The 57,671-nt window shown below is 42.8% G+C and carries 57 protein-coding genes (2 of these 57 cut by a window edge); 31 read left to right on the top strand and 26 right to left on the bottom strand.

Annotation, left to right across the window (positions count from 1 at the left end):
* Positions 1-1,026 carry the 3' portion of an HmuY family protein gene (locus PBT90_RS00545; protein WP_270131056.1) on the top strand. Its footprint begins 36 nt before the window's first position, so only the last 1,026 of its 1,062 coding nucleotides appear in the window; its start codon lies off the left edge, out of view; it ends in the stop codon at positions 1,024-1,026.
* A gap of 212 nt (positions 1,027-1,238) precedes the next feature.
* Here PBT90_RS00545 and atpG read toward each other — a convergent pair whose 3' ends face one another.
* The 8 genes from atpG to PBT90_RS00505 all read right to left on the bottom strand — a co-directional run bounded on the left by atpG (position 1,239) and on the right by PBT90_RS00505 (position 6,933).
* Positions 1,239-2,114: an ATP synthase F1 subunit gamma gene (gene atpG, locus PBT90_RS00540; protein WP_270131055.1), complete on the bottom strand. Its 876-nt coding sequence runs from the start codon at positions 2,112-2,114 to the stop codon at positions 1,239-1,241.
* A gap of 64 nt (positions 2,115-2,178) precedes the next feature.
* The gene (gene atpA / locus PBT90_RS00535; RefSeq protein ID WP_264808408.1) at positions 2,179-3,756 is read right to left on the bottom strand and encodes a F0F1 ATP synthase subunit alpha; all 1,578 of its coding nucleotides are present in this window, start codon (positions 3,754-3,756) and stop codon (positions 2,179-2,181) included.
* A gap of 25 nt (positions 3,757-3,781) precedes the next feature.
* Positions 3,782-4,339: an ATP synthase F1 subunit delta gene (atpH, locus tag PBT90_RS00530; protein WP_264808407.1), complete on the bottom strand. Its 558-nt coding sequence runs from the start codon at positions 4,337-4,339 to the stop codon at positions 3,782-3,784.
* A gap of 9 nt (positions 4,340-4,348) precedes the next feature.
* Entirely contained in the window at positions 4,349-4,843 is a 495-nt protein-coding gene (locus PBT90_RS00525; RefSeq protein ID WP_264808406.1) for a F0F1 ATP synthase subunit B, read from the bottom strand.
* A gap of 72 nt (positions 4,844-4,915) precedes the next feature.
* Entirely contained in the window at positions 4,916-5,176 is a 261-nt protein-coding gene (atpE, locus tag PBT90_RS00520; protein WP_091695803.1) for an ATP synthase F0 subunit C, read from the bottom strand.
* A gap of 37 nt (positions 5,177-5,213) precedes the next feature.
* A complete protein-coding gene (gene atpB, locus PBT90_RS00515) occupies positions 5,214-6,257 on the bottom strand; it encodes a F0F1 ATP synthase subunit A (RefSeq protein WP_264808405.1) in 1,044 nt (347 codons plus the stop codon).
* 18 nt (positions 6,258-6,275) lie between these two features.
* Complete coding sequence (locus PBT90_RS00510) at positions 6,276-6,647, bottom strand: hypothetical protein (RefSeq protein ID WP_264808404.1); 372 nt, start codon at positions 6,645-6,647, stop codon at positions 6,276-6,278.
* 58 nt (positions 6,648-6,705) lie between these two features.
* The gene (locus tag PBT90_RS00505; RefSeq protein WP_264808403.1) at positions 6,706-6,933 is read right to left on the bottom strand and encodes an AtpZ/AtpI family protein; all 228 of its coding nucleotides are present in this window, start codon (positions 6,931-6,933) and stop codon (positions 6,706-6,708) included.
* Positions 6,934-7,077: 144 nt separating this feature from the next.
* Between PBT90_RS00505 and porW the strand changes: the two genes are divergently transcribed.
* The 3 genes from porW (at position 7,078) to uvrC (ending at position 13,882) form a co-directional block, all read left to right on the top strand.
* The gene (porW, locus tag PBT90_RS00500) at positions 7,078-9,702 is read left to right on the top strand and encodes a type IX secretion system periplasmic lipoprotein PorW/SprE (protein WP_264808402.1); all 2,625 of its coding nucleotides are present in this window, start codon (positions 7,078-7,080) and stop codon (positions 9,700-9,702) included.
* 3 nt (positions 9,703-9,705) lie between these two features.
* Positions 9,706-12,012, top strand: a complete 2,307-nt coding sequence (locus PBT90_RS00495; protein ID WP_264808401.1) for a penicillin-binding protein 1A — start codon at positions 9,706-9,708, stop codon at positions 12,010-12,012.
* A gap of 64 nt (positions 12,013-12,076) precedes the next feature.
* A complete protein-coding gene (gene uvrC / locus PBT90_RS00490; RefSeq protein WP_264808400.1) occupies positions 12,077-13,882 on the top strand; it encodes an excinuclease ABC subunit UvrC in 1,806 nt (601 codons plus the stop codon).
* 13 nt (positions 13,883-13,895) lie between these two features.
* Here the strand turns inward: uvrC and porN are convergent, their stop codons facing one another.
* The 8 genes from porN to PBT90_RS00450 all read right to left on the bottom strand — a co-directional run bounded on the left by porN (position 13,896) and on the right by PBT90_RS00450 (position 23,214).
* Positions 13,896-14,714, bottom strand: coding sequence for a type IX secretion system ring subunit PorN/GldN (gene porN / locus PBT90_RS00485; RefSeq protein WP_264808399.1), 819 nt, complete (start codon positions 14,712-14,714; stop codon positions 13,896-13,898).
* A gap of 34 nt (positions 14,715-14,748) precedes the next feature.
* Positions 14,749-16,362 (bottom strand): type IX secretion system motor protein PorM/GldM, encoded by a 1,614-nt coding sequence (porM, locus tag PBT90_RS00480; protein WP_264808398.1) that lies wholly within the window; start codon positions 16,360-16,362, stop codon positions 14,749-14,751.
* A 40-nt stretch (positions 16,363-16,402) separates the two neighbouring features.
* Positions 16,403-17,209: a type IX secretion system motor protein PorL/GldL gene (gene porL, locus PBT90_RS00475; RefSeq protein ID WP_406568152.1), complete on the bottom strand. Its 807-nt coding sequence runs from the start codon at positions 17,207-17,209 to the stop codon at positions 16,403-16,405.
* A 54-nt stretch (positions 17,210-17,263) separates the two neighbouring features.
* On the bottom strand, positions 17,264-18,358 hold the full coding sequence (gene porK / locus PBT90_RS00470) for a T9SS ring complex lipoprotein PorK/GldK (RefSeq protein WP_264808396.1): 1,095 nt from the start codon (positions 18,356-18,358) through the stop codon (positions 17,264-17,266).
* 168 nt (positions 18,359-18,526) lie between these two features.
* The gene (locus PBT90_RS00465) at positions 18,527-19,507 is read right to left on the bottom strand and encodes a PorP/SprF family type IX secretion system membrane protein (protein ID WP_270131046.1); all 981 of its coding nucleotides are present in this window, start codon (positions 19,505-19,507) and stop codon (positions 18,527-18,529) included.
* A 76-nt stretch (positions 19,508-19,583) separates the two neighbouring features.
* Complete coding sequence (locus PBT90_RS00460) at positions 19,584-20,357, bottom strand: uroporphyrinogen-III synthase (protein WP_264808394.1); 774 nt, start codon at positions 20,355-20,357, stop codon at positions 19,584-19,586.
* Between the two features lie 38 nt (positions 20,358-20,395).
* Positions 20,396-21,514: a DUF4271 domain-containing protein gene (locus PBT90_RS00455; RefSeq protein ID WP_264808393.1), complete on the bottom strand. Its 1,119-nt coding sequence runs from the start codon at positions 21,512-21,514 to the stop codon at positions 20,396-20,398.
* Positions 21,515-21,516: 2 nt separating this feature from the next.
* Complete coding sequence (locus PBT90_RS00450; protein ID WP_264808392.1) at positions 21,517-23,214, bottom strand: BamA/TamA family outer membrane protein; 1,698 nt, start codon at positions 23,212-23,214, stop codon at positions 21,517-21,519.
* 46 nt (positions 23,215-23,260) lie between these two features.
* Here PBT90_RS00450 and hemW point away from each other — a divergent pair, with 46 nt between their 5' ends.
* The 7 genes from hemW to PBT90_RS00415 all read left to right on the top strand — a co-directional run bounded on the left by hemW (position 23,261) and on the right by PBT90_RS00415 (position 31,163).
* Positions 23,261-24,382: a radical SAM family heme chaperone HemW gene (gene hemW, locus PBT90_RS00445; protein ID WP_264808391.1), complete on the top strand. Its 1,122-nt coding sequence runs from the start codon at positions 23,261-23,263 to the stop codon at positions 24,380-24,382.
* Between the two features lie 12 nt (positions 24,383-24,394).
* The gene (locus PBT90_RS00440) at positions 24,395-24,706 is read left to right on the top strand and encodes a DUF721 domain-containing protein (RefSeq protein WP_264808390.1); all 312 of its coding nucleotides are present in this window, start codon (positions 24,395-24,397) and stop codon (positions 24,704-24,706) included.
* Between the two features lie 115 nt (positions 24,707-24,821).
* On the top strand, positions 24,822-26,912 hold the full coding sequence (locus PBT90_RS00435) for a SpoIIE family protein phosphatase (RefSeq protein ID WP_264808389.1): 2,091 nt from the start codon (positions 24,822-24,824) through the stop codon (positions 26,910-26,912).
* A gap of 3 nt (positions 26,913-26,915) precedes the next feature.
* Positions 26,916-27,248: an STAS domain-containing protein gene (locus PBT90_RS00430; RefSeq protein WP_264808388.1), complete on the top strand. Its 333-nt coding sequence runs from the start codon at positions 26,916-26,918 to the stop codon at positions 27,246-27,248.
* Between the two features lies 1 nt (position 27,249).
* Entirely contained in the window at positions 27,250-27,663 is a 414-nt protein-coding gene (locus PBT90_RS00425) for an ATP-binding protein (RefSeq protein ID WP_264808387.1), read from the top strand.
* Positions 27,664-27,750: 87 nt separating this feature from the next.
* Positions 27,751-29,745, top strand: coding sequence for a peptidylprolyl isomerase (locus tag PBT90_RS00420; protein ID WP_264808386.1), 1,995 nt, complete (start codon positions 27,751-27,753; stop codon positions 29,743-29,745).
* A gap of 53 nt (positions 29,746-29,798) precedes the next feature.
* On the top strand, positions 29,799-31,163 hold the full coding sequence (locus tag PBT90_RS00415; RefSeq protein ID WP_270131039.1) for a peptidylprolyl isomerase: 1,365 nt from the start codon (positions 29,799-29,801) through the stop codon (positions 31,161-31,163).
* A gap of 61 nt (positions 31,164-31,224) precedes the next feature.
* Here PBT90_RS00415 and PBT90_RS00410 read toward each other — a convergent pair whose 3' ends face one another.
* Positions 31,225-31,542, bottom strand: coding sequence for a hypothetical protein (locus PBT90_RS00410; RefSeq protein WP_264808384.1), 318 nt, complete (start codon positions 31,540-31,542; stop codon positions 31,225-31,227).
* 154 nt (positions 31,543-31,696) lie between these two features.
* On the bottom strand, positions 31,697-33,487 hold the full coding sequence (locus PBT90_RS00405) for an ABC transporter ATP-binding protein (protein ID WP_270131037.1): 1,791 nt from the start codon (positions 33,485-33,487) through the stop codon (positions 31,697-31,699).
* A 146-nt stretch (positions 33,488-33,633) separates the two neighbouring features.
* Between PBT90_RS00405 and PBT90_RS00400 the strand changes: the two genes are divergently transcribed.
* From PBT90_RS00400 to PBT90_RS00355, 10 genes are all read left to right on the top strand, one after another.
* A complete protein-coding gene (locus tag PBT90_RS00400; RefSeq protein WP_270131035.1) occupies positions 33,634-34,734 on the top strand; it encodes a Glu/Leu/Phe/Val dehydrogenase dimerization domain-containing protein in 1,101 nt (366 codons plus the stop codon).
* Between the two features lie 116 nt (positions 34,735-34,850).
* Entirely contained in the window at positions 34,851-36,035 is a 1,185-nt protein-coding gene (gene nusB, locus PBT90_RS00395; RefSeq protein WP_270131033.1) for a transcription antitermination factor NusB, read from the top strand.
* A 7-nt stretch (positions 36,036-36,042) separates the two neighbouring features.
* Complete coding sequence (locus PBT90_RS00390; RefSeq protein ID WP_264808381.1) at positions 36,043-36,345, top strand: YtxH domain-containing protein; 303 nt, start codon at positions 36,043-36,045, stop codon at positions 36,343-36,345.
* 112 nt (positions 36,346-36,457) lie between these two features.
* The gene (locus tag PBT90_RS00385; RefSeq protein ID WP_270131031.1) at positions 36,458-37,000 is read left to right on the top strand and encodes a DUF1573 domain-containing protein; all 543 of its coding nucleotides are present in this window, start codon (positions 36,458-36,460) and stop codon (positions 36,998-37,000) included.
* A 2-nt stretch (positions 37,001-37,002) separates the two neighbouring features.
* Complete coding sequence (gene yajC, locus PBT90_RS00380; protein WP_264808379.1) at positions 37,003-37,320, top strand: preprotein translocase subunit YajC; 318 nt, start codon at positions 37,003-37,005, stop codon at positions 37,318-37,320.
* An 8-nt stretch (positions 37,321-37,328) separates the two neighbouring features.
* Positions 37,329-38,294, top strand: coding sequence for a YbbR-like domain-containing protein (locus PBT90_RS00375; protein WP_264808378.1), 966 nt, complete (start codon positions 37,329-37,331; stop codon positions 38,292-38,294).
* Positions 38,287-38,898 carry a dephospho-CoA kinase gene (gene coaE, locus PBT90_RS00370; RefSeq protein ID WP_270131027.1) on the top strand — a complete coding sequence of 204 codons (612 nt, stop codon included), beginning with the start codon at positions 38,287-38,289 and terminating at the stop codon, positions 38,896-38,898. Before PBT90_RS00375 ends, coaE begins: the two co-directional genes overlap by 8 nt.
* A gap of 68 nt (positions 38,899-38,966) precedes the next feature.
* A complete protein-coding gene (locus tag PBT90_RS00365) occupies positions 38,967-39,848 on the top strand; it encodes a bestrophin family protein (protein WP_264808376.1) in 882 nt (293 codons plus the stop codon).
* 43 nt (positions 39,849-39,891) lie between these two features.
* The gene (locus PBT90_RS00360) at positions 39,892-40,686 is read left to right on the top strand and encodes a HipA family kinase (RefSeq protein ID WP_264808375.1); all 795 of its coding nucleotides are present in this window, start codon (positions 39,892-39,894) and stop codon (positions 40,684-40,686) included.
* Positions 40,664-41,047 (top strand): DUF3037 domain-containing protein, encoded by a 384-nt coding sequence (locus tag PBT90_RS00355; RefSeq protein WP_264808374.1) that lies wholly within the window; start codon positions 40,664-40,666, stop codon positions 41,045-41,047. The genes PBT90_RS00360 and PBT90_RS00355 overlap by 23 nt, the downstream gene beginning before the upstream one ends.
* A gap of 57 nt (positions 41,048-41,104) precedes the next feature.
* Here the strand turns inward: PBT90_RS00355 and PBT90_RS00350 are convergent, their stop codons facing one another.
* From PBT90_RS00350 to PBT90_RS00330, 5 genes are all read right to left on the bottom strand, one after another.
* Positions 41,105-41,353 carry a DUF6952 family protein gene (locus PBT90_RS00350; RefSeq protein ID WP_264808373.1) on the bottom strand — a complete coding sequence of 83 codons (249 nt, stop codon included), beginning with the start codon at positions 41,351-41,353 and terminating at the stop codon, positions 41,105-41,107.
* Complete coding sequence (locus PBT90_RS00345; RefSeq protein WP_264808372.1) at positions 41,334-41,645, bottom strand: thioredoxin family protein; 312 nt, start codon at positions 41,643-41,645, stop codon at positions 41,334-41,336. The genes PBT90_RS00350 and PBT90_RS00345 overlap by 20 nt, the downstream gene beginning before the upstream one ends.
* A 2-nt stretch (positions 41,646-41,647) precedes the next feature.
* Positions 41,648-42,280 carry a peroxiredoxin gene (locus PBT90_RS00340; RefSeq protein ID WP_264808371.1) on the bottom strand — a complete coding sequence of 211 codons (633 nt, stop codon included), beginning with the start codon at positions 42,278-42,280 and terminating at the stop codon, positions 41,648-41,650.
* A gap of 298 nt (positions 42,281-42,578) precedes the next feature.
* Positions 42,579-43,850 (bottom strand): serine--tRNA ligase, encoded by a 1,272-nt coding sequence (gene serS / locus PBT90_RS00335; RefSeq protein WP_264808370.1) that lies wholly within the window; start codon positions 43,848-43,850, stop codon positions 42,579-42,581.
* A 39-nt stretch (positions 43,851-43,889) separates the two neighbouring features.
* Complete coding sequence (locus tag PBT90_RS00330) at positions 43,890-44,651, bottom strand: hypothetical protein (RefSeq protein ID WP_264808369.1); 762 nt, start codon at positions 44,649-44,651, stop codon at positions 43,890-43,892.
* A gap of 75 nt (positions 44,652-44,726) precedes the next feature.
* Here PBT90_RS00330 and PBT90_RS00325 point away from each other — a divergent pair, with 75 nt between their 5' ends.
* The 10 genes from PBT90_RS00325 to trxA all read left to right on the top strand — a co-directional run bounded on the left by PBT90_RS00325 (position 44,727) and on the right by trxA (position 54,617).
* On the top strand, positions 44,727-45,704 hold the full coding sequence (locus PBT90_RS00325) for an isopenicillin N synthase family dioxygenase (RefSeq protein ID WP_264808368.1): 978 nt from the start codon (positions 44,727-44,729) through the stop codon (positions 45,702-45,704).
* 3 nt (positions 45,705-45,707) lie between these two features.
* Positions 45,708-46,907 (top strand): chromate efflux transporter, encoded by a 1,200-nt coding sequence (chrA, locus tag PBT90_RS00320; protein WP_264808367.1) that lies wholly within the window; start codon positions 45,708-45,710, stop codon positions 46,905-46,907.
* 93 nt (positions 46,908-47,000) lie between these two features.
* Positions 47,001-47,666, top strand: a complete 666-nt coding sequence (locus PBT90_RS00315) for a CBS domain-containing protein (protein WP_264808366.1) — start codon at positions 47,001-47,003, stop codon at positions 47,664-47,666.
* A gap of 3 nt (positions 47,667-47,669) precedes the next feature.
* Positions 47,670-48,545: an NAD kinase gene (locus PBT90_RS00310; protein WP_264808365.1), complete on the top strand. Its 876-nt coding sequence runs from the start codon at positions 47,670-47,672 to the stop codon at positions 48,543-48,545.
* Between the two features lie 110 nt (positions 48,546-48,655).
* Complete coding sequence (gene porG, locus PBT90_RS00305) at positions 48,656-49,399, top strand: type IX secretion system protein PorG (protein WP_320055339.1); 744 nt, start codon at positions 48,656-48,658, stop codon at positions 49,397-49,399.
* Between the two features lie 35 nt (positions 49,400-49,434).
* Positions 49,435-50,217 (top strand): isoprenyl transferase, encoded by a 783-nt coding sequence (locus tag PBT90_RS00300; protein ID WP_264808363.1) that lies wholly within the window; start codon positions 49,435-49,437, stop codon positions 50,215-50,217.
* 7 nt (positions 50,218-50,224) lie between these two features.
* Positions 50,225-52,921, top strand: coding sequence for a BamA/OMP85 family outer membrane protein (locus PBT90_RS00295; RefSeq protein ID WP_264808362.1), 2,697 nt, complete (start codon positions 50,225-50,227; stop codon positions 52,919-52,921).
* 98 nt (positions 52,922-53,019) lie between these two features.
* Complete coding sequence (locus PBT90_RS00290) at positions 53,020-53,550, top strand: OmpH family outer membrane protein (protein ID WP_264808361.1); 531 nt, start codon at positions 53,020-53,022, stop codon at positions 53,548-53,550.
* 15 nt (positions 53,551-53,565) lie between these two features.
* The gene (locus tag PBT90_RS00285; RefSeq protein WP_264808360.1) at positions 53,566-54,120 is read left to right on the top strand and encodes an OmpH family outer membrane protein; all 555 of its coding nucleotides are present in this window, start codon (positions 53,566-53,568) and stop codon (positions 54,118-54,120) included.
* Positions 54,121-54,275: 155 nt separating this feature from the next.
* Positions 54,276-54,617: a thioredoxin gene (gene trxA, locus PBT90_RS00280; RefSeq protein ID WP_264811495.1), complete on the top strand. Its 342-nt coding sequence runs from the start codon at positions 54,276-54,278 to the stop codon at positions 54,615-54,617.
* 83 nt (positions 54,618-54,700) lie between these two features.
* Here trxA and PBT90_RS00275 read toward each other — a convergent pair whose 3' ends face one another.
* The 3 genes from PBT90_RS00275 to PBT90_RS00265 form a co-directional block, all read right to left on the bottom strand.
* Entirely contained in the window at positions 54,701-56,026 is a 1,326-nt protein-coding gene (locus PBT90_RS00275) for a pseudouridine synthase (protein ID WP_264808359.1), read from the bottom strand.
* Between the two features lie 126 nt (positions 56,027-56,152).
* Entirely contained in the window at positions 56,153-56,965 is an 813-nt protein-coding gene (murQ, locus tag PBT90_RS00270) for an N-acetylmuramic acid 6-phosphate etherase (protein WP_270131012.1), read from the bottom strand.
* Positions 56,966-57,115: 150 nt separating this feature from the next.
* Positions 57,116-57,671, bottom strand: the 3' portion of a protein-coding gene (locus PBT90_RS00265; protein ID WP_264808357.1) for an N-acetylglucosamine kinase. The gene runs 287 nt beyond the window's last position; only the last 556 of its 843 coding nucleotides appear in the window; its start codon lies beyond the right edge, outside the window; it ends in the stop codon at positions 57,116-57,118.

Genomic DNA, 57,671 nt, shown 5'->3' with positions numbered 1-57,671 from the left:
CTTGCAGGTGTAACTCTCCTTTCATCCTGCGGTGAGGATGATCCAGAACCGGTAATTATACCACCAACAGAATCCGGCCTGATCGAAGTAGATGGTGGCGGAGCAGCGTATCCCAATACCGCGTTTATTGACTTGAGTAAAGGGACTCAAACTTCTGTAAGCAGGGACTCATGGGATTTGGCATTTGCCACAGGATCGGAATTCAAAGTTCTGATCAATGGAACTACGGGAGCTATGGCTTCAGCCACAGGTGAGACTGATATCAACGCAGTATCGACTGCAGCTATGAGTGCAGCTGACTCTGCGGCTTTGGTTTTAAGCTTTACAAATCTGGAAGGGATTCTTCATGTGGACGATCCTTCCATGCCGCTTTCTAAGCCTGCAATTGCTGCCGTTAGCGCTACCGAAGCAAGCAATGAAGTTTATTTTCTTTCCAGAGGTGCTAGTGGAGTGGATGCAAAACCTTGGAAAAAAATCAGAATCATCAGAAATGGAGATGGATATACCTTACAGCATGCAGCTGGAGACGCAACTGATTTTACCTCTGTTGACATTGGGAAAGACAGCGATTACAATTTCGTCTATTTCAGTTTTGAAAACGGCGTTGTAGAGGTAGAACCAGCCAAAGACACATGGGATATTTCCTGGACAGCTGGCACTTCTTCTACCCCATTTCCCCAGGCGACCAATGGAACTTTAGCATACTTTTTTCAAGATTTAATCTACCAAAACATCTATGGTGGCAGTGCTGTATCGGAAGTATTGGAAGAAGATATTGCTTATGAGAACTTTAGCGTGCAGGATGCCGAAACCTTACCATTCAATAGCACGGATCGACTTACAATTGGGTCAAACTGGAGAGCCGGTGGAGGACCTAGCAGTTCGCCTGCTGTGAAAGAAGATCGATATTACGTAGTAAAAGATTCGGAAAACAACATTTACAAAGTAAGATTCCTTTCATTGACAAAAGACGGAGAAAGAGGCAAGCCAAGCTTCGAATTTGAGTTGGTGACTGAAGAATTGTAAATATTAGGTTCAATAATTTCGGAAAGACCAGGAGCGGCAAAAGCTGTTCTTGGTTTTTTTTTGAACCGTAGAAGCCCTAGGCCCATCAAGAGAGCAGGTACCCCAATCTGAAAATTGTATGGAAGGATGAAGAAAAGTAAACAATCCTCTACTGGGCACAAAAAAACCACAACCCTTTCGAGCTGTGGTTTTGGAAAGTAGGTCTATCGTTTTTAGCTAGCTTCCAATGCATTGGCACCGGAAACAATTTCTAGAATTTCATTGGTAATGGCAGCCTGACGTGATCTATTGTACATCAATCGAAGCTCTTTAAGCAATTCTCCGGCATTGTCTGTAGCCTTATCCATTGCTGTCATTCTAGCGCCATGCTCAGAGGCATTGCTTTCGAGAACAGCTTTGTAAAATTGGATTTTCAGAGATGTAGGGACCAACTCATCGATGATGTATTTTCTGGATGGCTCTAGGATGTAATCCACTTCAGCGGTGCTTTTTTCTTCAGCAGAGTCTTCTTTTGCCATAGGCAAAAACTGCTCTACCTGGACAAGCTGAGTAGCCACATTTTTGAATTCATTGAACACCAAATAAACTTGGTCATACTCACCAGCTACAAAGGAGTTCATTGCGTATTCTGCTGCATTTCTCACATTGTCAAAAGTAAGATCTGCAAAGACCTGATAATAATCAGGCACTAAATTGAATTCACGCTTTTTGAATGCTTCAAATGACTTTTTACCCAAGGGCAAAATAGTAATATTTTTATCGGCAAAACGCTGTGAAATAGCTGCGTTGACAGCTTTGATGATATTCGTGTTGAAGGCTCCGCAAAGTCCCTTGTCTGAAGTTACTGGAATGATGAGTACATTTTTCACTTCACGCTTTTCAGCAAAAACGATATCGGAAGCTCCTTCAGAAGAAGCGGATACATTGTTCAGGATTTGGGTCAACTTCTGAGAGTAAGGACGCATCTGCACGATTTTGTCCTGTGCTCTTCTAAGCTTAGCGGCGGATACCATTTTCATGGCTTTGGTAATCTGCTGAGTGGAGACTACCGAATTGATCCGTTCCTTTACTTCCTTGAGGTTAGCCATCTTGCTTGCTTTGTGCGGGGTATTAACTACCCGGAAGACCGCAGTCTCCCGGATTGTAATTCAATTATTTTGAAAATTTAGGTGCTAATTCTGCAGCTGCTTTGGAAAGCACCTTACCAGCTCCATCTATATCACCTTTTAGGATCAACTGAAGTGCTTCTGGATAAGATGTATCTAATAGCGTGTAGAACTCCTTCTCAAATGCTCTGGCTTTTTCTACAGGCACTGAGTCCATCAGTCCTCTGGTAGAAGCATAAATGATGGCCACCTGATGCGCTACAGATACTGGAGAGTACTGAGGCTGCTTCAAGATTTCCTGGTTTCTTCTACCTCTCTCGATGGTACGCTTAGTAGTAGCATCTAGATCGGAACCAAACTTGGCAAAAGCTTCCAATTCACGGAACTGAGCCTGATCCAGCTTCAACGTACCCGCTACTTTCTTCATGGACTTAATCTGTGCGTTACCACCTACTCGTGATACGGAGATACCCACGTTGATCGCCGGTCGGATACCGGAGTTGAAAAGGTTTGTTTCCAAGAAGATCTGACCATCTGTAATGGAAATTACGTTAGTCGGAATATAGGCAGAAACGTCACCAGCCTGGGTTTCGATGATAGGAAGAGCGGTCAATGATCCGCCACCTTTCACTAGAGGCTTGATAGATTCTGGAAGATCATTCATTTCCTGAGCAATCTTATCAGATTTGTTGATTTTGGCAGCTCTCTCAAGCAATCTTGAGTGAAGGTAGAACACATCACCCGGATATGCTTCACGTCCCGGAGGTCTTCTCAGTAGTAGAGACACTTCACGGTAAGCTACGGCTTGCTTGGAAAGGTCATCATAAACCACCAAAGCAGGACGTCCAGTATCACGGAAGAATTCACCAATGGCAGCACCAGTAAATGGCGCAAAGAACTGCATTGGAGCTGGATCTGAAGCAGGAGCTGCTACGATCACGGTATAAGGTAGTGCACCGCCTTTTTCCAAGGCAGCTACTACACCTGCCACTGTAGATGCCTTCTGTCCGATGGCAACATAGATACAGAATACAGGCTCACCTTTATCGTAAAATTCTTTTTGGTTCAAAATGGCATCAATTACCACAGCAGTTTTACCTGTCTGACGGTCACCGATCACCAATTCTCTTTGTCCTCTACCGATTGGAATCATGGCATCGATAGATTTGATACCAGTCTGAAGCGGCTCGGTCACTGGCTGACGGTAGATTACACCTGGTGCTTTACGCTCCAGTGGCATTTCATACAGATCACCAGCAATAGGACCCTTACCGTCGATAGGGTTACCCAAGGTATCTACTACACGGCCCAGCATGCCTTCACCTGCTTGGATGGATGCGATTTTCTTGGTTCTTTTTACGGTATCGCCTTCTTTGATATCTTTGGAATCTCCGAAAATTACAGCACCTACATTGTCTTCTTCCAAGTTCAGTACCATTGCTTTCAGACCGTTGTCGAACTCTAGCAATTCACCAGACTGAGCCTTAGAAAGTCCATAGATTCTGGCTACACCATCCCCCACTTGAAGGACTGTACCCACTTCTTCTAGTTCTGCTTCGGTTCTAGCACCAGAAAGTTGCTCTCTTAGGATTGCCGAAACTTCATCAGGTCTTACTTCTGCCATGATATATTAAGATTAATGCTTTTGATTAGATTTTACTTTCGTAATGATTGGTATTAAACTGAGCTTTCAATTGTCTCAATTTGCTACTCAATGACTCATCGATTTGACGGTCATTAACTTTCAATATATAACCTCCGATCAAGTCCGGGTTGATTTTCTCCACCAACTGTACGGATTCCTTACCGGAAATCTCTTTGACTACGGATACAAACTCGCTTTTCAATTGCTCATCTATAGCAAAAGTAGTCGTAAGCTCAGCCACCTGGATAGACTTGTGCAGATTATACTGACTTTCAAATTCTTTGGCTACGTCCAAGAGGATATCTTCTCTGTTCTTTCTTGAGACTATGTCAAAGAAGGACAAAGTCATAGGATCAGCATCTTTGAAAAGTGCTTTTAGAATATTCAACTTCTTTTCAGAACCGATCACTGGGTTTTTTAACACTACAGCAAATTCGGAATTACTGGCAGCCAAGGCTGTCAATCTTTCGAAATCCGAATGCACCTCCTCTAGTCTTTCTTTTTCCAAAGAAAGTTCCATGATTGACTTGGCATAGCGGGATGCTACTCTCTGGTTTGACATGGAGAAGGATTAGTTTAGCTTAAGTTCCTTAATAAATCCATCCACCAAATCCTTCTGGGACTTGTCATCAGATAGATTTGCTCTGAGTAATTTCTCTGTAACCTCCAATGAAAGCGTAGCTACCTGAGTCTTCACATCTGCTAGTGCAGCTTTCTTCTCAGTTTCAATTACCGCTTTTGCATTTTCGATCATTTGCGCTCCGGTCTTCACTGCCTCTTCTTTCGCTTCTTCGATCATTTTCGTAGAAGCATCTTGCGCTTTTTTGAGGATTGTATCTCTTTCCAGTCTAGCTTCAGCCAGAAGTTTTTCATTCTCAGCTTTCAGGTTTGCCATTTCATTTCTGGCCTTTTCAGCAGCCTTCAATGAATTGTCTATACTGGTTTCTCTTTCTTCTATAGCTGCAAGCATTGGCTTCCATGCAAACTTGATCAGGATAAACAAGAGTGCCAAAAAGCCAAACAACTGCCAGAAGATCAGTCCGGAACTAGGTAAAATCAGATCCATTAGATATATATAATTTCGTTATTGTTCAAAAAGAGGGATTGGCCCAAGCGGCCAATCCCGATTCATTTGTTCTTAGAAAGCGATACCGCCTGCATTCAATGCAATAAGTAGACAAACTACTACTGCAAACAGGGAAACCACCTCGATCAACGCTGCAATGATCAACATAGCAGTCTGGATCTTGCCTGCAGCCTCTGGCTGACGAGCAATAGATTCCATAGCCTGACCACCGATTCTACCGATACCAAGGCCTGCGCCAATCGCAACAATACCTGCACCGATACCAGCACCCATAAGTGCCATTCCAGCTGTCAATAAGATTGAAGTTAACATAAGTTTATATTTATAAATTGAACAAAGAAATTCCTAATTAATGTGCTTCATCATGCGCATGCTCAGCGACAGCAGCGCCGATATACATCGCAGTGAAAAGCGTAAATACATAAGCCTGAATAGTCGCCACCAGCAATTCGATCATATTGATGAAAGTCACCATTAGCGTACTCACTACACCTATAGTATAAGATTCAAAGATGAATACCAGCGCGATGAATGCCAAGATCACGATGTGACCCGCTGTGATTGCCACAAAAAGTCGAACCATCAAGGCAAAAGGCTTGGTAAACAACCCGATGATCTCCACCGGCACAATCACTAGCAATAAAGGAACCGGCACACCTGGGGTCATGAAGACGTGCTTCCAGTAATCCTTATTCCCGTTGACATTCACGATAATAAAAGTCAAAACTGCTAAAGTTGCCGTCACTGCAATATTACCGGTCAGGTTAGCCGCACCTGGCAAAAGCCCGATTAAGTTACCCACCCAGATAAAAAAGAATAATGTAAGCAGATATGGAACAAATTTTTTGTACTTGGGACCGATTGCCTTCTCAGCAATCTCATCTCTTACAAAGATTACGATCGGCTCCACTATAGCAGCAGCTCCTTTAGGCGCCACTGCGCCATGCTTCTTATAGTGCCCTGCAGCAGAAAGCGCAAGCCAAAGTACCACAGCAATCACCAAGAACATCATCACCACATTTTTAGTGATAGACAAGTCAGTGAAGCTAGCTCCATCTACCCTGCCCATGTGATCGTGAGAGTCTATGTAATACCCCTCATGCGCATACTCCTTACCGAAAGCATGAGTCTCAGGATTCTGAAAGTCTTTTGAATTAAAAAACTCCAAACCTCTATCTCCAGAATACACAATCACTGGAAGTGATAAGGTCACGTGAGTATGGCCAATATTGAAAAAGTGCCACTCGTGAGAGTCCTTGATGTGGTGCATGATGAAACCTGTCGGATCTTCACCTCCATCTTCAGAATTTGCCCCAGCAGCAAACGACAAACTGGAGAAAGTCAGCAAAAACGCTGACAATAAAACACTTAAGGAAAGAAATTTACGCGTCATCTACTCTTTTTTTGAGGGCTACTTCGAAATCGGGCGCAAGTTAGCCAGAAAGGTGTATATATCAAACACCAGATAGAACAAAAAAACAACGAAGAAATCCGCTACAAACAAAAGAATATTCTCCGTTCCCAAATAAACCATGATTCCAATAAAGGAAAGTGAGGCTATGATTCTCAAAATCATCCCCAACATTTTGATCTGAAGAAGATTTTCTGCGGAACCTTTGAGCAGCCAAATGCTTAATACACCTATCAAATAGCTCGTTACAGCCAGGAAACTCAGAATAGTCCAAATGGCTGGATGAATAGTAGAAGGAAGTATCCACTGAAGCAAAAGAGTGAGCGCACAGATGCCTGCTGTGAGCAGGAGAAATTTCAAATGATAATTCATTTTCAATAGCGGGGTAGTAAGTTATTTGCAAATTTACCCCAAATTTTCTTTTGCGGGATTACTTATCCGAGCGAATTGAAATATAGAGCTGATAAAAAGCAATCCCAATGGAAAGAAAACAAAAAAGCAATAGCCAAACCGGAAATTTCATCGAGCTCTTTTGCTGAATCCACCAGCCTAGCCATGTGCCCGCACCTATCACCCCAAAAAGCTGAAAGGATAAGCCTATATATTTCACATATACTGGGGTACTTCTATTTTTTTTCCTACTGTCCGAACTACTCATGTATTATTCTCAAGGGTCAAAAGTTATTAATTTCATAGGAAAAATAAATCCTCTCCCAACTCCACACAAATAATAGACCAGCGATTTCGTTCACTAAGTAAATCAAAAAACCTATTTTGCTACTTGAATTGGGCAAATCAACTCATGAGAAAATTTTCCGTCTGGGCATTATGTATTTTATTTTTTGGAGCTGCATGTTCATCCGAACGCAACACATTCACCAACAGGACATTCCACAATGTCACTGCACACTACAACGCTTATTACCTGGCCAACCTTAAACTGGAAGAGGTCAAAACCGAGGTCTTCAACAATTACAAGGAAGACTACACCCAAATTCTTCCCGTTTTCATCCCATACGATTCAGCCACTATTCAAGCCAATGCAGAAAAACTACAATCCTCCAGGGAACTAGCCTCTAAAGCCATAGAATGGCACAAAATCAGCAGATGGGTGGATGACAGCTACTACATACTAGGTACATTGGATTACTTACAGTCGCATTTTGACGATGCGCAAAACACATACAAGTACATCAATGTAAACTCCAAAGACGATGACCTTCGCCAGCAGACACTCATCACTTTACTCAAACTATATGTGGATCTAGGTGAGTTCGAAAATGCCAATTTCACCATAGACTACCTCTCTAAGGAATCTGGGATCTCTAACGAAAACCGCTACGAGCTCTATAGAACTCTTGCCTATTACTACGAAAAACGTGGGGACAAAAGTGGAGTGATCGGTGCCTTGGACATGGCTTTGGAAAATGCCCAGAACAACAAAGAAAAGTCCAGGATCAATTTTATTCTGGCACAAAGATACCAGCGCGAGGGATTAGATGCCCTGGCCTATGATTACTACAATAAAGCCCTGGACGGTAACCCTCCGTATGAGCGGAGCTTTTATGCACAGCTTTATGCGCAGCAGGTAGCAGAATTAAACGCTTCCAAGGATCTCAAAAAAGTAAGAAAATACTATGATGACCTCTATGAAGACCCTAAAAATAAAGACCTAAAGGATGTGGTGATATATGAGCGGGCACTTTTTGAAGAAAAACAAGGAGATGTAGATCAAACCTTACAATTGCTCCACCAGGCAGCAAAAGAACCTGGCAGTAACCCAAGAGTAAAAGGCTATATCTATCAAAAGCTTGCTGAAATCAACCTCGCGGAATTTAAAGATTACCGTGCTACAAAATACTACCTGGATTCTGCGTTGACCTTTATCAATGAGCAGGATCCTGTGGCCTTGCAGATCAGCACACAAAAAGAATCCCTAGATCAATTCGTATTCCACTACGAGCGTATTTCTAAAGATGACAGTCTTTTGGCAATGGCTGCGCTAAGTCCCGAAGAGCAGGAGCTGCTAGCCGAGCAGTTCATTAAGTCAGAAGAGGAACGTCTCATTGCCCAAGCAAAAGCCAAAGAAGAACCGAGAAACGCAAGTATTTTCGACAACTTACTGGCTTTTGGTGGAGACAAGGGATCCGGATCATCATTCTACTTTGACAATGGAGTGGCCATGCAGCAGGGAGCCATTGAGTTTCGTAGAACATGGGGCAACAGGCCCCTGCAAGACAACTGGAGAAGAAGTGCTGCCAGCTTCCAAAGCGTCACACCTACTATCCCAGAGCCAGTGAGTGAGGATTCTACCAGCACAGAAGAAAATAACCCCCTGGCGCAACTTCCTACTAAAGAAGCCTTGCTTTCCGAAATTCCGGACAGCCCTGAAAAAATCGAATTGCTGAACAGTGAATTAGAAGAGTCCTATTTTGAACTAGGGAAGCTCCTTTATTTTGACCTGAAGGAAATTGAATTGAGTATAGAAAACCTAGAAACCCTGGTCAGCGCATACCCTGAGTCCAGCCGAAAACCTGAGGCCTATTACTTGCTTTACCTTGCTCAAAAAGACCTGGGTGGCAATTCCCAGCAATATGTTTCTAGACTGAATCGGGAATATCCTGAATCTCAGTACACCTTCTCTGTGAATAATCCAGAAGCTTCCTCTGGAAATTTGGCATATTTGGAATCTTCCAAGCGCTATGAACAAGCCTACAATTATTACTATGAAGGCCAATATCAAGCAGCCAAGGATATCATCAAAACCACCCTGGAAGAATACCCGCTCACACGAAACACCGAGCGCATTCTGCTCCTGGACATCATGCTCACCGGTAAAACGGAAAGTAGGGCTAGATACAGGGAAAGGCTAGAAGCCTACATTGAAAATTCTAAAGATCAAGATTTGGTGGAATTGGCAAGAAATATGCTAAACCCTTTGTTGTCGAGTGAAGAACTTGCCACCCTTCAAGCTGAGGAAAATAATGAAGCGGATTCCACTTTGGTGGAAAACACTGAAAATGAACAAAGTGAAGAAAGCAATGCAGATCCCGACTCTCCATATACGTATAGTGAGGCCGCAACTCATATATTTGTGCTCGCTATGAACCCCAGCCAGGCAGAGGAAGTAAAGAATCTTCTGGGAGATTTAGAAAGCTTTCATGCAAAGAACTTTGCCAAGTCAAGGTTGCGTACCGGAGAAATGAATATGAACAGGGAAAATGCGATTTACATCATCAGCCCGTTCAGCAACGCCGAGAAAGCAAAGGAATATTATCAGGTCTTTGAGAGTGATTTTACCTCTGAAGGATTACCCGAAGAAGTCAAAAAAAATGCATTTGTCATTTCTATTGAAAACTTCCAGGCACTGAACAAAACCAAGAATTTAGAAGAATACAGGACTTTCTTTAGGTCCGCTTATAAATAAACTATGAGTAAAAAAGCAAATACCCAGACCTCAAGCTGGGTCTCCAAAACCATAAAATTCCTCTGGATAGCTTTCATCGCAGGTATTTTCGGATTTATGCTGTTTGTCTGGATGATCAGTATCAATTTTTTGGGGCTTTTCGGTTCATTACCTGATTTCAAGGCTTTAGAAAACCCCGATTCCCAGATTGCTTCCGAGTTGTACTCTTCAGATGGAATGCTCCTCGGCAGATACATGCGCGAAAACAGAAGCCCTGTAACCTATGAGGAACTGGCTCCTAACCTCGTGAATGCTCTGATTGCCACCGAGGACGTTCGTTTTGAAAGTCACTCTGGCATAGATATGAAAGCCATGATGAGGGTATTTGTAAAATCTATTCTCTTAGGACAAAATGCAGGAGGTGGTTCCACACTGAGCCAGCAGACAGCCAAAAACCTCTTTAAAACCAGAACTGAAGAGAGCAGTGGGGTTTTAAGCAATGTACCGGGACTTCGCATGCTTATCATCAAAACCAAAGAATGGATAGTAGCTACCCAGCTGGAAAAAGCATATACCAAAAATGAAATCCTGACCCTTTACTTAAATACTTCGGATTTTGGTTCTAATGCATTCGGGATCAAAACTGCCTCAGAGACTTTTTTTAATAAAAAGCCCTCGGAGCTATTGCCTCAAGAGTCAGCTGTGCTAGTCGGCCTATTCAAAGCACCTACCTACTACAGCCCGGTTTACAATCCGGACAACTCACTTCGGAGAAGAAATACAGTTCTCGCTCAAATGATGCGAAATGACTATATGAGCCGGGAAGAGTTTGATTCGCTTTCTGCACTGCCTATAGAACTGGACTATAATGTAGCCAACCAAAACAAAGGGCTTGCCACCTATTTCAGAGAAATAGTCAAAGCAGACCTATTGAAATGGACCAAGGAAAATCTTAAATCCGATGGTTCTTCCTATGATCTATATGGCGATGGGCTGAAGATCTACACCACCATAGATAGCAGAATGCAGCGCTATGCAGAAGAGGCTGTAACTGAACATATGAAAGAACTGCAGAAGCTTTTCTATAAAGAAATGGGCGACAGAGCACCTTGGGTAGATGGAGATAATCGAGTGATTCCAAACTTCATCGAAGACGCTGTACGCCGAACAGAAGCTTACCGCTTACTGAAAGTACGCTATGGAAACGATACAGACTCTATCAATATCAAGTTGAATGAAAAAAAGAAAATGAAAGTTTTCTCATGGGAATTGGACGAAATCGATACGGTCATGAGTACCATGGATTCCTTGAGGTACTACAAAAAATTCCTGCAGGCAGGATTTATGAGCATGGATCCACATACAGGTCAAGTCAAAGCCTGGGTAGGTGGGATCGATCATAAGTACTTCAAATTTGATCACGTATTGCGCTCCAAAAGGCAACCTGGATCTACCTTTAAGCCTTTCGTATATGCTGCCGCTATAGAGAACGGCTATAGTCCATGCTATTCGGTCATCGATCAGCCCGTAGAAGTTTATATCCCGGACCAACCGGTTTGGAGCCCCGAGAATGCAGATGGGAAATTCACTTATGAAAAAATGACAATTCGGGAAGCGATGGCAAAATCAGTGAACTCTGTCACCGCTTATATGATGAAAAAGCTAAGTCCTAAAATAGTGGTAGAAACGGCCCGAAGACTGGGAGTCACCAGTGATCTGGAAGAGGTTCCTTCTTTGGCCTTAGGGGTAAATGAAGTCTCTATCTATGAGATGGTAGGTGCATTTGGAACTTTTGTAAACAAAGGGGAATACACTAAACCAATCTATATCGATAGAATTGAAGACAAAAACGGAAATGTAATTCAACAGTTCACTGCCAAGAAGCGCCCTGCCATGAGTGAAGAGCACGCTTACTTGATGACTTATATGCTACGTGGTGGCTTCGAAGAAAGCGGCGGAACCAGCCAAGGGGTAAATTGGGAATTAAGGCAGGACAATGAACTAGGCGGAAAAACAGGAACCACACAAAATGCTTCTGATGGTTGGTACATGGGCATCAGTAAGGATCTAGTCAGTGGATCATGGGTAGGAGGGGATGACAGAGCCATTCACTTCAGAAGCTGGTACAAGGGCCAAGGCGGCAGAACAGCCAGGCCTATATGGCAGAACTTCATGATGAAAGTATATGCGGATAAAAGCCTCGGCTACACCAAAGGGCCATTCCCAAGACCGGATAGACCACTCAGCATAGAGATTGACTGCGATGCATATGAGACCGAAAGCCAAAGATTTGCGGATTTTGACTATGATGCTCAGAAAAATGATTTCTAAAACTAAATCGTTATGATAATTTAAAACAGCCTCAATGAAGGCTGTTTTTTTTTAATTTTAAGGCATGCAATCCTCCTCTTTCCTACCCGACCAGCACCTGAATCTACCAGATCACCCAGGAGTCTACAAATACTTCAACGAGGCAGACGAACTAATCTATGTAGGCAAGGCCAAAAGCCTACGCAAGCGGGTAAGCAGCTATTTCAATAAGAACTCCGGAGTCAACCTCAAGACAAAACGGATGGTGCGGGAAATCAGGAGAATTGAGATAACGCTGGTAAACAGTGAATTTGATGCCCTGCTGCTTGAGAACAACCTGATTAAGAAATCACAACCAAAGTATAACATCCTTCTCAGGGACGATAAGACCTATCCGTACCTACTTTTGACCAAGGAGAATTTCCCACGAATCTTCCCTACTAGAAAGATGATCCCCAAGCGTGGCACCTATTTCGGTCCTTTCGCCAGCGTGAAAGCAATGAATAACGTACTGGATCTAATCCGAGAACTATTCACTATTCGAACATGTAAACTGGACCTATCGCCTTATAAAATAGCCGAAGGAAAATACAAGGTATGCCTGGAATACCATATTGGGAACTGTCAAGGCCCCTGTGAAGGCTTACAAAACGAGGCAGATTACCTCAAAGATTTAGAGCATGCTAAGCACATTTTGAAGGGTAATCTTGGCTTGGCAAAGGCCTATTTCAAGCAAGAAATGCAACATCATGCTGAAAACCTAGCGTTTGAAAAAGCACAAAAGCTAAAGGAAAAACTAGACTTACTAGAGAAATACCAAGCAAAATCACTTATCGCCAGCCCATCTATTTTAAACTTAGATGTCTGCACCATAGTCTCAGATGAAAAGAATGCTTTCGTGAATTACATGCGGGTAAAAAATGGTGCGCTCATTACCTCCAAAAACGTGGAGCTCAAGAAAAAATTAGACGAGACAGATGAGCAGCTATTATTAACTGCCTTGATCAGGCTACAAGATCAGTTTCACAGTGATGCAGATGAGGTACTATTAAACGTGCCTCTGACTGAAACCATAGATGGTCTGAATGTGATCATGCCAAAGATCGGTGATAAAAAGAAGCTGATCGAACTATCGCTAAAAAATGCCCTTTACTATAAAAAGGAAAAGGCTTTGCTACAGGGGTTGAACCAAGATAAAAAGGACCGGGTAATACGACAGTTACAACAGGACTTGAGTTTACCTGAAATCCCGGATCATATAGAATGCTTTGACAATTCAAACATCCAGGGAACCAGCCCAGTGGCGAGTATGGTGTGTTTTCTAAATGGAAAACCAGCCGTCAAAGAATATAGGCATTACCATATCAAAACAGTAGTGGGACCAGATGATTTTGCGAGTATGAAAGAGGTAGTGGGAAGACGGTACAAGCGCCTATTAGAGGAGAATAAGTCAATGCCCAAATTAGTGGTAATTGACGGAGGAAAAGGGCAGCTATCATCGGCAGTAGAAGCTTTGAAGGAGCTCGGAGTATATGGGCAGATGCCTATCATAGGGATAGCCAAAAGACTAGAGGAAATCTACTTTCCCGGGGATTCTTACCCAATACATATTGATAAAAAATCAGAAAGTCTTAGACTTTTACAAAGGATCAGGGATGAAGCCCACCGCTTTGCCATTACCTTTCACCGTAAGGTTCGTAGTAGTAATGCCTTTGGAACTCAACTAACGGCTATACCTGGCATAGGAAAAAACACTGCTGACAAGCTACTCAGTCATTTCAAATCGGTCAAAAAACTAAGTGAAGCCACAGAAAGTGAGGTTGCAGGTATAATAGGGGCAAGTAAAGCAAAATCCTTACTGGAATGGGTAGAAAAAAATAAAGGGGCTTAAAAGCCCCTTTCTATTACCATTCCCAGAGGGAATTCTCATATTCTAATAATTCGTACTCAAATGCGAGTGCATCCAAATAAGCCTGCATTTCCGGATTCGGATTTTCGGCTGAAACCATATCTGCTATTAAGGCATCTTCAGAATTGGTAAACTTCCTAACCACTGATCTAAACAACCTCGTATCAAATGCTTGAGAATAAGTCAAGTTTTTAGATTGATTTTTGAAGTTGATCCATCTCGCATCAGGATGATCTTTGAAGTAGTTGTAAAAGTCCTTATATCTGATAAATGCTATGGATTTTTGACCAGCATTGGAGTTAGACTCCGATGGCATCACCATTTCCAAGTATTTAATGTCAAATACCATGTCTGAATGGTGCTTATCAAACACAAAATCTTCTTTGAAATCCAAATAGTACAATTGCTTCACAAAGATGCTGTCCCCGGTTGCATTCAACCAGAAATTCTCCTGGAATTCAGCAATGGAAAGTGGCTGAGTGAACTCCTCGTCTGCAAACACTTCTAATGCATTTTCCTCTACTATTGCATCGTATAGTTGACTAATGATTCCATTACTCTTGGTGTCACCGGATCCGTATAGTGCTCGGTTGTATTTTTCTCTCAAATCAATTCTCCTCCACACGCCAATCTGATACATTTTATCATCTTCTCTGATTCTTTTAGCAGAGAAGACTGTGTCCATAGCAAACTGTCGATCTCCAAAACCTGAAGGGGTTACGCTGGTAGCAGCTACCTGTGCCTCACTCCGAAGCGGGCTGAGCCCTGCTATCAGTAGTAAAGACAAGAGAAATTTTGGAAAGTAATTTTTCATAATCAATGCATTATTAGTATTTCAATTTCGGGGATTATTTTACCCCGATACGAATCACCTGATTCAAGGTAGAAGGAATCTTATTCCCTCTAAAGTTCGTCCTGGTCACTTGGTTTACTACCACCACGATATCATCACCAGCTCTTGCACTTTCAAGCAATTGACGCATTGCGATGCTATTACCATTTGAGATCTGTATAGTCTGTCTAGGCACATCATTTCTCAACAATCGTACCTCACCACCAGTCACTTCAAAATTCGCATCCTTCGCCATGGTACGCCCAAATGTAGGCTCTGCCTGAGCTGAAACTTTCAGTCCAGTCAATGAACCTATGGCATAGGACTGAGTTAGGTCTACTGCATTACCGTTCGACAGTTGAGGAACGATGGTCGGATCAGGGACTGGTTTAATATCGTACGCCACATCTCCGATTTTATTGCCTCCACTGCTCACTCCTATAGTCACTTTTCCAGAAGCACCAGGAATCACAGTTAACTCACCAGGTCTATTACCTTTTATAGATTGTCCATTGCTCACTGCGAAATCTGGGGAATAAGAATTACCCAATGCCGGTACTTCTATTAATAGTTCGTTAGCACAATCTGCATAAAGCTGCTGCACAACCTCTGAAGAAACCTTGATCACAGGCTGAGCTACGAAGTACTCATACTCAACAGGTAGAACCTTGTCTTCTCCTCCCACATTAGTGATGATCTCACCATTGATCACTCTTCTGGCCAATCCTCTATCGTCATATTCTGATGCTGGAGTTACGTTAAATTCAATTTTACCAAAACCTTTCGCATCCACAGGTACAGAACGCCCATCAATGGTCATAGTGGGTGCAGCTGAGGTGGAACTGGAAGCGATAAACATATCGCCTTCAAACTTTGTACCCGCCGCTACCACATTGGAAGTCGCCGCAATTCTAGCTTCGGTTACATCAGCTTTGAAATAAAATGAACCAATCGTATTAGCAATAGCAGACAACGACTCACTTTCGATATTCAGCACTTCATTCTGGAACTGGGTAATCTGTGTCATAACAGCTCCTACCGGAGATTTCACGAAGTTCAAGGCCACAAAGTCCTTGTTTCGCGCTTCTCTGTCATTGGCAAATAATGGAATATCCTTCGCATCTTGAGCGATAGGAGGGAAAGTCATATCTGACAACCCAACGCTGCTCAAAATTTCACTGACACGCTGAGGATAGGCATTCAGCATCTGCTTCATTTCTTCTCCCTTGCCATTATTGACAAACATATTTCCAGCCATCTCTGTATTTTTCAATGCAGAATTAACAAAGTTTCCTTCGTCATTTTTCGCATTTGATTGAGTGATCAACTGTTGCTTTAGATCTTCTAAATAAGAATAGATCTCTGATGTAGCCTCTCTGATTTGTCTAGATGCCTCCACTTTTGGAACATCCTTTTCGTTATTACCCTGTTGCTCTACGGTGTATTCGATGGATTCTACAGCATTTTCATTTTTATTGATGTAGTTTTTGGAGGTTCTCTCCATTCCATCATTAATCAATACAAATTTCTGGAGAATCTGGTTACTTACTTGGAGCGCCAATAACGCCGTTAATACCAAGTACATCATCCCGATCATCCGCTGCCTAGGTGTCTCTTTAGCTCCTGCCATTTTTAAGTTTTAATGGATTTTAAAATGAATTGAAGAGAAATTAACCTTTCATAGCGGATAGCATTCCACCATAGATTTTATTCAATGAACTGACGTTCTGATTCAATTTGGATAATTCGTTTTTGAAAGCTTGGGTTTCTTTGCCTGCCTCTGTTAGGCCTTCCATAGCGGCAGTCATATTAGAATAGAATTTATTCAAAGTTTTCACGTGGCTATTGGCATCCTGAAGCTCCATTTCATATACAGAATTCAAAGCCGAAAGATTCTTAGTAACCGTTACGACTTGGTTATGGTATGCCTTTGCATCCTGAGAAGCAGAAGACATTTCTGTCAATGCTGCAGCAGTTTTACTGTAAGAAGCATTCATATCTACCAAGGTCTTAGCGGCTGTCTTTACGCTGGTTGCATATTCATTAGTAGCCACTGCAGCGTCCGAAAGGTTACCCATTTTCTGAGCAGAAGTAGCAAGGTTTTGCATTCCTTTACCCAGGCTTTCGATTAATTCAGGACCTACCTTTGCTTTAGCCAGCATTTCGTCAAGCTTTTGAGATACCTGATCTCCACCCCCGGCTGCAACTCTTTGTGCTCTTGGTGCTGCTGGAGCATCTCCAGCAAGCTCAGGGTATACTTTAGTCCAATCTACCTCATCGGCCTTAGGCTCGAAAGCTGATAAGAAAAATATCAAAGCCTCTGTACTTAGACCGATACCAATCATCCAATTGGCAAATGGCCAATCTAAGATTTTAAACATAGCACCGAGAATAACCACAGCAGCACCAATACCATAGATTTTTGGCATTATGCTGGAATAAAATTTTGCTGAGAACGAGTTGCTGTTACTAGCCATGAGATAAATTAATGATAAAGTTGTTAGGTAGTTTTGATTGTTTTATAAGATGAGTTATCGTCTTCTTCTGTTTGAGCTCTTCACATCCATAGAACCGGATCTACCGATGAAGGTCATGGTAGTTCTGAATCCAATGTGCGCCTGAGCTACATCCTCATATTCATAAGCCCTAGTACTGGTTTCTAGGTAATGGGCAATATCTTTCCAGCTACCGCCTCTTACTACTTTTCTTGGCTCATTCGGATCATCATATACCGGATCTAAATCCCAAGTGATGGAAGAGGCCGTGGTAGCATAAGCATCCAATACCCATTCGGCCACATTTCCAGACATATTGTAAAGTCCAAATCCATTCGGGGCAAATACATCCACTGGTGCAGTGTAAGCAAAACCATCGTCGATATAGTTACCTCTACCTGGTTTGAAGTTAGCCATTAAGCAACCTCTCTTGTTTTTCAGGTATGGGCCTCCCCAAGGATATTTAGCAATGTCTTTTCCTCCTTTGGCAGCATACTCCCATTCAGCTTCGGACGGCAGTCGGAAACTTGGTCCGTCAAAATCACTATCGTCATTTGCATTCATGTAGTAGGTTCTCCACTCACAGTATTTCTTTGCCTGATCCCAAGAGACACCAACCACGGGATAGTTGTCAAATGCAGGGTGGTCAAAGTAAAACTCCATCAAAGGATCTCCATAGTGATAGGAAAAGCTAGTAGACCAAACTGTAGTATCTGGTTTCAACTCATCATAGTTCAACTGAGGTGGATCTTTTAAGGTAGTGGAGGTACCGTTTTCGTAGGTTCCGCTTTTTACAGACTCCAAAAATTGCCTGTATTTGTTATTGGACACTTCATATTTGTCCATGAAAAATTCAGAAATAGTAATCTGCTTATTCAATGATGACTGAGTGTAAGCGATATCTTCATCAGCCTGCCCCATCCAGAATGTACCTGCTTTCACAGGAACCATATCATATGGAAGGTTTTGTTGCCAGTTTGACCGCTTCGGAACGCCCGTCACTTCTCCTCGTCTATTCAATTTTTCACTAGCTGTTCCTTTTTTCCCAAAAAGACTACAACCAGGTAAAATTGTTGCTATTGCCAAACCTAGGGTTATGGGCAATAAGCGAAAGTTAATTTTTTTATACATAAATGACGTTTTTTCGTTCATCAAATAATTACGAGCTGTAAATTATCCTCAAAGGTCGAAATTTAGCTGAATTTGGCACAATAATGCAAATAACCTGCCAAATAAAGGACAATGATAATTTTGAGATAATTTCAATTTTGCCTCAAATCTAGCTTTTCTAAGTTAACATCAAAATCTAAATCTAGGAGTTCGCTGGATTACCCTTTGAATCTCCCGAGTCACACTAGGAAGGGTATAACGAAGCAAGAGTTCATGACTTGTGGGCTCTTTGGCTTCCACTCCACTGAAGACTAAATCAAATGCATAACCTAATTTTAGGGAATTATCTCTCAAGAGGCTGTAACCGACCAGCAGCGATACCGATTCTTCTCCCCGAAATCCCAATCCTCCACTAATTTTATTTTGATGCGTAGCAATAACGCTCAATTCGTAAGAAAAATTATTGAAAGACACTGATTTTAAGAGAAAACTGGGCTCAATAGTCAAGGCACCTACAGGTCTAAACCTGTATCCCGCCATGAGATAAGTGTGATTTTCCAATGTATTGGCATACGATCCATCACCAAAATCAAAACTCGGTTGATTGATATGCCTGCTGCTCAAGCCTATGTAATACTTTGGCGCTTCCCACACTAGTCCCAATCCCGCATTGAAATTTAGTTGACTTTCTTTTCCTGCATCAGGAAGGTTAGGCTCTGGATTTACTACCACTAGCTCGCCATAGTCAAGGGAACTGGAATACATTCCCAGATAAGCTCCAATACTCAACGTAGCTCTATTGACTCTACGATGATAAGCCCCTTGTAAATTGACCTCCAAGTTATTCGAAGCACCTATATTATCATTCACTATGGTCAGCCCATATCCTATTCCTTTACTTTCCAGTGCTCCTTGAGCTGTCAAAAGCTGCGTAGTGGGAGCACCTCCCGAACCGGAAGTGGTGGAGTAGCCTGCCCACTGGGATCTATGAAGCGCCGAAAACTCAAATCCACCTCCTTTGCCTGCAAAAGCAGGATTGAAATACATGCGGTTATACATGTACTGCGTGAACTGAGGATCCTGCTGGGCATAAACCGAGCCTACCCCCATAAAGAAGAGCAGGAGAAATGAATATTTCAGTAAACTTTTCCCGGGGCTTCTTTGAATCATTTTGTAGTGTTTTCGTCCAATGCTTTAACTATTGTATGAATTTAAACTGAAAAACCACAAAATTGGATTCTAAGTTTTACAAACTATTGACTTTTTTTATGTAGAGCTCCAGTGCGCCGGTCATACTTGGGGCATTTGGCATCGGAGCTTCAATGTCCAAAATCAAATCTAGATCTCTTACAGCCTGGGCTGTGGTCGGACCAAATGCAGCTATTCTAGTGTTCCCCTGAGTAAACTCCGGAAAGTTGACCTTCAATGACTTGATCCCTGATGGACTGAAAAAAGCCAAAATATCATACTTCACATCTGCTAGATCCGATAAATCTGCCGCCAAGGTATGATAGATGATCGCCTCGGTAAAGGAAATCCCATTTTTATCCATATAGTCCGGAATGTCATCCTTTCGGATATCTGAACAAGGGAAAAGGTATTTCTCAGATTTATGCTTCTTAAAGTAATCAAATAAATCCTGAGCTGTTCGATGACCTACGAATAATTTGCGCTTTCGGATCACAATATACTTCTGAAGGTAATGGGCTGTCTGATCAGAAATACAGAAATACTTCATATCAGCAGGCATCTCGATTTTGAAATCTTTACAGATAGCAAAGAAATGATCTATGGCATTTCTACTGGTGAAGATCACCGCGGTATGCTTTAGAATATCTATTTTCTGCTTCCTGAATTCCTTTGACGGAACTGGCTCCACCCTGATAAACTGCCTAAAGTCAATCTTCAAGTTATACTTTTCGGCTAATTGTACGTATGGTGAATTGGCTCCGCTAGGGGCAGGTTGTGATACGAGAATACTTTTTACTGGTCTAAACCTGTCTTTGGTAACTGCGCTCATGCTTTATTGTTATTCCTTGTTGGTGATTTGCAGATAAATTAATACCCAAAATCCAGCATCAACTTAGCCAAGATTAAAAAAGGCACTAATTCTGCGATGCAAAGGTAAGTAAATAAATGGTATTTCTTAAAGCCCAGTCTATTCACCATAATTAAAAACAAGCCAAAAATCCCTGCCATATAGAACCAAAACAACCCTGTAAATGAGAGTTCTAAGACAGGTTTTACCAAATAAAATTCGTTCATTAAAAAAAACATAGAAACAACTGACATGATCAATATAGAAATCATCATCAGCCTCAGCAAATAAAAGAAATGTGGAAACTCGATTTTGCCTAGATCAAACAGGAATGCCAATATTTTGATCCCGGTGAACTTCAGCATCGCAAGCAGCAATAGGAATAAAGTACCGAAACCCCACATAGTCAGCAGTGCCCCAAAACTCAAATCTATACGGGTACTCACCCACTCCTGCCGGAAAAACACCAGCCCTGTGAGCAAAACCAAACACAATAGCATATTAACTACGAAGACATAAAACAGAATATCTAATGAGAAAAACTTCTGTAGGCCTCCACTTTCAGAAAAATCTTCTGCATTTAACATAGAAGAAGGCTTAGCTAAAATGGAGAAATTATATGGGTAAGCCCATTTATAAATAGCAATAATCAATAGTGAAATTAATAATGCTACTATATAAAAATCCCGGATGGTCTGTCTATCCAAAGCTCTCTTGTGAATAGCCAATCCTGCAGTTTGATCTCCCTTTAAAGCTGACTGTTTCGATAGGATTTTTTGGACTTTTGCATCTTCTACGGAAATCCCCTCTTTGAATACCATGAGCTTAGCCTCCTTACCCTCAAAATTCTCCTTAAAAGCTCCTACTTCCTGGGTAAATGCGGTGTCATTCTCGGTGAAAAACCAAAGCTTTTCTCCTACAAAAACCACAGAGTGATCCGGAAACTCAAATGAAAATGAAGCCAAAGGAAAAGTCTCCAGGTTCAAATCCACCACCAGACGGTCATTGGAGCTAAACCAAGTTTCGCGCTCTCCTTCCTCCCAGTCCTGATTGTAATCTTCAAGTACCTGAGCATTCAATCTTGGAATGGATAACAATCCGATCAGAAAAATGAAAATTTGAATGTACTGTTTTTTCATGCTCAAAAACGGGCTAAATAGCCAAAATGAATCTTAGAATGGGAGAACTGCAAAGTTTGCAAATTGGATTTACCTACACCATAAATAAAGCTAAAAACTCCCGATCCGGTGTCCAGATTGATTCCTGCACCAAAGGAGACCGGCCTGTCTATAGCTGATACAAAGAAAGGGTTTTCCAAGATGCCAAAATCAGCAAATGCCAATAGATATGAATTTTCCCCAAAAAAAAGCCGCTGTTCTGCATTGACATAAGCATAGGATCTTGCAAAAAAGAACTTCTCATTGAATCCGCGTATGGATTTGAGCCCTCCTATTCTATACAAATCGTTCAAAAGTAGGTTTTCATTTTCTATCAGTCCACCACTCCCGCGAAACCACATCCCCCAGTTCTGACTGACAAACACGTGCGTCTCCACCGATGCCCAGCCTGCATACTGGGGGGTATTCAGGTCTAATCCCCCATATACATCAGAGGGAATGCCCGTGTTTTCCAGTATTTTTTTATTGCCTATAGAGACTTGAACATTAATCTTAGTACCCCTCCGGGGAAAATATGGAAAATCCAAAGCATCCCACTCCCAGCCCAGCCCATATTGATTCCACCTGAAGTCTGCCACATCTGGCAGTACACTCACCGTGTCCATCCCAGAGCTACTCAATAAATCGCCGGACTGCCTTTTGGTAAAAAACCGTAAATAACTCCGCTCACCTGCATGGTATCCAAAGTCCAAGCCCAAGTATCGATTTAAAAAAGTACTATCCTGCTTGAGCAAACTAAACTCCAGCATCACATCCAGCGGGCTGTTAAACACAAATGATTCTTTGGCAGCTAATTCCAAACTTTGCGACTGCACATTCAAGCGTTGCCAGTTCACAGAAATATCCCGGCCCCGGCCACCCAAGTGATAAAGCTGCAGGTCGAGCTGCCCAGTGATGAGCATTTTCCCAGGTTCGTTTTCATTGGGCAAAAAGCCGATAACCCCATCGAAGACATTGGTGTTTCTATCGCTAAGCGTAAATGTGGGTTTAGCTTTTTTGATCTGAAACGAAAGAGCTGCCGGCGCCACTAGCCTGAAATACGGAGATCTCCGGAGAATTTGCTCGGCCACCTCTAGTTGATTCTGGGAAAAAGGCTCCCCTGCCTTAATTCCTGTCAGCTGCTGTAAATAGTTAATTTTGGTACTGGTATTGCCCTCCACCGCCAGACTGTCCCATAGAATAATCGGCCCAGAATCGTAGACAATAGTGCCTGAGAGCCTATTTCCCTCACGGGCAAGACTGTCTATTTTGAGCTGCGCAAAAGGGAAACCCGAATTTTCTGCATTTCGGATCACCCCTTTCATCCAGCGCTCCGCATCTGCATAGCTGGAGGTCACCGGTGCTACCTTATTCCTAAGTGCTAGAGGAACCTGATCTGTACGCAAATCCTCCCACAGGTATTCATTTCCAAGCTCAAGAACCACCAGCAAAGAATCCTGGGCCAAATATTCTTCGGTAGCGTAAGCTTCCAAAAAACCTGAAGCTTGTAATCCGCTCAAGGTAGAGTCTACCTTAGCCAAAGCCTGTATGGCAGAAGGGAAACTTTGCCAGGAAGAGACCGATCGCCCATCCTCCATCTTCAGCCAAAATCCTGTTTGGGAAAATGCCTTTGGGCCAGCCCAAAAAAAGTAAAATAAGCATACCAAAACGGATAATTTCAAAGTGCAGTGCGGGATTGATTATATTCGCAAATTAACAGAAATCAACGTGGCAGGCATATATATACACATCCCTTTTTGCAGGCAGGCATGTCACTATTGTGATTTCCACTTCAGTACCAATCTGGATAGAAAAGCCCACATGGTGCAAATGATCTGCAAGGAACTCAACTTGCGCAAAGCATACCTCAGTGATCTCAGCATTGAGACAGTATACTTTGGAGGCGGTACGCCATCACTTCTAGAAGCGCAGGAGCTGGAGCAAATCCTTGACACAATTTCGGATACCTTTGGCTCAGCTTGGGAAGAGGTGACCCTAGAGGCAAATCCAGATGACCTGTCCAAGGAAAACCTACACTCATGGAAATCACTGGGTATAGATCGCCTTAGCCTGGGGATTCAAAGTTTTGAGGAAAAAGTATTAAAATTCTACAACCGCGCTCATTCTGCCGAGGAGTCCAGATTGGCTATAGAGAATGCCCGAAAAGTAGGCTTCGAAAAATTCAGTCTGGATCTCATTTATGGGTTCCCACATGCAGATCACGCCCTTTGGAAAAGAGATCTGACAATGGCGATCAACCAAAACCCGGGACATATCTCCAGCTATGCATTAACCGTGGAGCCCAAAACGGCACTGGGAAACTGGACAGAAAAAGGCAAGTTCATTCCGGCCGATGAGGATTTTGTAGCCGAGCAATTTGAACTCCTTCAAGAAATGACAGCCTCCGCAGGATATATCCAATATGAAGTATCTAATTTTGGAAAGCCTGGTGAGTTTGCATTGCACAATATGAATTACTGGAAAGCGGTGCCTTTTTTGGGTGTGGGTCCCAGCGCACATTCCTTCGACGGAAAAGACAGAGGAGCAAACCCCTCCAATAATGCACTTTACCTCAAATCCCTGGAAAAGGAGCAAGTTCCGTTTGAAAAAGAGCAGCTTTCAGCAGAAGAAAATCTCAACGAATATATTCTGACAGGTTTAAGAACCATTTGGGGAATAGATTTGGATGAAATAAAAGAAAAGTACCAGGTGGATTTAGCCCAGGACAAAGAACGTATTCTTGCGCAGATGCAGGAGGAGGGTTGGCTGATTTGGAAAGAGAATCACCTATCTTTGAGCAAATCCGGTAAATTACTAGCAGATAGTATTTCGTCTGCGCTTTTCATCTGAACACCAAACCCCATGGCCAGAGACTCCTATTTCAGCAGAAAAAAAGAAGCAGCTCCCTTAGAATCAGCTTTCAATGATCTATTGAAAGCCTATCGCCTGGAGGGGAAATTCAGAGAAAAGTCATTGGTACATGACTGGCCAGAACTGGTCGGTAAGACTATTGCTGACAGGACCAGCTCCGTATTTGTTCGGGACAAAAAACTTTTTGTGAAACTCAGCTCGGGTCCGATCAAAAAAGAATTGATGATGAATAAGAGCAAAGTACTGGCGATGATCGATGAGAAATATGGCGTAGGAGTGATCGAGGACTTGATTTGCACCTGATTCTTAGTATTACAGCTTAGCTGGTTTTTACACTTTTTAACAAGTAGCCTAGGTAGAGAAAGACGGATGAGTCAATTTTTTCCATCCTATTGAGTAATATTGTGGTAGCACATTCATGATCAAACGACCACCAATTCATATAGGTAAACTCAGCTTGCTGTTAGCCATTCTGGTTTGGCTTGCCTTATTGTTTGTGGATTTGGTGAGGCTATTTGGAATCTTGAATGAAATGGACTCTGGTATAGCGGTGGAATTCACCTGGATTTTAGAGTCATTATTTTTCCTCACAGTTTATTTCTTTTATAAATACTCCATATCTACCAGTTCCCAGAGTGACTTTCTGAACCTTATCTGGCGCGGTGCCTCCACAGGTCTATTTGCGCTAGCGGTATCCTTATTTATTGGATTGTTCTACATGGCATTAGGTGATAGCAAGCTGGCCACAGAGCCATTTTTGATGAATTTTTTCTATCACATCAATTTTGGGTTGATTACTATATTTCTGATTTCCACCTCCTTGCTTTGGCGTCATTTGATTCTGTATCAGAAAACCAAGCGGGTGATGAAGCAATGGCAGGCATTTGAGTTTGCCATGCTGGGTGCAATCTTACTTGTTTTCTTTGACCGGGGACAAATAGGGTACAGTTACATCTTTGGATTTGTATTCTTGGGGATACTTGCGGTCATTCTTTCAGGTAATCTGAAGTGGATTCCTTACTTGACTTTTAAGGAAAAATGGAAGTCCCTGCTATTTCTCAGCATCATTATCTTTTGCGCAGGTTTTCTTTTCTATGAGACTTACTTTTTTTCTTCCGAAGAGAGATATCCTGTCAATCTAACCAGCAATCTTTTTCTGCTGGCTTTGTTTTGGTTCATTCTGGTTTATGCTCTTTTCAGCTTTTTAGTAACGCTTTTTAATCTCCCCACCTCTTCTGTTTTTGAGCAAAAGCTGACTGAGGCGATTAATTTCCAAAGGCTCAGCCAGTCCATACAGCCTGAAGAAAACGAGGAGCAGGTGCTGGATATCCTGATGGATTCCTGCATGAGTGCGGCCTATGCAGACGCAGCATGGCTACAAATGAATACCGAAGAGTATCCGGATGGTTTTTTTCAGGAAAGATTCATAGATGAGCAAACCAGAGCCGAGGTATCTGAACTGATCCAAAAACAGAAAAGTGCCCAAGAATGGGCTACTGATAGCAAGCCTGACAATCTCAATCCCCTTGCGGTACGGATAGCACATCCCAAGTTTCAATCGGCCCTGCTGGTCCCCCTGATTATCAACAAAGCCGCCATCGGCAGGATGGTGCTTTGCAAAGAGGTATCCGATGGATTCAATAAGGAAATGGTGAATATCATCTCCACATTCGGCAGACAAGCCTGTATCGCTGTAGAAAACCACAGACTGCTAAACCAGGCGATCCAAAACGAGAGATATCAGGAAGAGTTAAAAATTGCCCAGCGCGTCCAAAAATCCTTACTTCCGGACAAGCTGGATCATAATGAGCATTTTGAAATCTGTGCGTATTCTCATGCTGCGGATGAAGTGGGTGGAGATTACTATGATACTTTTCAACTGGACCAGCACAGGTTTGTACTCATCATAGGAGATGTCTCTGGCAAAGGAACCTCGGCGGCATTCCATATGTCCCAGATGAAGGGTATTTTTCAAAGCTTGATTCAACTCAACCTTTCCATGCAGGAGTTTATGATCAGGGCAAATTCCGCCTTGAGTAAATGCCTGGAAAGAAACCACTTCATCACCGCTTCCATCTTACTGATCAATACCCAGGAACAGTCCATCACACACTCCAGAGCAGGACACATGCCTACGCTGATGTATCAAAAAAACCGGAACATCGCAGAGTATTTAAGCGTAGACGGGCTTGGCCTGGGAATTTTAAGAAACAAGCAGTACGAGAAACACGTTGAGGAAAAGACATTTACCTATTTGACCGGGGATGTACTGGTCCTGTTTACCGATGGAATAGTAGAAGCAAAAAACAAGAAATCCCAGCAGTTTGGTTTTGAGAGAATTAGAACTTTGCTGGAAGTTTATCACGAGCGGACACCCCATGAAATCCGGGAAATAATCATTGACTCCCTGCATACTTTTGTAGAAGGTGATGGGCTTATCGATGACGATTATTCCCTGATGGTAGTCAGATTTACCAACCCTGTAACTGAAAACATTAACAAAAGCTAAGAAATGCTGACCATTAATACTGTACATGAAAACGGGCATGATATCTTAACCCTCCAAGGTGAGGTGGATGCCAGCAACTCCGTGATGCTGGACGAGGCCATTACCAATCTGGTAGAGTCCGGCAGCAAATCCATCTTAGTCGATGCAAAGGGTTTAGAGTATATTTCTTCAGCAGGCCTTGGCGTATTTATGTCCTATCTGGAAGATTTTCAGGAGAAAGAAATTGACCTGAAAATCTACGCGCTGTCTGAACGGGTATTGGAAGTATTCAATATTTTAGGCTTGGATCAATTGATGAACCTTTACCAGGATAAAAAAAGCGCACTAAGTGACTGAGATGGATTATCAGTTGAACATATATTGCCAGACCAATGCACTATCGGAGCTAAGGGCTTTTCTACAAAAAACCTTCGCCTCCCTGCATCTCTCAGACATGGATCAGCATCAGATCACCTTGGCTGTAGAGGAAGTGTGTGCCAACTTAATCATCCATTCCCATCAATGTAACGGTCAGGATCAAATCGAATTGAAAGTAAAAAAGCTTGCAGGCAAACTCATCGTGGAGATCAAGGATCGTGGACAGGCCTTCAATATGCTGGATTATGAAGTCCCGGACTTAAATCACGTAAAAGGCTCCAAGCGAAAAGGAGGTTTAGGCATCATTTTGGTAAAGAAGATCATGGACGAAATAGAGTTTGAATCCAGCAAGGGCATCAACACCTGCCGGCTGATCAAGTGGTTTCGATCCTAATTCTTGTTAAATGCTTAGTATTCGGGGCTTTTGACTTGAATTCCTAATAAATTTGTAAAATTGCATTCAAATTCTGGCATTCATTACATGACAAACCGAACCGTTTCGGCATTTATAATACTCTTTCTTCTGGGAATCTCATCACCCTTGGCTGCTGAGGCTTTTTGGCAAAGCCCAAATCAGGACATGCCGCTGCTCACCATAGGCGATGAACCCATAGATAAGGACGAACTGATCTATCTGATCAGCAAGGGAAACAATTCTGACTCCGGTACTGCTGGTATGTCCAGAGAGGAGTTTGATGAGAACCTGGACCTTTTCATCAACTATAAGCTAAAAGTCAAAGAGGCGGAATCTTTGGGTTTGGATCAGACTCCGGAGTTTAAAAGAGAGTTTGAATCCTTTCAGGAAAATCTCAAGTCACCATTTCTGATCCGTAACTCCCTGGAAGAAGGTGAGCTAAGAAAAGCATACGCCAGAATGCAGGAGGTAATCCACGCTAGCCATATCTTATTGAAATTTCCTCCCAACGCCAGCAAAGACGATAGTGTCACGGTACTCCGAATGGCTTTGAAACTTAAAGAAGAAATCAATAACGGAGCCGATATCAATGAACTCGCACTAGAATATTCCGAAGATCCGTCTGCTCAGGCTAATAAAGGAGATTTAGGATATTTCACGGCCTTGCAAATGGTACAGCCATTTGAAGACGCAGCCTTCAGCCTTCAGCCGGGACAAGTTTCCGACCCTGTGCTGACCGACTTTGGCTACCACATCATCAAAGTCCAAGATCGCCAGCCCAATCCCGGCCAAGTAAGAGTATCCCACATTCTCGTCAGAATCAACGAGGATCTACCTAATGGAGAAGATCAGGCCAAAAGGAAAGTAGCTGACATCTACACAGAAATACAAAAAGAAAGCACCATCTGGGAAGATATCGTAAAGACCTATTCAGAGGATCCTTCTACCAGCCAAAAAGGTGGAATGCTGCCCTGGTTCAGCGTAGGATCTATGATTCCCGAGTTTGAAATGGCTGCATTTTCCCTTACCGAAATCGGCGAAGTATCTCCTCCTATCCAGACCCGCTATGGCTACCACATTCTAAGGCTAGAGTCTAAAAAACCCCTAGATAGCTTTGAATCCATGGAGGAAAGCATTCGGTCACGTATTCTGAGAGACTCCCGCTCCACGATGATCCAATCCCAAGTGATGGCTATTCAAAAGTCCAGGTATGGATTTGAAGAAAATGAAGCAGTAGTTCAAGACCTCGAAAGTAAGCTTAACGACATCACCCAAAACCAGCTTTTGGAAGAATTGAAGGCGGGAGAATCCTCCAATTTATTCACACTTCAAGGAAAACCTTATTCTACTAGCGATCTAGCAAATTTCATAGCCGAAAAAGAGCTGATCATGAATACCCAGCATGGCATCTTCAGCGCATGGTATGAAAGATTTGCCGCAGATGTACTGAATGAAGTGGAAGAGGCAGATCTAGCTGCCAATAATAAGGAATACCGAATGCTACTGAAAGAGTACAGAGATGGAATCTTGCTCTTTTCGCTGATGAATGACCAAGTATGGCAAAAAGGTCTGAACGACTCCATCGGACAACTAAAATATTACCAGGATCACATTGAAAACTACCAGTGGAAAGACAGAGTGAATGCTTTGATCGTGAAAGTACTGGATTTGAAGCAGCTGGAAACTGCCAAAAACGCACTGCAGGGCAAATCCCTTTCCGATGGGCTGATTAGCTCCTTTGATTCAGATGTCATTTCCTCTAATCCTTCCGCCTATCAAGAAGAACACGGACTGATCGAATACCAAACACATCCCGTCCTGGCCCAGGCAGACCTGAACAAAAACTTGCAAGAAATAGAGGCAAATGGACACCTGCACCTCGTACTGCTCGGTGACCAAGTACCTGCCGGCCCACGTAAATTCGAAGAGTCCCGGGGAATGGTGATCCGCGACTATCAGGAATACCTGAATGAAGCACTTATCGACCGGTTAAAAAAGAAATACCCGATTAACATCAACCCCAAAGCTAAAGAAGAGACTTTCGTAGCTTTGAACCAATAATTGACAAACTATCAGTAATACCTCACCCGGTGATCCGGGCTGAAACCATCACAATGAAATTACATAAACACCTTACAATTGCCTTCCTTTTCTGTTTACTTTTCGCCTCAGTCCGGGCTCAGGAGCCGGCTCCTACTGGACAGGTATTGGATAAGATTGTAGCCAAAGTAGATAACTATATCTTGCTGGAATCTGATATTCAGAAGACCTACCTTGAAGCTTTGTCCCAAAGACAGCAAGGAGCCGAGCCGCCTACCCGATGCCAGGTCTTTGAATCCTTAATGATCAATAAACTTATGGTAGCCAAAGCTGAAATAGACTCAGTAATGGTAACCGATGCCGAAGTACAACTGCAAACAGAACAGCGCTTCAGCATGGTATTGCAGCAGTTTGGCGGAGATGAAAGCACCTTGGTAGAAGCCTATGGCAAAACTGCAGATCAGCTCAAAAGCGAAATCCAAGAAGTAATACGAGAGCAGCTTATCGTACAGCGCATGCGTACCAGAATCACTGAGGGACTGACCGTCTCACCTGCAGAAGTAAGGGATTTCTTCTATAGCATCCCTACCGATTCCCTACCTTTCTTTTCTGCCGAGGTGACAGTGGGTCAGATCGTAAAAAAACCCGAAGTCAATGAGCAGACTAAAGAAGCAGTATATAATCAACTGAAGCAGTTTAAAGCTGATATCCTGGCGGGAAATGCTGACTTTGCTGACTTGGCCAGACAATACTCAGAAGATCCCGGATCAGCGGTAAATGGTGGCGATTTGGGTTTTTCATCCAAAGGCCAGATGGTACCTGAATATGAAACTGCCGCTTTGGGACTGAGACAAGGAGAAATTTCAGATCCTGTAGAATCTGACTTTGGTTTTCACATGATCCAGTTATTAGAAAAGAAAGGAACCACCTATAATACCCGGCACATACTGATCATCCCGAAAGCTACGGAGGCAGATATCGTAAAATCAGAACGATTCCTAGATAGCCTAAAAACAGAAATTCAAGCTGGAAAAATAGACTTTGCCAAAGCAGCTAAGGAAAACTCTGATGACCGAAACACTTCAGATAATGGCGGGTTCTTCACTGATCCTGCTACCAGCTCAAACCGCCTGACGCTTAGAACACTCGAAGACCCTGTGTTATACTTTACGTTGGACAGTATGGAAGTGGGCAACATCACAGAACCTATACGATTCGAAGATCCAAGAGAAGGCACAAAAGTGAGAATCCTCTACTACAAAGCTAAGTATCCAGCTCACCGGGCAAACCTGGAGGATGATTATGAAAAGCTGAAAGCGGCCACACTACGTAAAAAGGAAGATGAGTTATTGGAAACTTGGTTTCTAACTGCCAAAGAAGATATTTTCATCGACCTAGATCCTACCTACGATCGATGTAATGCGCTCACGGAGAAATAACAAGATGCCCGAAGTAACCCTTCGGGCATTTTGTTTCCCTTTGGAAGAGATTGGGTTAAAACTACTTCTTCCCAAACAATGCTTTAAAAGCTAGCCCAATCTGCTTGAGGCCTTCCTTTAAAAAGCCCTTTGACTCTTCAATCTTGGGTTTGATGTCTTCACTTCGCTCCTTGAATTCCTTCTCCAGAATAGTTTTACCTTTTTTAAACTCTGCCTCCAGGGTCGTCTTGTTTTCCTTAAGTTCTTTGATTTTCGCTTCTAAATCCTCTTTGGCCTCCGACCCTGCCTCTGCTGCCTTTTTTACCAATTCTTCGATTTTATCGCCTATTTCCTGAAGGACTTTTTCGGTATCCTTGGAGGAGTTTTTCTTTTGTGCCATATCCAAAAATGATTAAATGAATTGATAATGATCAAGTTAAAGACTTTTTCCCAATACACTCTCTGATGGCTGAAATAAATCGAGACTAGCTACTAGCGAACTGAAAAAAAGCTTCAACCCGGATTTTGCCTATTAATCCAAAAGGAATGCTCCTCTAGCTATCTACAGACTCTCCACTTTGGGTCTGCTTTTCATACAATTCGGCATAAACACCCTTTTGATTCATCAGACTGGCATGGTTTCCTCTTTCAATCACTTTACCATCATCCAAGACAATAATCTGGTCTGCAAGCTTGGCCGAAGACACCCGGTGGGAGATAATGATTGAAGTCCTATCCTGCATGATGTTTTTCAGTGCAGTGAGGATCACATTCTCTGTCTTGGTGTCCACAGCTGAGAGACAATCATCCAAAATCAGGATTTTAGGCTCCTTTGCGATAGCTCTAGCTATAGAAACCCGTTGTTTCTGACCTCCAGAAAGTGTGATTCCACGCTCGCCAAGCATAGTCTGAAATCCTTTGGGGAAGTCCACTATATTTTGATACACGTCAGCATCTTTAGCCGCTTGTTCTATTTTCTCCTGATCCGCCTTATCCAGACCAAAGGCAATATTATTTCCTATAGAATCTGAAAACAGGAATACATCCTGGGGCACATATCCTATCTGCCTTCTCAAATCAGAAATATTATAATAGTCTATTGGCTTGCCATCTATAGCTATCTGCCCTTCAGTGGGATCATACATGCGCATCAGGAGATTAGCGATAGTAGACTTGCCCGAGCCGGTAGTTCCTATTATTCCCAGCGTTTTCCCCTCTTCGATTTTAAAACTTACACGGTCTAAGGCCTTGATGCCTGAATCCGGATAGATAAAGGTCAAGTCTTTCATTTCCACCGTCCCATTGATCTCTTCGAAATTTTGAGCTGTACTTACAATGTCATTTTTGACATCCATAAACTCGTTGATTCTAGTCTGGGAAGCTGCTGCCCGCTGCACTATACTAGTCACCCAGCCGAGAGAAGTCACGGGCCAAGTGAGCATGTTCACATATAAAATAAACTCCGCTATGACTCCATACCCGATCTCTCCCCGTATCACCTGCATTCCGCCCACATATACCGTGATGATGGTAGAAACTCCTACCAAAGCCATAATCAACGGAAAAAACAAGGCGTTGACACGTGTGAGTCGGATAGACTTTACTTTATAATCTTCGCTAGCTGTAGCAAAGTCATTGACACTATCGCTCTCTCGGACAAAGGCTTTCAGCACCCTGATCCCTGAGAAGGCTTCCTGTACAAAAGTACTCAGACCACTCAGGCTGCGCTGGATCTTCTCCGAGCGCTCATTGATCATATTATTCACATAATAAATACTGAGGGAAAGAACCGGCAGTGGGAGTAAGGAATAAAGTGTCAGGGTGGGATTGACCGAAATCATGTAGGAAATCACCAATGGGAAAAGTATGAGTAGATTCAAGCCATACATGATCGCTGGTCCCAAGTACATTCTAACCCGGCTGACGTCCTCTGTTATCCTAGCCATGAGGTCTCCGGTGCTGTTGTTTCTATAAAAGCTGAGTGGAAGATTTTGATAATGCTCAAAAATATCGTTCTTCATGTCATACTCCACTTTGCGGGACATGATGATGAGCGTCTGTCGGATAAAAAAGAGGAAAATCCCCCGAAGCAAGGCCATCACAAGGATGAGAATCCCGAAGACTACAACAAATTTTAGAAAAATTTCCTGTGCCGCATCCCCCATTCCACCCTGATCCATAGGCTTATAAATGGAAAAACTCTCTACCACATAATCTATGGCAAGCCTCACTAATTGAGCAGGAATAATTACGAAAATATTAGAGATCACCGTAAATAGTATTCCCAAAAGGATCAAGCCCTTGTATTTCAACAAATACTTATTGAGTCGCCAAAGTGGTTTCACCAAATAAAAATTTTAAAATCGTGGAATTTGTTCAAGAAAACTGAATATATTAATCCTTTGATGACCAATAAAAGTATTTAATTTTGTATTGGTTATTTTCTCAAAGGAGTACCCAAATATAACACATTCTAAAAAGCTAAGTTCAGATGTTAGAGATTAAAGCTACCGAAACTGTACGTGAAGGTTCAATCTTTGGCCAGGTCAGCAGCATGGATCACGAGCAGTTGGTGATCTGCCATGATGAAGCTACCGGCCTGAAGGCATTGATCGGAATTCACAATACCACATTGGGCCCGGCACTGGGCGGAACCCGCATGTGGCCCTATGCTTCAGAAGATGAAGCAATTACGGATGTACTCCGGCTTTCCAGAGGGATGACCTTTAAAAATGCACTTGCAGGACTGAATCTAGGCGGTGGCAAGGCGGTGATTCTAGGCAATCCAAAGCTAAAAAGCGAAGCATTCCTGAGACGTTTTGGGCGTTTTGTGGAAAGTCTAGGCGGAAGATATGTGACCGCCGAGGATGTCAACATGAATACCTCAGATATGGAGTTCATAGGCATGGAAACCAGGCATGTCACCGGACTGCCAGAAGTCAAAGGCGGCGGTGGAGATCCTTCGCCCGTCACTGCATATGGGGTTTACATGGGAATGAAAGCCGCAGCAAAAAAAGCCTTTGGCACGGAATCCCTGAAAGACAAGCGCATCGCCGTACAAGGCGTAGGACAGGTAGGTAAATACCTCATAGATCACCTTATCAAAGAAGGCGCAAACGTAATGGTCACAGATATTTTCGAAGACAAATTACAGGCTATTGCGAAAGCTACGGGAGCACAGGCCATAGACCCTTCCATCATTTACGATCTGGACATGGACATTTATGCCCCTTGTGCACTGGGTGCCACCATCAACGACGACACCATAGATAGACTTAAATGCGCAGTGATCGCCGGTGGGGCTAACAATCAGCTGCAAGACGAGGCCAAGCATGGGAAGATGCTACTAGAAAAAGGCATCACTTACGCTCCTGACTTTTTGATCAATGCAGGTGGAGTAATCAATGTGGGCGCAGAATACCTAGGCGGATACAACCGGGAAATTGTTTTTCAGCAAACCGAAAAGATTTTTGACACCTGCTTGGGAATCTTGAACAAGGCCGAAAACGAACAAATCCCAGCTCAGCAGGCAGCTATAGAAACCGCCAAAGCCCGTATTGAGGCAATAGGAAAAGTAAAGCTTTACTTCTAAGTCAACCAAATAAATCCTCAAAGCCACCGGAAGCTTCTTTCGGTGGTTTTTTTGTCCCTAAATACTAGGGCATAGCCAAGGCAAAATACCTATATTTACAGCTCGAATTCGAAGACATGCTAAACAGAAGAATACTTAGAGTCAAGGCTTTTCAAAACCTTTACGCCTACGAACAGTGCAAAGGATCCAACCTCAACCTTGCAAAAGATTACATCAAAGAATCATTTTTGCCGGATTTGAACAGCATGGAAGTGCAGGACAAAACCGCCTTGAACAAGGAAGCCGAAGAGGCTATTAAGCTATTTGAGCAAAATCTAAGCAACAAGGACTTGCTACAATCCAGTGAGGCGAGCGCCAAGGTCAAAAAAGTAGTGCTACAGGCATTAGCCAAGTACCATGATGCCAATGAGAAGGATCAGCAGTTTTTATTGAAAAACATGGTAGTTTCTGCGGAGCGAATCCCACAGCTCTACCTTATGGCTATAGAGTTATTACAGGCTTTCGCCGGTCACGTGGAAAAGGAAGTAGAGAAAAAGAAGAAATTTGCCGGCGGCAACCCTTCAGGCTTTGGAAATGAAATGAATCTTCCAAACAATGCCGTTCTGAACAAACTAAAGGAATCGAATGCCTACAGAGCAGCCATCGCCAGAAACAACGTCCACCTGGATGAAGTTGAGCTAGAAATCAGAGAATGGTTCAGAGATTACATCAAGCCATCAGAATACTATCAGGAGTACCTGAAAATTTCAGAACCCACACTGGAGCAAGATTTAGAATTGGTAGACAGCATTCTGAAAAAGATCATCTTCAAAAACGAAGTGATCCTGAATTTCTTCTCTGAGCAGGACTTGAACTGGACCGAAAACAAGGCAGTGGTTAGAAGTCTGGCTGCAAAAGTGCTGAAAAATGCCGCCACGCTCGAGGAGGGATCAGAAAGTGAGCTCCCGGAGATTGCCATGAACTGGGACGAAGACAAGGAGTTTTTTCAAAATATCTTTAACTTCACCATTGAAAACGACGCGGTAAGCAAAGCTTTGATTACCCAAAAAACTAAAAACTGGGACATTGAGCGGTTGGCATTCACGGACAAAGTGATCATTTCCATGGCACTTACAGAGATGAAACATTTCCCCAGTATCCCTGTCAAAGTAAGTATCAACGAGTATATTGACATCTCAAAAACCTACAGCACACCAAAAAGCAAGCAATTTGTCAACGGTCTGCTGGATGTGATGTCAAAAGAGTTAACCGAAAACGGAGAAATCCGTAAGAGCGGTAGAGGACTTTTGGACAATAAATAACAGAACTATGAGCAAGAGCAGCAATTCACTCATCGCATTCCTAATCGGGGCCGGAGCAGGTGCCGCATTGGGGGTACTTTTTGCTCCTGATAAAGGAGAAAACACCCGTGACAGATTATCATTTCAGCTTTCCAGATACAAAAAAGAGCTGGAAGAGCTGATCGATGACCTAGTAGATGGCAAAGAAATCCATCTCAACGAAGCCAAAACAGAAGGCAAAAGGGTGATTTCTGAAGCAAAAAACAAGGCAGAAAATCTGCTGAATGATGTCAACAAATTAATTGATCAAATTAATCAAGAAGACAATTAACTATTTGACGAAGTCGCGCAAACAGCAAAACCATACAAGGTATGAGTATTTGCAAATGCAAGATTTCTCTCAATAGTCATCAAAATGATCATTAAAATAAAACCATAATCACATGAAAATCAACGTAATCCATACAGCACTATTTGCTGTGGCACTTGCATTGGGTACTTCTTGTAGTCAAAAGTCGGAGCAGGATGCTAAAATCCAAGCACTGGAAGACAAAATAGCCCAGCTGGAATCAAGTAATACTACAGTAACTCCCGTAAACGCGCAAAGCACTCAAGTGGCGGATCCTTCTACTTTAGGAGCTTTCACCTTTCCGGAAATGGAGTATGACTTTGGCACCATCAACGAGGGAAAAGTCATAGAGCATACCTTTACTTTCACCAATACAGGTCAATCCCCATTAGTCATTTCTAACATTACAGCTTCGTGCGGATGTACCAGCCCTGATTGGTCCAAAGCGCCAGTGAAGCCGGGTGAAGAAGGATTTGTAAAAGTAGTATTTAACTCTACCAACAAATCAGGATCACAGGCCCCTACTGTAAGCATTCAGGCCAACACAAACCCATCAGTAACAAGATTGAGACTGAAAGGATCAGTCACTCCAAAAGTAGCAGGAGCAAGCACCCCGGTAGGACCGGTTAAACGATAACTATGATTTCAACAGTATTGGCTCAAGCCGCAGCAGGTGGCGGAGGTATTTTAGGACAGGTATTCCTTTTCGGTTCTATTATTTTGATCATGTATTTCTTCATGATCAGGCCCCAGCAGAAAAAACAAAAGGACAGTAAAAAGTTTATTGAAGAAATCAAAAAAGGTGATGAAGTAGTCACAATCGGCGGTATCCATGGCAAAGTGCATACGGTAGAAAGCGACACAGTGATCCTGGAAATCGATAGATCAATGAAGATTAAAGTGGAAAAATCAGCGATCTCGCTGGATTTCTCCAAAAAACCAGAAACTAAAAAATAGATTGAATTTTGTCGGAAACTAAAAAATCCTCGAAGAGGATTTCTCCCAAAAAACTCTCTGATCTAAAGGTGGTAGTTCTCTGCATAGCAGCGGCTACCACTTTTTGGATTTTAAACGCCCTCAATAAGGACGACTACAATACTATTGTGGATTTTCCGGTGGAGTTTGTTTACAATGACTCTCTTTACATGCCCATAGGCAGAATCCCCAATAGCGTAGAAGTAGAGATTTCCGGAAACGGATGGGACCTGCTCCGCAAATATTTCAATTTCAATAACGATCCTTACCTGATCGAACTGGACAATCCTTCCGCTAGACGATTTATCTTAACCGCAGATATCAAGCGCTCTTTAGGTGAATTTTTGACTCCGACCCAGCTCGTATCAGTAGTGAATGACTCCCTGAAATACCAGTTTGACAAAATAGAAGTTATCCAAGTGCGGCCTATTTTAGACTCCAGTAGCTTTTCTTTGGCTACCAATTACAGAATCGATGGCCAGGTGAACTTTTCGCCAGATGTGATTAGACTCAAAGGCCCAAGTTCAATTATAGACAGTATAGGGGCATTTTTCCCGGTGAAGCTGGACGAATCCAGGATCAACACCCCATTTGAAAAAACAATTGATTTGGAAGTCCCCAGTGAGCTCGCAGACCTAGTCGTCCTAGAGGATGAATCGCTTAGGGTGAATTTTGACGTTTATGCGTTTTTGGAAGGGAATAAAAGATTGAAAATCAAAAAGATAAACTTTCCTAGAAATGTAACTTTCACCGATCCTGATCCCTTGATCATGATTAACTACCTGCTCGATGAGCGCAGAGTAGATGATTTCAAAGAACTGGAATTTGAAGCTGTTTTAGACTACTATAAGCGTAACAAAACAGACAGCACCATAGCAATAGAGGTACAACCGCAACCAAACTACATGGAGCAAGTCACTGTCAATCCGCCTTTACTAAAGCTTAAATATGAGTAGGAAAAGACCTCTCCTCATCGGGATCACTGGGGGAATTGGATCCGGGAAATCCACTGTAGCGAAAATTTTTGGCATTCTAGGTATTCCCCTCTATTCAGCAGACGACCGTGCGAAATGGCTTATGTCAAATGACCAAGCACTCAAGGTGGAACTGATCAAATCCTTTGGTGAAGAAACTTTTCAAAAAGACGGCAACCTGAATCGCAGCTACCTGGCCCAAACTGTGTTTGCAGATCCAGAAAAAGTAAAGACCATCAATGGGCTGGTTCATCCTGCTGTAGGCAAAGATTTTGAAAAATGGGCCAAGGCCCAAAATGCTCCTTATGTGCTGAAGGAAGCCGCACTACTATTCGAATCCGGAAGTGCCAATGCTCTGGATTATGTGATTAACGTGAGCTCCCCCCTGAAAATCCGTGTGGCAAGAGTATTGGGTAGGGATCCACACCGAAACGAAGAACAGATCAATCAAATCATCAATCAACAGCTTCCGGACGAGAAAAAAAATGAACTGGCTGACTTCGTCATCAAAAATGTAGACAATAAACTCTTAATTCCCCAGGTATTAAAAATCCACGAAAAGCTGATAGTCGAGGTAGATCATTGATTTAATTGCACAGGACCTCAAATCCGTTTATTTTCCAGTAGTCAACTTGCAATACTTTTCCCACTCAAATGAAAGGATACAATCCCAAAGAATGGTTTTCAATCATATTTTTGATTCAGAAATCAGACACCCTGGTCAAGCTAGGGCCATTCATGGTCATCATTTTCATATACACTTTAGGCATTGCCTGGCTTGAAATGGACTACCTGCAGCTGGGGAAAGAGAGCTGGGTACAGCATATTCCAGTGATGCACAGTCTACTTAGTTTCGTGATATCAATGCTTCTGGTATTCCGTACCAATACCGCCTATGATCGCTGGTGGGAAGGGCGAAAACTATGGGGACAATTGGTCAACAACAGTAGAAATCTTGCGCTAAAGCTTGCTGGGATAATTGATAAGCAAGATGAAGAAAATCGAAAGTTTTTCAGAAGAAGCATTCCTATGTATGCCTTTGCTTTGAAGGAACATTTGCAGTCCAAAGTCACCTTTTACATGCTGGACGAAAAACATATAGCCGACCTCCAGCCGGAAATAGACATGGAAAAACATGTCCCCAATCAGGTGGCCAAGATGATGTTTGGCAGAGTAAATAAACTCTACCAGTCCAAAAAAATAACCGGTGACCAACTGATAGTTCTCAACAGCGAGTTGATTTCCTTTACTGATATTTGTGGAGCATGTGAGCGAATCAAAAACACACCTATTCCCTATTCCTATAGCTCTTTTATCAAAAAGTTCATCATGCTATATGTATTGACATTGCCGCTTGGCTATGTATTTAATCTGGGGTATTACGCTGCTCCCATTGTTACTTTCGTTTTCTACGTACTGGCGAGCCTGGAATTGGTAGCAGAAGAAATAGAAGAACCTTTTGGTCATGATGCCAACGACCTACCTATGGGCAAACTATCAGAAAACATCCAAAAGCACGTCCAAGAACTGATCTGAAATATGGTTTTCCTCGCTAACTACAATTGTAAATTCTCCTCAAATGGAATTCAACCCTAAACTCAGAACGGTAAATGTAACCCGCTACATTCTCCCGCTCAGGGAAGGAGGGTCTTTACCTGCTCTAGCAGATGCAGACGATGGGTTCAAATATGTCCTCAAATTCCGGGGAGCCGGACAGCGGGAGAAGGCATTAATTGCAGAGCTTCTGGGCGGTGAAATAGCCAGACTTCTAGGATTCAAAATACCCGAATTGGTATATGCCAATTTGGATCCGGCATTTGGCAGATCAGAAGGAGACGAGGAAATCCAAGATCTACTGAAAGGCAGCCAAGGCTTGAATCTAGCCTTACATTTCCTCTCTGGAGCAATCAACTTTGACCCTATCGCCATGCCGGTTGATCCTATATTGGCTTCCAAAATAGTTTGGCTGGACATGTATATCACCAATGTGGACCGGACATTTAGAAACACAAATATGCTGATGTGGAACCGGGAGCTTTGGCTGATTGACCATGGAGCTTCCTTCCTGTTTCACCATGCTTGGATTAACTGGGAGAAAAATGCCCAAGGAAGCTTTCCTATAATCAAAAACCATGTCCTGCTCGAAGCTGCGTCTAAATTGGATCAGGTAAATGAGGAGTTCAAAACCCTTCTTACTCCAGCAGCCATTGATAAAATCGTCTCACTGATCCCAGAAGAGTGGCTGATGGCTGGAGGAGATACTGAGGAAGCCAGTGAGGCCAGAAAAGTATATGCGGATTTTCTCAAACTGAGACTTTCCTATTCCGATGAATTCACAAAAGAAGCCCGAAATGCAAGATCAACACTTATATGAATACGCCATTATCCGCGTAGTCCCAAGGGTAGAGCGGGAAGAGTTCATCAATGTGGGCGTGATTGTCTGCCACTGGAAAAAGAACTTTCTCAAGTGCAAAACCCATTTGGAGGCTAATAAACTTCTGGCTTTAGACCCAAAGGCAGATATGGAAATGATACAACGAAATCTAGATTCTTTTGAAAAAATATGCCAGGGAAAATCCAGTGGAGGAAACATCGCCGCCATGGATCTAGCTTCAAGGTTCAGATGGCTGACGGCGGTAAGAAGCTCAATCATTCAGACTTCCAGACCACATGCCGGGCATTCAGATGATTTGGATCAAACTTTGGAAAAGCTATTTGAGGAGAATGTGAAGTAAAAAAGGAACCCCAAAATGGAGTTCCTTTTTTCATAACAATAGACCCAAAGTATATTTTTATCGATCAATTGATCCTAAAACTTTTTTCATGAAGGTATTTCCTGCATCTCTTTCAGACATCCCTCCAGCTACCATCTCGTGGACTTCAAGTGCACCACATAGATTGGAAATCAGCTCGCCGATCACATCGATCTCCGGCTCCTTCAGCGAAGGGGCTTCAGAAATATTCTCCAGTACTTCCAGGGCAGTCTCGATCTGCTCTGGAGTACAGCTCTTCTGAATCGATTTAATTACTGGTAACTTCATTAATCAATGCTTTTAATTGATCTTCTTTGTTTGTCTGGATTTGATTTACCAACTGACCTCCTTTGAAAGAAGCGAAAGTCGGCAGGTTGTTTACCTGAGCCAATTTCCTGGAATTAGGAAATTTCTCAGCATCCACTATCACAAAAACCTTGTCAGCATTTTCACCCGCAAGTCTTCTAAACTTGGGCTTCATGATGCGACAGTTGCCACACCAGCCAGCAGAGAATTGTACGATCACCTGATCATTTCCCGTTACTAGCTCTTGCAAAGTATCTTCAGTCAGTTCAATCATAATTAATTATTTGATAGGTAGTTAGCTACTCCTTCATTAGTTGCTTGCATCGCTTCCTTGCCTTCTTCCCAGTTTGCAGGACAAACCTCACCGAATTTCTCCACATGAAGCTGAGCATCTAGAATTCTAAGGTATTCATCGATATTTCTTCCCAAAGGAAGGTCGTTGATAGACTCGTGACGTACGATTCCTTCTTTGTCAATCAAGAAAGTACCTCTGTATGCTACAGGCGCTCCTTCGAAAGACCAAAGTCTAGACTCAGCATCGAAAGAATATTCACCTGCCAAAACGCCATAGTTCAAAGAGATAGTTTTGGCTGCATCGGCCAAAATCGTATAGTTTACGCCTTCGATACCACCTTCAGCTTTTGGAGTCATCAACCATGCCAGGTGAGTCTCTTCGGTATCTGTAGAGCATCCGATTACTACGGTGTCTCTTTTCTCAAATTCAGCCAATTTAGACTGGAAAGCGTGAAGCTCAGTGGGGCAAACAAAAGTGAAATCCTTAGGATAGAAGAAAAGGACTACGTTTTTCTTGCCTAGATACTGCTCCAAGCTGAAATTTTCTACGATCTCTTCTCCGTTTATTACTGCTCCTACTGAAAATGCCGGAGCCTTTTTTCCTACTAATGCCATGTATATTGTTGTTTTGTTGAAAATTTGTTACCACAAAGCTAATCCAGTATTCAATACTTTAAAAAAATGAAGTAGTAATTAGCAAATCTACAATCGGCGCTACTCAGACTTTTATTTGGAACAAAACCCTTCATACCATCTTTTGATTGGTACTAATTTCTATTAAAGCCAAAAAAAGGAACCCGTAACCGATTGCGGACAAAATCACCAAGCCCCCATTGAAATAACCTATGAGCCATAGGATTTGCTTATGAAAGGGCTACAAAAAAACCGCTCCAAGATTTGAAGCGGTTTGGAATCAGATTTTTTCGAATCCCAGGTAAGGGTGAAGCACCTTCGGCATTAGAATCCCATCCGGAGTTTGGTTATTTTCCAAAATGGAAGCTACGATCCGAGGTAGTGCCAATGCACTTCCGTTTAAGGAGTGAGCCAACTGGGTTTTCTTATCTTCACCTTTGAACCGAAGTTTGAGTCGACTCGTTTGATAAGTTTCAAAATTAGACACTGAGCTTACTTCCAGCCATCTTTCCTGAGCTGCAGAATAGACTTCCATATCGTAAGTCAATGCGGAAGTAAAGCCCATATCTCCTCCGCAAAGTCTCAGCACCCGGTAAGGCAGCTCCAGTTTTTGCAAAAGTCCCTGTACATAAGTGCTCATTTCTTCCAGTGCTTCATAGGATTTCTCAGGATGCGTCACCTGTACGATCTCTACTTTATCAAACTGGTGCAGTCTATTCAGCCCACGCACATGAGCTCCCCAACTGCCCGCCTCTCTTCTGAAGCAAGGTGAATGCCCCACATTTTTGATGGGAAGCTCACTTTCCGTAAGGATCACATCCCTGTAAATATTAGTAATGGGCACCTCTCCCGTTGGGATCAAATACAAGTCGTCAGCGCCGGCATGGTACATCTGCCCTTCCTTATCCGGTAGCTGACCTGTGCCATACCCTGAATCCTCATTGACCAAAATTGGAGGCTGGATTTCATAGTATCCCTGCGCCAAAGCTTCATCCAGAAAGAAATTAATCAGGGCACGCTGGAGTCGAGCTCCTTTCCCTTTGTAGACTGGAAATCCTGCTCCTGTGATTTTCGCCCCTAGATCAAAATCAATAATGTCATATTTTTTGATCAGATCCCAGTGGGGAAGTTTGTCCGGGAAAAGCTCGGGAATGGTGCCGTTTTCGAGTACCACTTCATTATCCTCTGCAGAAGTGCCAGCTGGAACTGAGCTGTGCGGTACATTTGGGATGGTGTACAGCAAAGCTTTCAAGTCTTGCTCCGCTTTGGAGTTCTGCTCTTCCAAGTCTTTTCCCTGGGCTTTCAATTCCGCTGTTTTTTCACGGATTTTGACTGCTTCCTCGGCTTTTCCTTCACGCATCAAAGCGCCAATCTGCTTGGAAATGCTATTCGATTCTGCTTGTATCTGGTCACGCTCAGCCTGCGTTGACTTTCGCAGATCATCTAGCTCAATAGCCTTCTTCAGGGCAGCCTCAGCGTTTGGAAAATTTCTCTTTTGAAGTCCGGCCAGGACGCCGGCGTAGTTTTCTCTTATTTGATTAACTAACAGCATTTGAAAATCTTTGAAATTTAAGCCCCAAAGATAAGCATGTTAGCGAACAATGATGGGTTTACTCACACTTGAAAATGGTCCATCCAACTCTTTTCCCTCAGATCTTAGCAATCTCACCTTCACCTGATACTCTCCTGCTGGCAGGTTCTCAACCCTTACCGGTGCCATGTGATCGATTTGATACGTGTATTCATTGATTGCAATTTCGACCACTAGCCCATCCAGTTTCATATCCCCACCGATCACCAAAAAATCAACAATCACTTCCTCACCTGCTTCGTAGATTTGCGCTGTTCTGGGAAAGTTCAAAGCTAAATAAGGCTCAGCTGAATACGGAAACGGCCTGGACTCCCCTACCTGAAAGTCCCGATCCACATAATTACCAAAGTTTTTCAAAGCCAGCCCTTCCTCATCTACCAAATATGCCACCACTCTATAACTGCCCTCAGTAAGCTCCCGCTGAAAAATGGGAGAATAAAACCCTACCGGATCATCCCCATTCAGAATATTAAATAACTTGAAATCTTTGGTGGCATTCAGATCAAAAGGGAAATTCTTTACATTGAACTCGAAAGGAACCTTTCCAGGCTTGAAAACTTGATTGCCAAGTGGCGTGAATAGTTCCAAAATCGCATCGGGATATGCCGGGCTGTCCTCATATTGATAAAATCCGACTTTAGGCTTTTCAGGCTCAACCAGCTCCTGCGGCCTTTCTATCACCTCTTCATTAATCCGCTGCTTTTCAGAGGAGCAGGCGGCCATAGTTATAGCGAGTAAGGATAATGTCAGGATTTTATTCATAGGGCGGGTGTATTGACACTAAAGATATTTAATTTTAGAGATAAATTTGATCCGCAACTATAATACCTAAAACATATGGAAATCCTTTTTGATGCCATTCCCAGTTTAGATTTAGCAGAATTCACCTCCGGAAGCCCTTCTCAAAAGGAAGCTTTTGTAAAGAAACTCGGTGAGGCTTACCAAAACATAGGTTTTGTGGCCATCAAAAACCATGGCCTGTCCCAAGACCTACAGGATAGACTTTATGGTTCTATTCAAGATTTTTTTGCACTGCCTGATGAGATCAAATCCAAGTATGAAAAACCAGAAATCGGATTTCAAAGAGGATACACCGGTAAGGGAAAGGAGCATGCGAAGGGGAGAAACACGGGAGATTTAAAGGAATTTTACCACGTGGGACAAGAGCTGGCTAGGATCCCAGATTCTGATCCGGTAAAGTCAGAATACCCACCCAACATCTGGCCCTCAGAAATACCTGAATTTCAAAACGACGCTAACGAAGCTTACAGAACGCTAGAAAATGCAGGCAAGGCTATGCTTCGTGCGATTGCGCTTTCGCTGGACCTGGATGAAGAATACTTCGAAGAAAAGGTAGCTTACGGAAATTCTATTTTGCGCCAAATTCATTATTTCCCCATCGAAAACCCTGAAGCTGTGCCGGCAGATGCCGTACGAGCGGCAGAGCATGGGGACATCAACCTGATCACATTGCTGATGGGCGCTAGCGCAGATGGCTTGCAGGTGCTGAGGAAGGATGGCAAGTGGATTCCGATTACAGCACTTCCAGACCAGTTAGTAGTAAACGTAGGAGATATGCTGGAGCGCCTGACAAACAAGAAGCTCAAATCCACCATTCACAGAGTGGTCAATCCTCCAAAAGATAAGATGAATTCCAGCCGCTATTCCATTCCTTTCTTCATGCACCCTCGGTCTGAAATGGACCTGACCTGTCTGGAAAGTTGTGTAGATGCGGAAAATCCAAAGCAATTTGAAGATGCCACGGCGGGTGAATTTCTCGAAGAGCGACTGCGCGAACTAGGCTTGAGGAAGTAAGGAATGTCGGTCAAAAAAGTCCGATACTACCTTTTCCTGAAAGACATCCTCACTCTTTCTCTCACGGCTTTTGGCGGGCCGCAAGCATTTCTGGCTATGCTATTGGACAGAATGGTGAAAAGGCACGCCTATATATCCGAAGATGAACTTTGGGAGCTAAACGCACTTTGCAACATGCTCCCGGGGCCATCATCTACGCAGTTGGTTTGTGCGATTGCATATCGAGCAGGAGGCCCAAACCTAGCGTATTTGGCCTTGATCGTATGGATTTTACCGGCCACTACCATCATGATCGCTGCAGCCATTTTGATTAATTTCTTGCAGGAAAGCACACCCGGAGCTTTGAATTTTGCCAGGTTCATCCAGCCCATGGCGATTGGCTTTATCATTTTTGCTGCGCAAAAAATCATAGGTAAAACCGTCAAAACCACCGAGGCCATGGTTCTGGTTTTGATCTCTGCTTTTATCTCCTTCTTCTACAGCTCTCCTTACATATTCCCGGTTTTGCTGGTGATAGGCGGGCTGAGTACCTCGATTAAATATAAGCAGCAACCGAAACTTGAAAAAGACGCTCCCTTGAAAATCGAATGGGCAAACTTTTATCTGTGGGGAGGAGTGCTGGTGCTAGCTGCGCTTTTAGGAGCAATAACTAAATACCAACCTGTAATCCTCTTTGAGAATTTTTACCGAAATGGAAGTTTGATTTTTGGTGGTGGCCAAGTGCTAGTCCCTTATTTATATACAGAATTTGTGGATTTCAAAAACTTCTTGAGTTCTGAGGAATTCCTCACTGGGTATGCGATTTCCCAAGGCATCCCTGGCCCGACTTTTAGTATTTCATCTTATGTAGGTGCACTTTCTATGCGGGAATTTGGAACAGCTGGATTCATTATGGGAGGGCTCATTGCAGCTGCTGGAATATTTCTTCCCGGAATATTTCTCATATTTTTTGTAATTAGATTTTGGGACCAATTGAAAAAATACCGGCCGGTACGAGCTGCGCTGGAAGGAATCAATGCCGTCTCCTGTGGCATGCTGATCGCTGCTGCATACTTGCTTTTTGAACCCTTAGAGGCGAATGGACTGAATATTGTACTGATTCTGGGCACCTATGCATTGCTGCAATTCACCAAAATATCTTCGCCGGCAATCATCGCTGGGGGTGTGATTTTAGGAATCGCTTATAACCAGCTATTTATTTAATCATCGAAAAAAAATAAATCATTTTAATTACTTAGGAACAAGAATACCTGACTTGACGTTTTAATTTTTAAATTCATTCTCTATCTTTCTAATATGCAGGCCTACGAATTCATCAATAATCTGATCCCACCACTAAAACTGTCCGACAAAATGGGCATGGCTCTATCTTGGATGGAGGAGATCAGAACTGATGTATTGCCCTTGACAGATCAGGGTAAATTTTTGGGTTTGGTAAAGGAGGATAATATTTTTGAAATCAATGATCCGGAGACTTTAGTCGGAGACCTGCTTCCCGACAATCCTGCTTGCTGGGTGTTTTCTGACAAACATATCTATGACGTGTTGCGGGTAAGTGCTGAGCAAAATTCAAATATTGTAGCCGTTTTGGACCGAGATTCCAATTATTTAGGAGTAGTGACCATGGAAGATGCAATAGCTGCTTTTGCGGATAGCTTATCCATTCAGTCACAGGGAAGTGTATTGATTTTGTCATTGAATATGACAGAATATAGCCTTTCTGAAATTTCACGCCTCATTGAGTCTGAAAACACCAAAGTGCTGAGTTCCTTTATCACTACTGATCCGCTGGATGAAACCAAGATCAAGCTCACTCTAAAGTTAGATCAACCGGAGCTTAGACATGTAAAAGCTACCCTAGAGAGGTTTGGTTACCGGGTTTTGGATCATTATCAGGAAGAATCTGGAGTGACCAGCGAGGAGGACAGAATAGGCAACTTACTGAGATTTTTAGATATTTAGGCTATGAAAATAGTCCTTCATAGCTTGAGTTTGAAAGCAGAAGTGTTTTCAAATGTACAGGAGCTATTCAATCATTTAACTCAGCATCAATTTGAGATTTTTGCCACTGTGCAGTTTGATCAGCAGCTGAAGATAGCCGGGAACAGCTCGTTTAATTATCGGGTACTGGAAAGACCAGAAGACATGGCTGCTATGGATTTTATGATTTCCATAGGAGGAGATGGGACACTGTTAGACTCAGTCTGCCTGGTGGGAGCATTGGAGATTCCCATATTAGGTCTTAATACAGGAAGATTGGGTTTTTTGGCAACAGTGGCTTCAGAAAAAATAGCAGAGGCCATACACAACCTTGCTACGGAAAACTATCAGATCGAAAGCAGAAGCCTGATTTCCCTGCAAAGCTCCAAAAAGCTTTTCAACGGACTCAATTTTGGACTGAATGAATTCACTATCCACAAGCGAGACACCTCGTCCATGATTACGGTACATACCTATATAGACGGCAAATACCTCAACTCCTATTGGGCGGATGGCCTGATCGTAGCCACACCTACGGGGTCCACCGGCTACTCACTCAGTTGTGGTGGTCCGTTAATTTCTCCAGAGGCCAAAAACCTGGTAATAACTCCAGTTAGCCCCCACAATCTGAATGTAAGACCGATTATAGTTTCGGACGAAAGTGAGATCAGTTTTGAAATAGAAGGTCGGGCAGAGAAATTCTTAATATCTTTGGACTCTCGATCCACGTCAATCTCCTCAGAAGTCAATCTTAGTGTGAGAAAAGAAAACTTTTCGGCAAAATTGGTAAAGTTGCCTCATTATCATTTCTTTGACACATTAAGACAGAAACTCAATTGGGGATTTGACATGAGAAATTAATCATATGTCCAGAAGACCTGCCCGATTTGAGCTTAACAATTATTAACCCGCTAAATACTCAGATGCGTTTTTTAAACGTTAGGTACTTCATATCTTGCACCGTCTTGAAAATGGTCAATTTTCAGAAAATCAACTACTTACTTGTTATTCTTTTGCTCTTTATCCTGAGTACAGGAGAAATTCAAGCGCAGAAATATGATGTGGGTGGAGGAGTAGGCGTAGCGGCATACTCCGGAGACATTATCAGGAAAATTGACCCGGGCCAGTTGGGCCTTCAAGGCACGTTGTTTGGCAGGAGAAATTTTGACAATGTTTGGGCATTGAGAGTGGGGGGAAGTGCAGGAATGCTTTATGGTGCAGACAGCATAAAACCCATTGACTTTGCAGCGCGAATGCGACATGCAAGGTTTAGGGCAGGTGTTTTAGAGCTTTCTGCAGTGATGGAGTTCAATTTCTTGGATTATCTCACTCAAGGTTCTGAATTTCGGTTTTCACCCTATGCTTTCTTTGGAATTGGCTATACCTTTGTGTTTGCAAAAGGAAATACATTTCAATACAATGTATCTGAACGGTATAACCTAAGCACATTGGTGATTCCGTTTGGAGGGGGGATAAAATATCAACTGGACGAGAGATGGACGCTGGCGGCGGAGTTAGGCTTCAGGCCTACCTTTACTGATTATTTGGATAAGATAGACAGTTCAGAACCATCCATCCCAAGATATCAGGATCCAAATAACCCAGATCAACCCTATGGAATTAACTATGGTAACCCCTATGATAAAGACTGGTATTATTTCTTAGGAGTGACAATCAGCTATACCATTACGACTACGAAATGCTACGCATATTAATTAATCGGGCCTTAGGGCTAATATTTGGAAAAGATATGGCATTTTTGTACCTCCAAAAAAGTAAGGCCTCTCAGACGACTGGAATGAAGGACGAGCATCAAAAAAATATTCCACGGCACATCGCTATCATCATGGACGGCAATGGCCGCTGGGCAATGAAGAAAGGAGCCATGCGGATATTTGGCCATAAACATGCCATCAAAGCCGTAAAAGACGCTATAGAAGGAGCAGATAGTCTAGGAATAGAATTCCTTACACTCTTCTCCTTTTCTACAGAAAACTGGTCCAGACCAAAGGAGGAAGTGGATGCGCTCATGGAGCTATTGGTAAAGACCATTTCTGATGAGGTTCCGCTTCTGATGAAGAAAAATATCCAACTGGAAAGTATAGGAGATATAGACAGCCTTCCTCCTACGGCTTATAAAACTTTGATGGATGTAAAGGAAAGAACAGCTTCCAATACTGGCCTCAAAGTAATCCTAGCGCTCAGCTACAGCGGTCAATGGGAACTTACTCATGCCACCAAACAAATTGCTCAAAAAGTCTCTGAAGGGAAATTGAAAGTGGAAGACATCACCGAAAAGGTCATGTCCGAGCACTTACAAACTGCTGCATACCCTGATCCCGAACTGATGATCAGAACCAGCGGTGAGTATAGACTCAGCAATTTCCTGCTATGGCAATTGGCTTACACAGAAATGTATTTTACACCTGTGCTATGGCCGGATTTTAGAAGAGAGCATCTGTTTGCTGCCATCTCTGACTACCAATCAAGGGAAAGGAGATTCGGAAAAACGGGTGAGCAAGTTAAATCTTAAAGCATTAATGAAAAGAAGTTTACTGATTCTGTTTTGTCTGGTTTGGGCAAGTTCAGCAATGGCGCAGATACGTCTGGGCCAAAGTCGCTATGCCTCAAGCAAGCCAATAGATATTTTGGAGCTCAACTACGCCAAGCCCCAATCCTATAGAATCGCAGAAATCAAAGCGGTAGGGCTCACTACGCTCGACGAAATCGCCATTCTTTCTCTCTCAGGATTAAAAGTGGATGACACCATTGAGGTACCGGGAGATGCCATATCCGAAGCGCTAAAGAAACTTTGGGGACAGGGGATCATAGGAGATGTAAAAATCCTGGTCACCAAAATCGAGGGAAACGACATTTACCTACTTCTCGACCTCACAGAAAGACCTAGATTCTCAAGAGTGGAATTTGCCGGTGTAAATAAAACCCAAGAAAGCGAACTCCGAGACAAGGTGAATATACGGGGCAGAGTGGTCCGCGATGATGTGTTGAATAATGCAAAGCGAAACATAGAAAAATACTATGTGGACAAAGGATTCCTAAACACTGAAGTCAAAATACGCCAGGAAAGGGATACTACCCTGCCAAATTCTGTAAAATTGATTTTTGATGTGACCCAGAACACCAAGGTTAGAATCAATGCCATAGAATTCTATGGAAACAATGAGATCCCGGATTCCAAGCTAAAAGGGAAACTTAAGAAAACGAAGGAGCATGCACGGGTAAGCATATTCAAGGATCTCTATTCTAGAGCTACAGCAGCTTCCGCTGAGGACATCAAAAACACAGTACTTCATACCGACTCAGCCTCTCACGAGGATGCGAAAGAGTACATCAATAAGAATTTCAAGCTTAACTTTTTCAATGGCTCAAAGTATATCCCTAAAGAATACAGAAATGACAAGGACAACTTGATCAGTTTCTACCAAAGCAAGGGGTTCCGGGACGCCAAAATCACGGCTGATTCCATCTACGATTACACCGCAGATAAAATCAATATAGATATCGCGCTGGAAGAAGGACGAAAATACTATTACAGAAACATCACCTTCAATGGTAACTTCATCCACCCAGATCAGGTTTTACAAGCCAAGCTGGGCATACAGAAAGGGGATGTTTATGACAAAGACAGACTAGATAAGAGATTGAACTATGATCCTACCAGAGGAGATGATGTCAGTTCCCTCTATCAGGATGATGGTTATTTATTCTTTAGCATAGATCCTGTGGAAGTGAATGTGGTGGGAGATTCCATTGATCTGGAGATGCGGATTTTCGAAGGTCCTCAAGTGACTGTAAACAGTGTAAATATCAAAGGAAATGAGCGTACCTCTGATCATGTGGTCATGCGTGAAATCCGGATTTTACCTGGTCAGAAATTCAACAGGGCACTCTTGGTACGAACCATCAGAGAACTTTCAACTTTAGGGTACTTTGATCCTGAGACCATCAATCCGGACCTGAGACCAAACTTTGAGGCTGCAACGGTGGACATCACATTTGAGCTGGAAGAGCGGCCAAATGACCAAATCGAACTCTCTGGGGGATGGGGTGGATTTTACGGTTTCGTAGGTACTGTAGGTCTTTCCTTTAATAACTTCTCGATCCGGAATATAGGCGATTTCTCCAAGTGGGATCCACTTCCGGTGGGGGATGGCCAAAAGCTTTCCCTTCGGGTCCAAGCAAACGGACGTTCATTCCAAAACTATTCTGTATCCCTGACAGAACCTTGGTTTGGAGGCAAAAAGCCAAATGCGCTAAGCTTCTCATTCAATCACTCCGTACAACGTCAGGTTGATTTTTATAACCAAGCAAATTTCGGAGACGAATTAGGTTTCTTCAAAATCACAGGGGTGACTTTGGGACTAGCCAAACGGGTAACCTGGCCAGATGACAACTTCCAGTTCAGTAATTCACTGCAGTTTCAGATCTATGAATTTGACCAATATGGAACCTCCTTTGGACTAAGCTATCCTACTGGTGTATCCAACAGTATCACCTGGAATACTACCGTTTCCAGGTATAACTTAGACAATCCTACCTTCCCTAGATTTGGATCCAATGTGACGCTTTCGGCGGCATTTACTCCGCCATATTCCTCGCTGAATAAAAATATCACGGAAGAATCTACAGATCAGGAAAAATACAAGTGGCTGGAATACCACAAGTGGATGTTTGATGCTTCATTCTACACCCCATTATTTGGCTCTACCAAGTTTGTAGCCAGTGCACGAGCACACATGGGCTTCTTGGGATCCTATGGCAAAAAGATAGGGATTATCCCACTGGAAAGATTCGTAATGGGTGGTGACGGAATGACCTTCAATAACTTCGCCTTGGGACAGGAAATCATAGGACTAAGAGGATATGAAAACCAATCCATCACACCGGGTAGAGATAGTAGAGGTACAGCTACTCCGGAGCCTTATGGAGGTGTGGTGTATAACAAATACGTCATGGAGCTAAGGTACCTGGTATCACCCAACCCATCGGCCACCATTTTCTTACTCGGATTTGCAGAAGCGGGTAACAACTGGGGATCCTATGCAGATTTCAATCCTTATGACTTGAAAAAATCTGCGGGTGTTGGTGCCAGGATCTTTATGCCTGCATTCGGATTGCTAGGTGTAGATTGGGGCTATGGTTTTGACAACATCCCTGGAAGCACCCAGCGAAGTGGGTCTCAATTCCACTTTACCATCGGACAGCAAATCCGGTAAGGCCTATGGAAATAGCAAGTGGAATAGTTAATTTATGCAAAAATTGATCTTCTCAGAAGGTAATAAATTTGAGCACTTGTAACTTTCTCTCCATACCCATGAATAAATCGCTGAAAATAGTATTTTTGCTGCTCCTTGCCCTTCAGGCGATGCCTTTGGCAGCACAAAAGATAGGATATATAGATACGGAATACATTCTGAACAAGCATCCAGACTATAAAGTGATCCAAACAGAGCTTGAAAACATCAGCAATGAATGGAAGAAAGAGGCACAAAATTTGGACAAGGAGGTCAAAGAGCTTTATGTCCAGCTGAAAGCAGAAGAAGTACTACTGACAGAGGAAATGTACCAGCAAAGGCTGGAAGAAGCAAAATTGAAAGAAAAGGAATCCCAGGAGTTCTATAGTAGGATTTTCGGTATTGACGGGCAGTATTTTCAAAAACAAGCAGAACTGATGCAGCCACTTCAATCCAAAATCTATGATGCAATAGAGCGGGTAACACGCAGGAATAACCTGGGAATGCTGTTTGATAAAGCCGCAGATCCATCGGCGATTATCTACACAGACCCCAGACATGATTATTCCGAATTTGTCCTGGATGAATTAGGAATCGAAGACAACAATTAAAATAGAAACACAGAAATGAAGAATGTAAAAGTTATCCTTTCCGCAGTAGCATTGCTTTGCGTAGGATTCGCAGCTCAAGCTCAAGAAGTAAAGATTGGTTATACTAACGTAGAATTCATCATGGATTTGATGCCAGAAATGGAGCAGATCGGTGCTGATATCCAAGACTACCAGACTCAGCTTCAGACTACCATGCAATTGAAGGCTGAAGACTTTCAGCGTCAGGTGCAGACTTACCAGCAGGCAGCACAGACTATGACCGAAGAAGCACGTGCGGCAAAAGAGCAGGAATTGACAGAGCTTCGTGACAACCTTCAGAAAATGGAATCGGATAGCCAGATCAGCTATCAGCGAAAACTAGGCGAATTGCTAGAGCCGGTACAGACCAAGGTAATCAATGCGATCAATGCCGTGGCAGCAGAAAATAATTACACCCACATTTTCGCTGAAACTGCAGGTCAAGCACCAGTTTTACTTTACACCAAGGAGGAAGATAAGTTCACTGAATTGGTATTGGCTAAGCTAGGTCTTGAAATGCCTACTGCCCCGGCAGCACCAGCTGGAAATTAATGAACCAACACAACAAAGGGGCCGCTAAATCGATATCGAGTTAGCGGCTTTTTTTGTTTTTTTTAACCGCAAACTACACAGAGGTTTGCGCAGAGAGAATGAAGGTTAATTGTTAAAGGTTTAAGGTTTCGTAGTTTCCGCAGGGGATTTTACCAATTAACGGATTTACTTTTAACATTACTAGAAGAGTCATGCCCAAGCGAAACCCAAAAGATATCATCAATAAGAGTCAGGATGCGGTCCTTGTAGATTTCTATGCAGACTGGTGTGGCCCCTGTCAGACTATGGATCCCATCATTGCTGAGGTATTGGATGAATTGGGAGGAAAAATAAAACTGCTGAAAATCAATGTAGACAAGCATCCACAGCTTGCACAGCAGTTTGCAATCCGCTCTATCCCAAACTATATACTGTTTAAAAAGGGAAAAATCCTTTGGAGAAAAGGCGGACTGATCACGAAGCGGGATTTAGAGAAAGCTTTGAAAGGATTTGCGTAAGCGATCATTTCATTACTGCTGCTTTTGGAACAGCTGATCAACTTCAAGCATAAAAAAAGCCCCCATTTGGGAGCTTTTCATTTTTATACAAAGAACTTTAACCGAATCACTTCCTGCTCTGTAAGGAATCTATAATGGCCACGTTTTAGGTCTTTCTTATCCAAACCGGCATATACTACACGATCCAGTGCAGTTACTTCATAGCCCAGATGCGCAAAGATCCTTCTAACAATGCGATTTCTACCGATATGGATTTCCAATCCTAATATCTTACGGTCTGCAGACAAAACCTGCATATCGTCAACCTCCGCCAGTCCATCTTCCAGTTCCAAACCTTCGTTGATCGCCTCTTCATCATTTTTGGTCAGGGGTTTATCCAAAGTCACCTGATAGATTTTCTTGATTTCATTCGAAGGATGGGAAAGTTTAGCAGCAAGTTCTCCATCATTGGTAAATAGGAGCAGCCCCGTGGTATTTCTGTCCAAGCGCCCAATCGGGAAAATTCTTTCCTCACAGGCATTGCCAACCAGGTTCATAACTGTCTTGCGATCCATAGGATCATCTGTAGTGGTGATAAAGTCTTTCGGCTTATTCAGCAATACATAAACTGGCTTTTCAGGATTGATTCTCTTGCCTTGATACACTACACGATCTGTCCTCTTCACCTGCATACCCAGTTCAGTACAGACTTTCCCATTGACAGTTACTAGCCCTTGTGAAATCAAGGTATCTGCCTCCCTACGGCTGCATATTCCCGAGTTGGCGATATACTTGTTCAGACGGATGAGTTTTTCCTCGCTGTTTAACCTGGCTTTCTTCTGAGGAAGAGCGTCAAAGTTGTAATCAGGTCTTTCCACATTGGCATCCTGATCTACAAAGCGCTTTTTCCCAAAACCTCTGGTCTCTCTTTTATCCGATTTGTAAGTAGGTTTCCCAGCTGCAAATACAGGTTTTTGATCCTTACCTCTACCCTTGTACACCAAACCTGTCGGCTTATCGAGCGAGGCATTCTCGTCCTTTTTGAAGTCCTTTTTGAATGGCTTTGGACTTTCTCCTCTTTCCTTTTGATTAAAAAATTGCTTCTTGCCAGCTTTGAATTTATTACTCTCTACTGAGTTGGATTCATCATCTTTCTTGTTACCAAAAGTAGTTTTCGAACCAAACTTCTTTTCCCCTATGGTCTTGGGTCCTTCCTTTCTTAAGCGGGATTTTTTCTGAAAATCAGCAAAATCATCATCTTGACGATCATAGGATTTCTTCCCTCTAGTACCTTTACCAAAGTCTTTGCCCTTGGATCTTTTGAAATCTTCTGATTTCCCTTTGTATCCTCCCTTATCAAACGATGTGGAAGAGTCTACTTCTTTCTTTCCTTCACCGAAAAACGGCTTTTTTGGATTGTTCTTTCTCATGGAATTGCAGCATCACTGCTGGATTGATTTTACATAAAATAAGCAATTGGTTTTCAAATGCTTAATGGGCTGCAAAGGTACGTCCCTTTTGGAGAATTCTACTTATCCTTTTCTAAATATTTAGAATTATCCCTTTTGCCTATAATAGTACTCCGTGGCATTGCGCACCGAACCCTCAGACAGCAGTAACTTCCTGGCTGAGTCCTCATCCAATCCGGTAGCCTCCATTATCATTTCGGTACCACGTTTTACCAGCTTGGCATTTGAGAGCTGCATATCTACCATCTTATTTCCTTTCACCCTTCCTAGCTTGATCATTACTGAAGTGGAGATCATATTCAACACAAGCTTTTGGGCTGTTCCAGCTTTCATTCTGGTACTGCCGGTTACAAACTCAGGCCCTACCACTGCTTCTATCGCATGATCGACTTCCAAGGAGAGTGGCGAATCCGGATTACAGGTGATGCTTCCGGTTAGCAATCCATTGGATTTGGCGATCTTGACGCCTCCAATGACATAAGGAGTAGTCCCAGATGCCGCAATCCCAATTACCGTGTCCTGTTCATTAAATCCATAAGCTAAAATATCTTTCCAAGCTTGCTGATAGTCATCTTCGGCATTCTCTACTGCTTTGCGTATAGCGGTATCACCTCCGGCGATTATGCCTAGAACCCAATCGAAGGGAACCCCATAAGTAGGCGGGCACTCGGAAGCATCCAAAATCCCCAATCGCCCACTGGTACCAGCTCCTATATAAATTAAGCGGCCTCCTTGTTGCATCCTGGGAACAATGGCTTCTACGAGAGCAGCAATAGTGGGAATCACTTTTTCAACGGCTAAAGCCACTTTTTGATCCTCCTTATTGATATTCTGGAGTAGATCAAAAACTTCCATCTGATCCAAATTATCGTAGTGAGAGGCACTTTCAGTTACTTTCATTTGTCTATAATTTGTGTTTTCTCTATCCTTTAGCCTATCCCCATGTAACTTGAAGAATCAAACTATCAAGTACCTATCTGTCTTCAGGCTGGTGAATCCTAGTCTTTTCGGGCGGTGACTACCAAGTGATAAGCTAAATTAGGCAGGGTTTCATAGCATTTTTTGGTGATAAAGGGTAAGACCAGCAATAGGACTTTCCAAAATCAACTGCACATGAATGCCCACATCAGTGGCAGCCTTACGAAGAATATCCCCATTATAATGGGCTATGGAACCTACAAAACTCACTGGTTTATTTTTATAGTCTTCATACTTCATCACATATTGTGACAAGAAATCCTGAAATGAATCATAGAAGAGTCTATAGCAGTATGGGTTTGATTTACGTTCGGTGATAAATTTACAAAAGCTCGCCATATACCGATTAGGATATGGTTTTTGATAGACCTGCTCTTGAATCTTGACTGCAGTCAGGTCAAACTGATCCACCAGTCCCTTCTTTATTTCGGCGGGCATTTGATCAAAAATAAAATCCTTCAACAGCTTTCTACCCACATAAGCTCCACCACCCTCATCTCCAAAAATATAACCTGGAGCAGGACGTGTAGCTATGATTTTTTTTCCGTCATAATCACAGCTATTCGAGCCTGTTCCCAATATACAGGCAATACCAGCGGAATGTCCACAGGTAGACTTGGCCGCAGCA

This window comes from Algoriphagus sp. TR-M9, assembly GCF_027594545.1.
Classification (GTDB): domain Bacteria; phylum Bacteroidota; class Bacteroidia; order Cytophagales; family Cyclobacteriaceae; genus Algoriphagus; species Algoriphagus halophytocola.
This window is presented reverse-complemented; position numbering and strand designations above follow the sequence as displayed.

What these genes read in the sequence shown, in the direction of transcription:
- PBT90_RS00505 (WP_264808403.1), bottom strand. Translation starts at nt 6,933, where the DNA reads ATGAGTAGTTCGGACAGTAGGAAAAAAAATAGAAGTACCCCAGTATAT.
- PBT90_RS00455 (WP_264808393.1), bottom strand. Translation starts at nt 21,514, where the DNA reads ATGAAAAAACAGTACATTCAAATTTTCATTTTTCTGATCGGATTGTTA.
- nusB (WP_270131033.1), top strand. Translation starts at nt 34,851, where the DNA reads ATGCTAAACAGAAGAATACTTAGAGTCAAGGCTTTTCAAAACCTTTAC.
- porW (WP_264808402.1), top strand. Translation starts at nt 7,078, where the DNA reads ATGAGAAAATTTTCCGTCTGGGCATTATGTATTTTATTTTTTGGAGCT.
- PBT90_RS00495 (WP_264808401.1), top strand. Translation starts at nt 9,706, where the DNA reads ATGAGTAAAAAAGCAAATACCCAGACCTCAAGCTGGGTCTCCAAAACC.
- porK (WP_264808396.1), bottom strand. Translation starts at nt 18,358, where the DNA reads ATGTATAAAAAAATTAACTTTCGCTTATTGCCCATAACCCTAGGTTTG.
- PBT90_RS00510 (WP_264808404.1), bottom strand. Translation starts at nt 6,647, where the DNA reads ATGAATTATCATTTGAAATTTCTCCTGCTCACAGCAGGCATCTGTGCG.
- PBT90_RS00300 (WP_264808363.1), top strand. Translation starts at nt 49,435, where the DNA reads ATGGCATTTTTGTACCTCCAAAAAAGTAAGGCCTCTCAGACGACTGGA.
- PBT90_RS00390 (WP_264808381.1), top strand. Translation starts at nt 36,043, where the DNA reads ATGAGCAAGAGCAGCAATTCACTCATCGCATTCCTAATCGGGGCCGGA.
- atpA (WP_264808408.1), bottom strand. Translation starts at nt 3,756, where the DNA reads ATGGCAGAAGTAAGACCTGATGAAGTTTCGGCAATCCTAAGAGAGCAA.
- uvrC (WP_264808400.1), top strand. Translation starts at nt 12,077, where the DNA reads ATGCAATCCTCCTCTTTCCTACCCGACCAGCACCTGAATCTACCAGAT.
- PBT90_RS00425 (WP_264808387.1), top strand. Translation starts at nt 27,250, where the DNA reads ATGGATTATCAGTTGAACATATATTGCCAGACCAATGCACTATCGGAG.
- PBT90_RS00310 (WP_264808365.1), top strand. Translation starts at nt 47,670, where the DNA reads ATGAAAATAGTCCTTCATAGCTTGAGTTTGAAAGCAGAAGTGTTTTCA.
- porG (WP_320055339.1), top strand. Translation starts at nt 48,656, where the DNA reads ATGGTCAATTTTCAGAAAATCAACTACTTACTTGTTATTCTTTTGCTC.
- PBT90_RS00285 (WP_264808360.1), top strand. Translation starts at nt 53,566, where the DNA reads ATGAAGAATGTAAAAGTTATCCTTTCCGCAGTAGCATTGCTTTGCGTA.
- PBT90_RS00315 (WP_264808366.1), top strand. Translation starts at nt 47,001, where the DNA reads ATGCAGGCCTACGAATTCATCAATAATCTGATCCCACCACTAAAACTG.
- PBT90_RS00290 (WP_264808361.1), top strand. Translation starts at nt 53,020, where the DNA reads ATGAATAAATCGCTGAAAATAGTATTTTTGCTGCTCCTTGCCCTTCAG.
- PBT90_RS00330 (WP_264808369.1), bottom strand. Translation starts at nt 44,651, where the DNA reads ATGAATAAAATCCTGACATTATCCTTACTCGCTATAACTATGGCCGCC.
- PBT90_RS00275 (WP_264808359.1), bottom strand. Translation starts at nt 56,026, where the DNA reads ATGAGAAAGAACAATCCAAAAAAGCCGTTTTTCGGTGAAGGAAAGAAA.
- porL (WP_406568152.1), bottom strand. Translation starts at nt 17,209, where the DNA reads ATGGCTAGTAACAGCAACTCGTTCTCAGCAAAATTTTATTCCAGCATA.
- PBT90_RS00415 (WP_270131039.1), top strand. Translation starts at nt 29,799, where the DNA reads ATGAAATTACATAAACACCTTACAATTGCCTTCCTTTTCTGTTTACTT.
- PBT90_RS00420 (WP_264808386.1), top strand. Translation starts at nt 27,751, where the DNA reads ATGACAAACCGAACCGTTTCGGCATTTATAATACTCTTTCTTCTGGGA.
- PBT90_RS00440 (WP_264808390.1), top strand. Translation starts at nt 24,395, where the DNA reads ATGGCCAGAGACTCCTATTTCAGCAGAAAAAAAGAAGCAGCTCCCTTA.
- atpE (WP_091695803.1), bottom strand. Translation starts at nt 5,176, where the DNA reads ATGTTAACTTCAATCTTATTGACAGCTGGAATGGCACTTATGGGTGCT.
- PBT90_RS00295 (WP_264808362.1), top strand. Translation starts at nt 50,225, where the DNA reads ATGAAAAGAAGTTTACTGATTCTGTTTTGTCTGGTTTGGGCAAGTTCA.
- PBT90_RS00360 (WP_264808375.1), top strand. Translation starts at nt 39,892, where the DNA reads ATGGAATTCAACCCTAAACTCAGAACGGTAAATGTAACCCGCTACATT.
- PBT90_RS00325 (WP_264808368.1), top strand. Translation starts at nt 44,727, where the DNA reads ATGGAAATCCTTTTTGATGCCATTCCCAGTTTAGATTTAGCAGAATTC.
- chrA (WP_264808367.1), top strand. Translation starts at nt 45,708, where the DNA reads ATGTCGGTCAAAAAAGTCCGATACTACCTTTTCCTGAAAGACATCCTC.
- yajC (WP_264808379.1), top strand. Translation starts at nt 37,003, where the DNA reads ATGATTTCAACAGTATTGGCTCAAGCCGCAGCAGGTGGCGGAGGTATT.
- porM (WP_264808398.1), bottom strand. Translation starts at nt 16,362, where the DNA reads ATGGCAGGAGCTAAAGAGACACCTAGGCAGCGGATGATCGGGATGATG.
- PBT90_RS00365 (WP_264808376.1), top strand. Translation starts at nt 38,967, where the DNA reads ATGAAAGGATACAATCCCAAAGAATGGTTTTCAATCATATTTTTGATT.
- PBT90_RS00465 (WP_270131046.1), bottom strand. Translation starts at nt 19,507, where the DNA reads ATGATTCAAAGAAGCCCCGGGAAAAGTTTACTGAAATATTCATTTCTC.
- PBT90_RS00355 (WP_264808374.1), top strand. Translation starts at nt 40,664, where the DNA reads ATGCAAGATCAACACTTATATGAATACGCCATTATCCGCGTAGTCCCA.
- PBT90_RS00410 (WP_264808384.1), bottom strand. Translation starts at nt 31,542, where the DNA reads ATGGCACAAAAGAAAAACTCCTCCAAGGATACCGAAAAAGTCCTTCAG.
- PBT90_RS00460 (WP_264808394.1), bottom strand. Translation starts at nt 20,357, where the DNA reads ATGAGCGCAGTTACCAAAGACAGGTTTAGACCAGTAAAAAGTATTCTC.
- murQ (WP_270131012.1), bottom strand. Translation starts at nt 56,965, where the DNA reads ATGAAAGTAACTGAAAGTGCCTCTCACTACGATAATTTGGATCAGATG.
- PBT90_RS00350 (WP_264808373.1), bottom strand. Translation starts at nt 41,353, where the DNA reads ATGAAGTTACCAGTAATTAAATCGATTCAGAAGAGCTGTACTCCAGAG.
- PBT90_RS00345 (WP_264808372.1), bottom strand. Translation starts at nt 41,645, where the DNA reads ATGATTGAACTGACTGAAGATACTTTGCAAGAGCTAGTAACGGGAAAT.
- atpH (WP_264808407.1), bottom strand. Translation starts at nt 4,339, where the DNA reads ATGTCAAACCAGAGAGTAGCATCCCGCTATGCCAAGTCAATCATGGAA.
- PBT90_RS00340 (WP_264808371.1), bottom strand. Translation starts at nt 42,280, where the DNA reads ATGGCATTAGTAGGAAAAAAGGCTCCGGCATTTTCAGTAGGAGCAGTA.
- PBT90_RS00435 (WP_264808389.1), top strand. Translation starts at nt 24,822, where the DNA reads ATGATCAAACGACCACCAATTCATATAGGTAAACTCAGCTTGCTGTTA.
- PBT90_RS00400 (WP_270131035.1), top strand. Translation starts at nt 33,634, where the DNA reads ATGTTAGAGATTAAAGCTACCGAAACTGTACGTGAAGGTTCAATCTTT.
- serS (WP_264808370.1), bottom strand. Translation starts at nt 43,850, where the DNA reads ATGCTGTTAGTTAATCAAATAAGAGAAAACTACGCCGGCGTCCTGGCC.
- porN (WP_264808399.1), bottom strand. Translation starts at nt 14,714, where the DNA reads ATGAAAAATTACTTTCCAAAATTTCTCTTGTCTTTACTACTGATAGCA.
- atpB (WP_264808405.1), bottom strand. Translation starts at nt 6,257, where the DNA reads ATGACGCGTAAATTTCTTTCCTTAAGTGTTTTATTGTCAGCGTTTTTG.
- atpG (WP_270131055.1), bottom strand. Translation starts at nt 2,114, where the DNA reads ATGGCTAACCTCAAGGAAGTAAAGGAACGGATCAATTCGGTAGTCTCC.
- coaE (WP_270131027.1), top strand. Translation starts at nt 38,287, where the DNA reads ATGAGTAGGAAAAGACCTCTCCTCATCGGGATCACTGGGGGAATTGGA.
- PBT90_RS00385 (WP_270131031.1), top strand. Translation starts at nt 36,458, where the DNA reads ATGAAAATCAACGTAATCCATACAGCACTATTTGCTGTGGCACTTGCA.
- PBT90_RS00525 (WP_264808406.1), bottom strand. Translation starts at nt 4,843, where the DNA reads ATGGATCTGATTTTACCTAGTTCCGGACTGATCTTCTGGCAGTTGTTT.
- PBT90_RS00430 (WP_264808388.1), top strand. Translation starts at nt 26,916, where the DNA reads ATGCTGACCATTAATACTGTACATGAAAACGGGCATGATATCTTAACC.